At 55.4% G+C, this 45,458-nt stretch carries 42 protein-coding genes, 1 tRNA gene and 1 pseudogene; 3 read left to right on the forward strand and 41 right to left on the reverse strand.

What is annotated here, in order from left to right:
* The 5 genes from JW937_02505 to JW937_02525 all read right to left on the reverse strand — a co-directional run.
* The coding region (locus tag JW937_02505) for a hypothetical protein (protein MBN1586282.1) at positions 1-1,458 on the reverse strand (1,458 nt) is incomplete at its 3' end.
* Positions 1,459-1,505: 47 nt separating this feature from the next.
* Positions 1,506-1,817, reverse strand: coding sequence for a hypothetical protein (locus JW937_02510; protein MBN1586283.1), 312 nt, complete (start codon positions 1,815-1,817; stop codon positions 1,506-1,508).
* A gap of 22 nt (positions 1,818-1,839) precedes the next feature.
* Positions 1,840-2,220: a response regulator gene (locus JW937_02515; GenBank protein ID MBN1586284.1), complete on the reverse strand. Its 381-nt coding sequence runs from the start codon at positions 2,218-2,220 to the stop codon at positions 1,840-1,842.
* Positions 2,221-2,231: 11 nt separating this feature from the next.
* A complete protein-coding gene (locus JW937_02520) occupies positions 2,232-4,304 on the reverse strand; it encodes a CHASE domain-containing protein (protein MBN1586285.1) in 2,073 nt (690 codons plus the stop codon).
* Positions 4,301-5,407: a M48 family metallopeptidase gene (locus tag JW937_02525; protein ID MBN1586286.1), complete on the reverse strand. Its 1,107-nt coding sequence runs from the start codon at positions 5,405-5,407 to the stop codon at positions 4,301-4,303. Before JW937_02525 ends, JW937_02520 begins: the two co-directional genes overlap by 4 nt.
* A 51-nt stretch (positions 5,408-5,458) precedes the next feature.
* Here JW937_02525 and JW937_02530 point away from each other — a divergent pair, with 51 nt between their 5' ends.
* Positions 5,459-6,970, forward strand: a complete 1,512-nt coding sequence (locus tag JW937_02530; GenBank protein ID MBN1586287.1) for a TolC family protein — start codon at positions 5,459-5,461, stop codon at positions 6,968-6,970.
* Positions 6,967-10,083: an efflux RND transporter permease subunit gene (locus tag JW937_02535; protein ID MBN1586288.1), complete on the forward strand. Its 3,117-nt coding sequence runs from the start codon at positions 6,967-6,969 to the stop codon at positions 10,081-10,083. The genes JW937_02530 and JW937_02535 overlap by 4 nt, the downstream gene beginning before the upstream one ends.
* Before the next feature lie 492 nt (positions 10,084-10,575).
* Here the strand turns inward: JW937_02535 and queG are convergent, their stop codons facing one another.
* From queG to JW937_02650, 23 genes are all read right to left on the reverse strand, one after another.
* On the reverse strand, positions 10,576-11,634 hold the full coding sequence (gene queG, locus JW937_02540) for a tRNA epoxyqueuosine(34) reductase QueG (protein ID MBN1586289.1): 1,059 nt from the start codon (positions 11,632-11,634) through the stop codon (positions 10,576-10,578).
* A 131-nt stretch (positions 11,635-11,765) separates the two neighbouring features.
* Entirely contained in the window at positions 11,766-12,521 is a 756-nt protein-coding gene (gene lgt, locus JW937_02545; GenBank protein ID MBN1586290.1) for a prolipoprotein diacylglyceryl transferase, read from the reverse strand.
* 13 nt (positions 12,522-12,534) lie between these two features.
* The gene (gene lpxI / locus JW937_02550) at positions 12,535-13,359 is read right to left on the reverse strand and encodes a UDP-2,3-diacylglucosamine diphosphatase LpxI (protein MBN1586291.1); all 825 of its coding nucleotides are present in this window, start codon (positions 13,357-13,359) and stop codon (positions 12,535-12,537) included.
* A 9-nt stretch (positions 13,360-13,368) separates the two neighbouring features.
* Complete coding sequence (gene lpxA, locus JW937_02555) at positions 13,369-14,169, reverse strand: acyl-ACP--UDP-N-acetylglucosamine O-acyltransferase (protein MBN1586292.1); 801 nt, start codon at positions 14,167-14,169, stop codon at positions 13,369-13,371.
* Positions 14,170-14,198: 29 nt separating this feature from the next.
* On the reverse strand, positions 14,199-15,533 hold the full coding sequence (locus JW937_02560; GenBank protein ID MBN1586293.1) for a bifunctional UDP-3-O-[3-hydroxymyristoyl] N-acetylglucosamine deacetylase/3-hydroxyacyl-ACP dehydratase: 1,335 nt from the start codon (positions 15,531-15,533) through the stop codon (positions 14,199-14,201).
* On the reverse strand, positions 15,496-16,548 hold the full coding sequence (gene lpxD, locus JW937_02565) for a UDP-3-O-(3-hydroxymyristoyl)glucosamine N-acyltransferase (GenBank protein MBN1586294.1): 1,053 nt from the start codon (positions 16,546-16,548) through the stop codon (positions 15,496-15,498). The genes JW937_02560 and lpxD overlap by 38 nt, the downstream gene beginning before the upstream one ends.
* Positions 16,538-17,050 (reverse strand): OmpH family outer membrane protein, encoded by a 513-nt coding sequence (locus JW937_02570; protein ID MBN1586295.1) that lies wholly within the window; start codon positions 17,048-17,050, stop codon positions 16,538-16,540. The genes lpxD and JW937_02570 overlap by 11 nt, the downstream gene beginning before the upstream one ends.
* 30 nt (positions 17,051-17,080) lie before the next feature.
* Positions 17,081-19,411, reverse strand: coding sequence for an outer membrane protein assembly factor BamA (gene bamA / locus JW937_02575; protein MBN1586296.1), 2,331 nt, complete (start codon positions 19,409-19,411; stop codon positions 17,081-17,083).
* Positions 19,412-19,432: 21 nt separating this feature from the next.
* Positions 19,433-20,782 carry a replicative DNA helicase gene (gene dnaB / locus JW937_02580; GenBank protein ID MBN1586297.1) on the reverse strand — a complete coding sequence of 450 codons (1,350 nt, stop codon included), beginning with the start codon at positions 20,780-20,782 and terminating at the stop codon, positions 19,433-19,435.
* Position 20,783: 1 nt separating this feature from the next.
* Positions 20,784-21,227 carry a 50S ribosomal protein L9 gene (locus JW937_02585; protein ID MBN1586298.1) on the reverse strand — a complete coding sequence of 148 codons (444 nt, stop codon included), beginning with the start codon at positions 21,225-21,227 and terminating at the stop codon, positions 20,784-20,786.
* Between the two features lie 100 nt (positions 21,228-21,327).
* Entirely contained in the window at positions 21,328-21,540 is a 213-nt protein-coding gene (locus JW937_02590; protein MBN1586299.1) for a 30S ribosomal protein S18, read from the reverse strand.
* Positions 21,541-21,601: 61 nt separating this feature from the next.
* Positions 21,602-22,063 carry a single-stranded DNA-binding protein gene (locus JW937_02595; GenBank protein MBN1586300.1) on the reverse strand — a complete coding sequence of 154 codons (462 nt, stop codon included), beginning with the start codon at positions 22,061-22,063 and terminating at the stop codon, positions 21,602-21,604.
* Positions 22,064-22,081: 18 nt separating this feature from the next.
* Positions 22,082-22,408: a 30S ribosomal protein S6 gene (rpsF, locus tag JW937_02600; protein MBN1586301.1), complete on the reverse strand. Its 327-nt coding sequence runs from the start codon at positions 22,406-22,408 to the stop codon at positions 22,082-22,084.
* Between the two features lie 4 nt (positions 22,409-22,412).
* The gene (locus JW937_02605; GenBank protein ID MBN1586302.1) at positions 22,413-22,994 is read right to left on the reverse strand and encodes an aminoacyl-tRNA hydrolase; all 582 of its coding nucleotides are present in this window, start codon (positions 22,992-22,994) and stop codon (positions 22,413-22,415) included.
* On the reverse strand, positions 22,994-23,665 hold the full coding sequence (locus JW937_02610; protein ID MBN1586303.1) for a 50S ribosomal protein L25: 672 nt from the start codon (positions 23,663-23,665) through the stop codon (positions 22,994-22,996). The genes JW937_02605 and JW937_02610 overlap by 1 nt, the downstream gene beginning before the upstream one ends.
* A gap of 15 nt (positions 23,666-23,680) precedes the next feature.
* Entirely contained in the window at positions 23,681-24,622 is a 942-nt protein-coding gene (locus tag JW937_02615; protein ID MBN1586304.1) for a ribose-phosphate pyrophosphokinase, read from the reverse strand.
* Positions 24,612-25,367, reverse strand: a complete 756-nt coding sequence (locus JW937_02620; GenBank protein MBN1586305.1) for an NTP transferase domain-containing protein — start codon at positions 25,365-25,367, stop codon at positions 24,612-24,614. Before JW937_02620 ends, JW937_02615 begins: the two co-directional genes overlap by 11 nt.
* Positions 25,368-25,406: 39 nt before the next feature.
* Positions 25,407-25,481: transfer RNA gene (locus JW937_02625), tRNA-Gln, on the reverse strand.
* Positions 25,482-25,637: 156 nt separating this feature from the next.
* Positions 25,638-26,510, reverse strand: a complete 873-nt coding sequence (gene ispE / locus JW937_02630; protein MBN1586306.1) for a 4-(cytidine 5'-diphospho)-2-C-methyl-D-erythritol kinase — start codon at positions 26,508-26,510, stop codon at positions 25,638-25,640.
* 5 nt (positions 26,511-26,515) lie between these two features.
* The gene (locus tag JW937_02635) at positions 26,516-27,490 is read right to left on the reverse strand and encodes a transketolase family protein (protein MBN1586307.1); all 975 of its coding nucleotides are present in this window, start codon (positions 27,488-27,490) and stop codon (positions 26,516-26,518) included.
* A 4-nt stretch (positions 27,491-27,494) separates the two neighbouring features.
* A complete protein-coding gene (locus tag JW937_02640) occupies positions 27,495-28,325 on the reverse strand; it encodes a transketolase (protein MBN1586308.1) in 831 nt (276 codons plus the stop codon).
* A 14-nt stretch (positions 28,326-28,339) separates the two neighbouring features.
* Positions 28,340-29,836: a tetratricopeptide repeat protein gene (locus JW937_02645; GenBank protein MBN1586309.1), complete on the reverse strand. Its 1,497-nt coding sequence runs from the start codon at positions 29,834-29,836 to the stop codon at positions 28,340-28,342.
* 132 nt (positions 29,837-29,968) lie between these two features.
* Complete coding sequence (locus tag JW937_02650; GenBank protein ID MBN1586310.1) at positions 29,969-30,859, reverse strand: ATP phosphoribosyltransferase; 891 nt, start codon at positions 30,857-30,859, stop codon at positions 29,969-29,971.
* A gap of 634 nt (positions 30,860-31,493) precedes the next feature.
* On the opposite strand from JW937_02650, the gene JW937_02655 reads away from it, so the two are divergent.
* On the forward strand, positions 31,494-33,290 hold the full coding sequence (locus tag JW937_02655) for a peptidyl-prolyl cis-trans isomerase (GenBank protein MBN1586311.1): 1,797 nt from the start codon (positions 31,494-31,496) through the stop codon (positions 33,288-33,290).
* A gap of 6 nt (positions 33,291-33,296) precedes the next feature.
* Here JW937_02655 and nrdR read toward each other — a convergent pair whose 3' ends face one another.
* The 13 genes and pseudogenes from nrdR to JW937_02720 form a co-directional block, all read right to left on the reverse strand.
* Positions 33,297-33,764 (reverse strand): transcriptional repressor NrdR, encoded by a 468-nt coding sequence (nrdR, locus tag JW937_02660; protein ID MBN1586312.1) that lies wholly within the window; start codon positions 33,762-33,764, stop codon positions 33,297-33,299.
* Positions 33,765-33,767: 3 nt separating this feature from the next.
* Entirely contained in the window at positions 33,768-35,009 is a 1,242-nt protein-coding gene (locus tag JW937_02665; GenBank protein MBN1586313.1) for a serine hydroxymethyltransferase, read from the reverse strand.
* Positions 35,010-35,140: 131 nt separating this feature from the next.
* Positions 35,141-35,602 carry a ribose 5-phosphate isomerase B gene (gene rpiB / locus JW937_02670; GenBank protein MBN1586314.1) on the reverse strand — a complete coding sequence of 154 codons (462 nt, stop codon included), beginning with the start codon at positions 35,600-35,602 and terminating at the stop codon, positions 35,141-35,143.
* On the reverse strand, positions 35,587-36,069 hold the full coding sequence (locus tag JW937_02675) for a low molecular weight protein arginine phosphatase (GenBank protein MBN1586315.1): 483 nt from the start codon (positions 36,067-36,069) through the stop codon (positions 35,587-35,589). The genes rpiB and JW937_02675 overlap by 16 nt, the downstream gene beginning before the upstream one ends.
* On the reverse strand, positions 36,066-36,680 hold the full coding sequence (locus JW937_02680) for a threonylcarbamoyl-AMP synthase (GenBank protein MBN1586316.1): 615 nt from the start codon (positions 36,678-36,680) through the stop codon (positions 36,066-36,068). The genes JW937_02675 and JW937_02680 overlap by 4 nt, the downstream gene beginning before the upstream one ends.
* Positions 36,653-38,518, reverse strand: a pseudogene (purD, locus tag JW937_02685) (phosphoribosylamine--glycine ligase). The gene JW937_02680 and the pseudogene purD overlap by 28 nt, the downstream one beginning before the upstream one ends.
* On the reverse strand, positions 38,515-39,531 hold the full coding sequence (locus JW937_02690) for a phosphoribosylformylglycinamidine cyclo-ligase (GenBank protein MBN1586317.1): 1,017 nt from the start codon (positions 39,529-39,531) through the stop codon (positions 38,515-38,517). The pseudogene purD and the gene JW937_02690 overlap by 4 nt, the downstream one beginning before the upstream one ends.
* A 5-nt stretch (positions 39,532-39,536) precedes the next feature.
* Positions 39,537-40,970 (reverse strand): amidophosphoribosyltransferase, encoded by a 1,434-nt coding sequence (locus JW937_02695; GenBank protein MBN1586318.1) that lies wholly within the window; start codon positions 40,968-40,970, stop codon positions 39,537-39,539.
* A gap of 26 nt (positions 40,971-40,996) precedes the next feature.
* Positions 40,997-43,222, reverse strand: a complete 2,226-nt coding sequence (gene purL, locus JW937_02700; GenBank protein MBN1586319.1) for a phosphoribosylformylglycinamidine synthase subunit PurL — start codon at positions 43,220-43,222, stop codon at positions 40,997-40,999.
* Between the two features lie 77 nt (positions 43,223-43,299).
* Positions 43,300-43,974, reverse strand: coding sequence for a phosphoribosylformylglycinamidine synthase subunit PurQ (gene purQ / locus JW937_02705; protein ID MBN1586320.1), 675 nt, complete (start codon positions 43,972-43,974; stop codon positions 43,300-43,302).
* Complete coding sequence (gene purS / locus JW937_02710) at positions 43,971-44,228, reverse strand: phosphoribosylformylglycinamidine synthase subunit PurS (protein ID MBN1586321.1); 258 nt, start codon at positions 44,226-44,228, stop codon at positions 43,971-43,973. The genes purQ and purS overlap by 4 nt, the downstream gene beginning before the upstream one ends.
* A gap of 7 nt (positions 44,229-44,235) precedes the next feature.
* On the reverse strand, positions 44,236-44,946 hold the full coding sequence (locus tag JW937_02715; protein MBN1586322.1) for a phosphoribosylaminoimidazolesuccinocarboxamide synthase: 711 nt from the start codon (positions 44,944-44,946) through the stop codon (positions 44,236-44,238).
* Positions 44,947-45,458: adenylosuccinate lyase (locus JW937_02720; protein MBN1586323.1), on the reverse strand; the 512-nt coding region annotated here is incomplete at its 5' end. It abuts the gene before it with no gap.

Below are 45,458 nucleotides of genomic sequence, written 5' to 3' on the forward strand. Positions count from 1 at the left end.
CCACTCAGGCCAGGTTCTCTCCTGCTGCCAACGGCCCTGCCAGATCTGCAGGCCCCGGACCAGCTGCCCGAGATCCTCGCATTGGGCCAAACACTGTTTGGCCGACTCCACCCGGCGAAGCACCCACTCCTCCACCGCGTCTCCTTCACTCAAAGCCAGGCGCTCGGTCTGGTCCAGATTCATCCGGGCCCACTCGGGCAAATCGTGTTGCCAGGACCCGGCTCCTCCCAGAATCCCGGCCTCCCGGCTAAAGCGATCCCATTGATCTGCCGCGTGACGCGCCCCGCGGAGTAATGACTCTGTGCGGAAATGCGTGTTGCGCAAAAGTTCCAGAAATGCCTCGCGGGGGAAGTCCTCATCCAAGACCTCAATCAAACGCACAAAGGCCTGGGGCAAGGGCAACCGCATCAAAGGTTGGGAAGCAGTGCTGTGAAAGGGGATGCCCAGCCCGCCCAAAACCGGCTCTAAGTAGGGGGCATAAGGTTCCAGCGAACGCGCCACAATCCCGATCTCATGCACGGGCACACCCGATTCATTCAAACAGAGAACCCTGCGGGCCGCAGCCTCCAGTTCTCCCCGCGCTCCGACTGCGCTGAGAATCTGCACCTTGTCGGAGGAAATGGAAGACTCAAAACGCCGGGCCTCCGAATACAATCCGGCAAGACGCTCTCCCAACAATGCGGGCCTCAAAGCTGCCGGCAAGCAATGAAGCCTTCCCTGCTGAACCCAGGCCTGGGACACAAACTGCCGCCCCGGTGTGAAGACCGGAGAGTCGCCCACACCGGGAACCATCAGACGCAGCTCCGTATGCCCGGACAGCTCCCAGAAGAAGTCGATATGGGTCTGGATGAGGTCATAGGCCCCGTAGTGAAAAACCGCGCGCAGGTTTCGCACATATTCGGATTCCCCCACAAAGCGCCGCGCGTAACGGGAGAGTCCGGCTCTATCCGTACGGCCCGTGGTTTCAAACAGTTTTTCGAGCGCCTTCTCAAAGGCGCCGAAAATCCGGAGAAGTTCCTCTTCTTCGGATGACCGGAGGATAGGGGCGAGCTCGGCATTAGTAAGGCCGGCATCGCGCAACTCGCGGCAGATCCCGAGAAAGGCAGAAAAAGCGCCGGGGAAACGGCGCAGATAATTGTGCAGTGATCCGTCAGGCATCCCGTCCAACACCCCTGCCAGCAAAGGCCCCAGTACTTCTTTGCCGATAACGGCCGGGGATTCCAAACAGGCACCTTCCAAAACAGCCCGCGCCAAGCCCGGGTAGGAAAGGAATTCAAACTGCAAGTAGCTCCGGCCGTTCTCCAAAAAGCGGCGCCGCAAATAGCGCAAAAGGGTTTGGGTGGGAACCACCACAGCGATAGGAGCGAGGGGCTCTTCCTTCTTCAGCGCCTCAATTTGGGAGAACAGGTTCTGCTCCAGGGCAGAAAAGTCCTGGCTGTGATAGGTGAGCAGAGACATGGGAACATGGTACACCGGGGCGCCAAAACAGGCGAGATGCCTGCGGACTAGCGGCCGGCGAGCTTAGCTAAGTACGCAATCCCAAAGCGGATATGGGGCACCATTAGAGCATAGGCGCCGGCCAAGGCCAAAGCCATGGCGAAAATCGCCAAGACCTTGCCTTCCTCGTTGCGGATCAGGGTCCACAGCCCTAATGCACACGTCGCCAAACCAACCAGGCCCACGGCCGAACCATAGGAAGAAAAGAATTCAACCAAGGGCTGCGCCCCGGGCATATCCCCTGCCATCATCAAGAACTTCCACATGGCGCAGAGCGTGCCGCCGATAAACGCCAAGATAGAACTCAGACTGAATCCCAAGATTCGTTCCCTCCTAAAGGTATCAGCTGGTGAATCGCTCGATACAACGCACCAAATCCTCGGTCCCAACCGGCTTTGCCAAAAAGGGATGTCCCCCAATCCTGCCATCCGGCCCGATTTCTTCCTTGATCACTGTTGCAGTCATAAACACAATGGGAATCCGGCCGATCTCCGAATCCTCCCGGATCTGAAAAGCCACTTCCGAGCCCTCCAAATCAGGCATCACGATATCCAAAAAGATGATATCCGGCTTAAACTCCTTGGCCGCTGCAAAGGCCTTGGATCCAAAGGTCTCCACTTGCACCTCGTACCGTCCGGAGTCTTCAAGATTGAGCCGGATCATCTTGGCCAAGGATTCCTCATCGTCAACGATCAAGACCTTCTTCTTAACCATTTCCCCCATATCCCCCCCTGCTATGCGGCTTCAGGAATCTTCCCCACCGGAAAAAAAACAGTGGCAACAGCTCCCCCCTCAGGCGCATTCTCGATTTGGATTTTGCCGTGATGAATTTCTACAATGTTCTTGACGATTGACAGACCCAGCCCGGTCCCGCCCGAATCGAGCCGTGTTGTAAAGAAGGGTTCGAAAATCCGGTTGAGAACATGTTCCGGGATCCCGACTCCCGAGTCTTGGATCCTGACCAGGATCCTCGCTTCCGCATCCTTGGGACGCTCCCACCGGACCTGAATCAGGAGCTTGCCCCCTTCGGGCATGGCCCGGACCGCATTGCCGAAGAGATTGATAAAGACCTGCTCGATACGATTGCGGTCCATCACCACCTCAGGCAGGTTTTCCTGAATCTCCGTAGTCACCTTAATGCCGTAACGGCTGAAATCGTGTTTAAGCAGTGTGAGGCAATTTTCGAGCACAGGAACCAGGTCCCCCGGAAGCATCGTGATGGTCGAGGCGCGCGCGAAATCCAACAGACCCAGAATGATCGAGTCCGCGCGCTTTACCGCCACAATCATGTCCTCGAGCATCGTCTCGATGCCTTCATTGTCGGGATCCGTGGATGTGCGTTCCCGCCGTATGTATTCGGCTCCCATCAGAAGAACAGACAAAGGGTGTTTGACCTCGTGGGCCAAACCCGCGGCCAACCGGCCGACAAGCTCCAATTTTTCCGCGTCCATTAACTGCAGCTGGGTGTTTTGGAGCTCTTCATTGGTCTGTCCCAAATCAGCCATAGTCTGCAGAAGTTTTTTCTCGTTCTCCACGAGCTCCTCGTTCACGGATCTCAGGCGCTCCTCCGCTCTTTCCCGCTCATGCAACGCATCGAGCAATTCCTTCTGGTTGTCGCGAAGCTCCTCGTTTGCGCGCTTAAGACTCTTCTCCGCCCGCTTGCGCACAGTCATTTCATTCACTAAACCTTGATTGGCCATGGCCAGCTCAGCCATGCGTTCGGATACAAGCTTCTCGATCTGGCTTGCGCGGCGCATCCCCATAAAAAGATAGGCGCCCAACAGACCCGAAAGCATCAGCCCGCCCCAAAGAGCAATCCAGGGCTGCACGGACCGGCGCTGGTTTAAGAACTCAGCAGTCGGGGAGCAAGTCAAATACCACTTCCGCCCGCCCACTTTTAGAACATTGCGAACCTCGAATTCCTGTGTCCCGGCGGGAATCAATCCCTTTCCCGGAGGAATGGCCAACTTCCCCCGGCCCAACTCAAAAAGCAGGGACTCTCCGGTCGTGTCTTCCATGCCGGAGAGCAAAACCTGAACACCCCTCAAATTAGTCTGCCCCAAAAGCTCCGTCACCAGATCATCCATCTCCACAAGCCCGATCACATAGCCCCTTAGATTGTCCTCCTCCGATAACTCGGCAGCACTCCCGACGCCCCGGCGGACCGGCAAGAAAACCAATAGGCTGAAGGCTCCGGCATTTTTGATCCCCAGAGCCCGTTGTTCTACGGCAGCCGGAAGTCCCTTGCTTTGGGCCGCTTGCATAGCCAGAGCACAATCGGCATTGGATCCAATATCAAAACCGATCAACTCAGACGCCTCACGCAAGTCAGGCTCCAAAAAATAAACGGGGTAATAGACCTCCCGGGTCTGAGCGGCCCGGTAGCTGCCGTTCGAATCCTTCTCCTTGATCATGAATCCGCCCAGATTCTGACGGGCCGAGGTTTCAAAGGCGCTGCGCACAGATTCCTTCACCTGGGGAGCCCAGCCCATGGCGCGTATCTCGGGTTGGTCGAGCTTGATGCCGAAAACAAATTTTCCAAACTCACGGCTATCCACCGAACTCGTAGCAGCGGAAAAATTACTGGCCGAAAGCAGGGCCGTCAAGGATTCGTCGACACCCTGCTGGAGGCTCTGGACACAGGCGGCAGACAGGCGTTCAAACTCCAAATGCAATTTTTCGGTCTGCGAGTTTTGCACCCAAAAAAAAGCCCCCACCACAAGACCGATAGAGAGCAAGACAACGAGTGTCAACTGGAAATAGCGCAGATAGGCCAGAGTCTTATCCTGGGGCACCGGATAATTCATGATAAGGACTCCGCATAGGCGCGCCCCATGGCCAGGCGTTTGGAAATGGCGGGGTGATCATAGAAGAACCATTCCACAAAAGGATGGGGGGTAGGATCCGCCAAGTTCTGCAAGGCCAATTTCTCCATGCAGGAAATGAAATCCTCTGAGCGTCCTGTGAGACTGAGGGCAAATTGATCGGCCTGCCGCTCCAAAACCCGCGAAAAACCGTTTTGCAAAGGCATCAAGACCAAACTGAGCCCGGTCAAAATCAAACAGATCAGGGGAAAGGCCGCCACACTGCTGACACTCTCAACACCGGCCACGGACAGCCAAAAGGGTTCGCTCAGATGGATCAAATAAAACCCCCCGAGCGCCGCAGCCGTAGAAAGCACCAGGTGTTGCGCAATATGCCGCAGTTTGTGATGCCCGAGTTCGTGCGCTAAAACGACTTCAATCTCCTCTGAGCTGAAGTTCTCCAGCAAGGTATCTCCCAAGACAACCCGTCTGGACCGACCCACTCCCATGAGCGCCGCGTTTGCCTTGCGGGTCTTGGCCCCCATATCCATCTTAAAGGCATTGATCGCAGTCATACCCGTCTTCTCCACTAAATCCATGAGGCGTTTCTTCAGGGACACGTCTTCCAGAGGCGTCAACTTATAGAAGAGTGGGAGGATCAGGACCGGAAAGACACGGGCCAGGAGAACGGTGATCAGCAACCATCCCACGGCAGCCAGGAACCACCAGCTCCGGGAAAAATAGTGCAGGAGAAAGTAAAGCCCTTGCACCATCGCCCCCACGAGCAGCAGGGATAACAGGCTGGACTTGAGCTCATCCTTGAACCAATCGCCCGGACTCTGATTCGAAAGATGATACTCATGCTCCAGCTTAAAGGAGCGATACCATCCCAAGGGCAAGGATACCACCCAGAAAGCCGATGCAAAGACAAGAAAGTAAAGGAAGACCTGGGACCAGAGAAAAAGAGTGTGGGCGTCTGCCCATTGAGCAAGGTCACGGGAGAATCCCGCGAACTGAAATACGGCCAGGAATACAAAACCGATTACAATTTCAATAAGAGAGAGGCGCAAGCGGATTCTGGCATAGTCCTTGGCTTTGTCATCCATATTTCTTATTATATGGGTCTGAAGCAAAATAGGCTACAAACCGATAGAGTGATGAATCGATCCAACACCCGTCCTTCGAATATCTTCTTGATTGCTCTCCTGAGTCTTGCTTTGGGCAGCGTATCCACTGTCTGCGCCCAGGAACCGGAAGTCCATTCTTTCGCAAAGGCTGGGCTTAGTCTTGATGAGGCCTTCCGCCTGGCCTTGGCCCACAATTTTCAGGTCCGTGTCGCCCTTCTCGATCAGCAGGACGCCCGGCAAAACCTCATGCAGGCCCGCTCGCGCTATGACACCACCCTCAATCTCGGCGTGGACTACAGCATGGATAAGAGGGAGCAATCCAGCGTCATCATGGGCACCAAAAGCACCGCAGGACACCTGAGGATGGGCTTGTCCAAGGATCTGCCCACCGGCACTACCTTGGGGCTGGATTGGGTCAACACCCGCAGCACCAGCAGCTCCGGTTTTGTGGCTAACCCCGAACTCTATGACGAACAGCTCAGGCTCTCCGCGCATCAGGACCTGCTGCAGAATTTTGCCGGTATTGTTGACCGGGGGACGGTCCGGCTCACTGAGCTCTCTGTGGATCAGATTGATCTAGACACCCTCAACCGGATCGAAAGCACACTCGCCGAGGTCTCCGACCAATACTATGCGTGGGCTGAGGCAGGGCTGGCTGTTGAAATCCAGGAAATGGCGCTTCAAAAAGCCGAGGAACTCCTGGAGATCTTCCTTCTCAAGAAGGACCGCGGCGTTGTTGAGGACCGGGATCTGCTCGCCTCCCGGGCCAATGTGGAGGCCCGGCGCGCAGACCTGCTGCTGACGCGCGCAAAGCTTGAGACTCTGGCAGAGGGCCTGGCCTTTTTGCTGCAAGTCCCCTCTCTGAAGGATTCTGTCCCTACCGAGGGACTGAACCCGGGAGAAATCGAAATCTCTGCCGGGGAAGCTCTGAAGCGCGCGCTAAAACAAAGACGGGACCTCCGGCAGGCTGAACTGGACTTGGAAAAGGAAACTCTCGGCGCGCGCATTGCCCGCAGCGAGCTCCTCCCTCAACTGGATCTTTATGGCGCGGTGTCCGGGAATCGTCTGGATGAACACTTTGAGAGCGGCCGCAGCCCTCTTTTTACAGACGAACACCCGACTTATGAGGTAGGCATCACAGGCACTTTGCCTTTGGAAAACCGCAGGGAACGGGCCGCGTTCAAACAAGCCCGGCTGCGCAGGGAAAAAGCTGAACTCGCCTTGGAAGAGCTGCAAAAGAATATTGTTGTGGAGATCGCGGATGCTGTGCGTCAAGTCGAGACCGCAAAGACAAATTCGAGTCTGCGCGAAAAAATCGCCGACCTTCAAGCCCAAAAACTTAAGGCCGAAGAAAACCAGTTCGAATTAGGACGCAGCCGCAGCAAGGACGTAATCGATTTTCAGCAGGATCTCTATACTTCGCAACTCCTGCACAACGCCTCTCTGCTGGCCTACCGCCGGGCGCTAACCAAGTTACAGCTTACCCAAAACCAACTCCTCGTATATTTTGAGGATGAGATCAAGAAAGAATTCACCCATTGAATCCAGCAGAATTTTCCGTAAAGAACAGTCTCTTCGTTAACCTTTTTGCTGTGTTCCTCATGGTCGCCGGGCTGGCCGCCACCTTTGCCATGAACCGGGAGGCTTTCCCCAACTTCTCCTTTGATATCGTGGTTGTGCAAACTCTCTATCCTGGCGCGCCTCCGGAGCAGGTAGAAAAGCTGGTCACCATACCCATTGAAAAAGAAATCCGGTCCCTCGACTACATTGATGAAATCAACTCAGTCTCCACGGAAAACATCTCTGTCATTACCGTCACGATTGATCCGGATGCCCCGAATGTGGACGACGTTGTAACCAAGATCCAGCAAGAGGTCAACTCCATCCGGGATCTGCCCGCAGACGTGGAAGACCCTCTGGTCCAGGAAATCACGGCCGGAAATACCCCTGTAATCGAGGTCAATTTGGGCGGGTGGGTTGAGGAATCCCTGCTCCAGCGCTATGCCTTGATTCTGGAAGACCGCTTGTTGGAACTCCCGGGTATTTCGGCAGTGAGCCGCCGCGGATGGCGCAACCGCGAGATCCAGATCGAGGTAGACCCCGAACGGATGCTGGGGTCCCATATTGCCCTGGATGAAATCGTCAATGCCCTGGCGCAGCACAATGTCAACGTGCCAGCCGGAGAGGCTCTTTTAAACGGACGGGAAGTTCTGATCCGCACGGACGGAGAGTTCTTTACGGCAGAAGAGGTGGAACAGGTGATTGTCCGCTCCAGTGATGTCGGCAACTGGGTCAAGGTCGGCGATGTCGCGACTGTGTACGACACCTTTGAAGACACCGACGTGCTCCTGCGCGCCAAGGGCAAACCCACCATCAGTCTTGTGGTCATCAAAAAAGAGGCCGGCGATACCATTGAGATTGTGGATCTTATCAACAAGAAACTGGATCAATTCCGCACGGAACTGCCCGAAGAGATCGAAATCAGCATTGCCAACGACATCAGCTTCTACGTTAAGCGCCGTCTCAAAGTGTTGCTCAACAACGGTTGGATCGGGCTAAGCCTGGTTTTGATCGTGCTCTTTCTCTTCCTGGGGCGCACGGTGGCCCTGATGACTGCGCTGGGCTTGCCGCTGGCTATGATGACGGCCTTGCTGCTCATGTATTTATTCGGAGCCACGATCAATCTGATTACGATGTTTGCCATGATCATGGTCCTGGGCCTGGTGGTGGATGACGCCATCATTGTGTCTGAAAACGTCCACCGTCATCTTGAGATGGGGAAGTCTCCCAAGCAGGCTGCAATTGACGGCACGGCCGAAGTTGCCAAGCCGGTCGTGGCCACTGTGCTTACTTCGGTTTCCGCCTTTATACCGCTGCTGTTCATGAGCGGAATCTTCGGCAAATTCATCTGGTGGATGCCGGTGGTGGTCACCATCGTGTTGACGGCTTCCTTATTGGAATGCCTCTTTGTGCTTCCTACCCATCTGGCAGACTTTGTGCACCCGCAGACCAACCACAAGCACCGCTCTGAGTCCCGGTGGTTCCAGACGATCCAAGACACCTATGTCTACATCCTGCAATCGGCCCTGCGCCTGCGCTACTTGCTTTGGGGCCTGTTCTTCACCCTTCTCGTCGGTGCCTTTCTCCTGGCAAAATCCGTGGTCCCATTTGTGCTCTTTCCTCACGAGGGAATCGAGGCCTTTATTATCCGCGGCGAAACCCCTGTGGGAACGCCTCTTCAAGCGACCTCGGAATATATGAAACCCATTGAGGCGATTTTGGACCGATTACCCAAAGAGGATCTGGACACCTATCTGACTCAAATCGGCATACAACAGCAGGAAGCCGACGATCCCGGCACTCAGCGCGGAACGCATCTCGGCCAGGTGATGGTTTACCTGACACCGGCCCAGGGAAGAAAGCGCACAGCCGATGACGTCATCGAAGAGCTTCGGGAAAAGGTCAAAGACCTGCCCGGATGGGAACGGCTGTATTTCGAAAGGATCAATCCGGGTCCTCCCACAGGGAAACCGGTGGCTGTGCGCATTCAGGGTGATCATTTCGAGACATTGGAAAGAATTGCCCGGGAGTACGAAGCGCGTCTCAAACAGATGCCCGGAGTCGCGGATGTGCGCATTGACTTTGAACGCGGAAAGCTCCAGCGACGTGTTGCGGTCGACCGGGAATCCGCCTCCATTTCAGGGCTGACCACAGCAGATATTGCCCGAACCGTGCGCACCGCCTACGAAGGCGCCACTGCCACGGAGATCAAGCCGCTGCGTGCGGAAGAAGCGGTGGACGTCATCGTGCGCCTGCCTGAAAAGGACCGCAATGATCCCGCTACCTTTGACAAACTCCTCATACGCAACCGCAATGACTTACTGGTGCCGCTGAATAAGGTCGCGAGTTGGACCGAAGAACCCGGGCTTTCCTTTATCAAGCGCCGGGACGGCAAACGCGTGATCACTGTAAGCGCGGACGTGGACGGAAAGACAGCCACTTCAGTGAGAATCAACACGGCCCTGGCCAAGGAATTCAGCGATGTGGAGCAGCGCTACCTGGGCTATACCGTGACCTATGGCGGGGAACAGGAGGACACAAATGAGTCCTTGGATAGCCTGTTCCGGGCCTTCGGCCTCGCCGCGCTGCTGATCTTCTTTTTGCTGGCCACAAATTTCCAATCCTTGCACCAACCGCTCATTGTCATGCTCACCATCCCCTTTGCCATTGTGGGAGTGATCCTCACCTTCTTTATCCACGGCAAACCCTTGAGCTTTTTGGCGATCCTAGGGCTTATCGGGCTTTGCGGGGTTGTGGTCAACGACTCCATCATTCTGGTCAATTTCATAAACCAGCTCCGTCTCGAAGGCCATCAGCGCCGGGAATCCATTATCAGTGCGGGAAAACTCCGTTTGAGGCAGGTGCTCCTGACCACGATCACCACCTGTTTCGGGCTCTTTCCCGTGGCCTATGGCTGGGGAGGCTCGGATCCCTTTCTCAAGCCTATGGCCCTGGCCATTTCCTGGGGACTGGCCTTTTCCACGGTCCTTACGCTGATCCTGGTGCCCGCCACCTATGCCATGGTGGATGACGCTGCCGCCTGGGTGCGACGGGTAACCCACCGGCCTCCCGGGCCACTAAACGGACACCATTAGGGACGGTTCTCGCCTAATCCTTATATTTCAACAGGTTACACGAGATCCGTCCCTGTTGCACCTCGAAGCGCAAATATAGATAAAAATACTTATAATCGATTGCTTTTCCCAAATCCATATGCTACGCTTTGCATGACAGTTTTTGGGAACTCCCCCAAGCGCTGGAACGACGCAGGACCGTATTCACGCTGTCTGGAGGACGGACGGGTTTGGTTCTGATAATAAGCGTTCCAGCGCTCTTTTTTTAGTGAGCACAGGGTTATGGAGCGAAGCGACATAACCCGTGGTGCGAACTAACCCTGAGCAACGCAAAGGGTCTTTGCGGAGTAAGTCTTCCCGATGAGGCCGAAGGCCGATACGGGGATCTTTGTTCCGCAAAGATTGCCGTGCTCCGCTCGCCATGACCTACTCCATCATTCGCTTATAGCCAGATTGCTTCATTTCATTCGCAATGACTACCGCATGACGCGAAGGGTTTTTGCGGAGCAAAGATCACCGCGTTGCTCCGCTCCTCATGATCACAGACTTTGCCCACTCCGCGTGCTCCCGGATCACGGGGTCCTCTTCAAGCTCCAGCAGCTCCTCCAGCACGGGGATAAGAGCGGGATCCCCGAGATTCCCTGCAACCACAGCTGCACTGCGCAGAAGCCCCCGGCGCTTGGCGCGCATGAGGGCGGTGCCTGCGAAGGTTTCCAGAAACTCTTCGTCCGTACGAATCCTCAGCACCTGGGCCAGATCGAGGGTGGGACCCGCCCGCTGGATCGCCGGACTCATCGCGGGACGCACAAGCCTTTTTCTCTGGTTGTAGGGACAAACCTCCTGGCAGAGATCGCACCCAAAGACCCAGTCCTGCAAACCCGGCCGCAGGGCATGGGGAATCGGATCGCGGGATTCAATGGTGAGATAGGAGATACACTTGCGCGCATCCAGTTGATAGGGCTGGGTGAAGGCCTGCGTGGGACAGATATCCAGACACCGGGTGCACGAGCCGCAGGTGCCTGTTAAGGGAGTATCCGGCTCCAGGTCGAGATCGGTCAGCACTTCGCACACAAAGACCCAGGAACCAAAATCCCGGGTAATGAGCAGAGTGTTCTTGCCAAAAAATCCCAGTCCTGCCCGGTGCGCCAGGGACCGTTCCAGAATGGGCCCTGTATCCACGTAGTGTCTGGAAGCCACAGGCCTGCCGGCAAGCTCCGGCAAACAGGCTTCCAGGGCCTTCAGCCGGGTTCTAAGGACCTTGTGGTAGTCCCTTTCCCAGGCATAGCGCGCCACGCGGGCCGAAGGACCTGGCGCCGAAGTTTGGACTTCAGAGGGATAGGCTGAGACCAAGCTGAGCACACTCTGAGCCCCGGGCAGAAGCTCCTGTAAAGGCCTTCCCTCCGTACGCCGGGCCAAGTACTGCATGTCCCCTGCGTAATCTTGGGACACCCACTCCGCGAAACGGGACTGGTCCAGGGCATCTTCACCGACACCGGCAATGCCCACGGCATCAAAACCGAGCTCCAAAGCCTTCAATTTGATTTGCTGTGCAATAGGGACGGTTCTTGGCATCTATTTGCGGCCGCAAGAGTTGTGTAAGGGTCGTCCCTCTAGAAGCATCCGCACGCCAGTTTGGGAAGGGGACGACCCTTATGTAAGTGTTTGTTTCACTAAAGTTCCACGAGAACCGTCCCTGGTTTGGGTTAGGGCTTCTTTCGGCGAGTGAGGATCAACCACACCGAGGCAGCCGCCACCATCGAGAGACTCACGATCATGGCCAGACTCAAGCGGGAACCCAGGGTCAACCGGTCCCATCTCAAAGACTCGACCCCAAGCCTCACCAAACCATAGAGGATCAAATACAGCGCAAAGGTCTCCCCCGGACGCACGCGCTTGCGCACTCCCCAGAGCACACCAAAGATGCCCAGGTCCAGCAGCGCCTCGTAAAGTTGGGTGGGGTGTAAGGGCAGATTCGGAGGGGCAAAACTTTGAGGGTGGGTGAAGACAACAGCCCAGGGCACATGCGTAATCTTGCCATAGCAACAGCCGGCAAAAAAACAACCGACACGGCCCACGGCCTGTCCCAAAGCCAGCGCAGGAGCCGCAGCATCGGCCCAGGTGGCAAACGGAACGCGCGTCTTGCGCACAGTCCATAGCACCCCCAGAATGCCTCCCAGGACACCTCCGTGGATAGCCAGCCCCCCCTTCCAAAGGGCGGGAAGATCCCAAGGCCGACGCAGGACCCACAAAAGGTCCACAGCCAGCATATAGTAGAGACGGGCCCCCAAAAGCCCCAGGAGAACCCACAAAATCAGCGCGGAACTCGCTTGCTCTGAATCAATACCCACACGCTTTGTCTCTTTGAGGAAGATCCAATAGCCCAGGAGCAGGGCCATGCTGACCAAAACACCATAGGTGCGAAGGGAAAAGGGGCCGAATTGGAGGAGAACAGGATACATGGGCCCTCGCGGGTTAAGAGACTTTAACGCCCATCAGCACAATCCCGGCAGAATCTGCAAGTCGAATAAACCCGGCCCCGCCGATGAAAAGGGTGCGACCGGTTTCAACGGCCAGGACTGAAGCCTGCGCTTCTTGAAGGGTGCGAAGAGTCGATTCGCCCACCACCGGCACATCGAAGCGCATGTCTTGCTTGGGTTTGGCAACCTTGACCACCACAGCTCCCGGTCCTCCCAGCTGTCCGCCTCGCCGGATTGCGGCATCCGTACCCTCAATAGCCTCTACCGCCAAAACCGCCTTGGACCGAACCACGATAGTCTGGCCGATATCTGCGCCGGCAATGACCTTGGCCTGCTGCAGCCCAAACTGAACATCTTCCCGCTGGGAGTCTGATGGCTGGGCTTGGGTGAGGACCCCTTCGCCTGCGAGGGAATCCTCCAGAAAGAGAGTGGAATTGAGGACCCGGACTCCCTGACTCTCCAGCATCCGGGCAAAGGTCCCCAACAAAGAATCGGCACGCAGATCCTTAACCTGGTTCAAGGCCTGCGTCAATAAGGAATCCGGGTTCAATCCCTTGGCCAAAAGCCTTTGAGGCCGCACCTGTCCGGCCATCACCACCTCAACAAGCGCTTCCCGTTTGAGGATCTCGAAAAGCTTGCCCAACTCCCCTACCTGAACCCAGTGGATGCGGTCCACAATCTGCTCAAGAGCGGGCTCCGTTTCTTCCCGCAGGCCAATGGCAATCACTTCTCTTTCGTGTTTCTTGGCCTCGGCAGCCCATATCAACGGAAAGTGCCCGTTGCCCGCAATGAGTCCGACCTTCTGATGCGTCTCTGCCATACTGTCTTCCTATTCCGGAGTGCCCCGGGCAGGACGCCCGATACCGCGTTTGGAGGCGCGGGCAAAGGCAACCAGATTCCTGATTTCTTCAGTGCCGGGGTAAGCCTTTTCAATCGCATCAAGCCGCTCTACGCGAGAACCGCCGGCAATATCGAAAAGCATGTGAAAGGCCTTGCGCAGCTCGGATCGAACCTCCGCACTCACCCCGCGCCGTTTCAGGCCCTCAATATTCATTCCGCGGAAACGGGCCGGATGCCCGTCATAAATCGCATAGGGAAGCCCGTCGGAAGCGAGCTTGGACCCGCCTCCCAAAATAGTCCGGGTCCCCACTGTGACAAACTGGTGCACTGCAGAAAGCCCGCCCAACATGACCTGGTCCGCCACCTCCACATGCCCCCCCAGGGTCGCGGCATTGGCAAAAACACACTCGTTTCCGACAACACAGTCGTGCGCAACATGCACATAAGCCATCAATAAATTATCAGAACCAATCTTCGTCTGCCCGGTCGCGGCCGTTCCACGGTGGATGGTGACATATTCACGAATCCGGTTGTTGTTACCGATGATGACCTTCGCAGGTTCGTTCTTATACTTGAGGTCCTGGGAAGCCAATCCAATACTGGCCCCTTGGTAAATCTCGCAATTGGCGCCGATACTTGTATCCCCGTCGATTACGCAGCTTTGGGCCACGGTCGTGCCGCCCCCGATTTTGACTTTGGCGCCAATGCAAGAAAAAGGGCCGATGACAACATCATCGGCCAAAACGGCTTCCGGATGGACAATCGCTGTAGGATGGATGGAAACAGTCATATTAGTGTCAGAAAGACCGGAAGAAGGGACTAGCCATCCACCAGACTAAACATCAGCTCCGCTTCGGCAACGACCTTTCCGTCCACCAGGGCCTTGCCATAAACCAGTCCCGTCCTCGGGCGGATCTTGAGCACGTCCACCTCCAAGAAAAGCTGATCTCCCGGAACCACGGTCCTTCTGAACTTGCCCTTGGAAACACTCGCAAAGTAAGCAAACTTTTTAGAGTTTTCCGCGCTATTGAGCAAAAGCACCCCGGCAACCTGAGCCAGTGCTTCGATGATCATGACGCCCGGCATAACCGGACGCCCGGGGAAATGGCCTGCAAAGAAATTGTCGTTGATGGTAACGTTCTTGATTCCAACCGCCCGCTTGAGCGGATCGATTTCCGTGATTCTATCTACCAACAAAAAAGGATAGCGGTGCGGCAGAATTCGCTTGATCACGTTGATGTCCATGGCCGTGGCGCCCGGCTGCGCCTTACCCGGATACAAAGCAGCATCGCGCGAACGCTTGTGTGCCGAGGCTACTTTCTGAATAAACTGGATATTGAGCGGATGACCGCTACGGATGGCCACAATATGGCCCACTAGATTGAAGCCCAGCAGGGAAAGGTCGCCCAAAAGATCCAAGACCTTGTGACGGGCAAATTCATTTTCAAATCGAAGATTGTTGTCGATAACCCCGTCGTTCCCGAGCACAAGAGTGTTCTCATAAGTTGCGCCCTTGCCCAAACCAAGCTTACGCAGCTCATCGGCTTCTCGCTGCAAGCAAAACGTGCGGCTCGGGGCAATATCACTTTCAAAAACACCGTTACTCAGGCCAAAAGAAGCGTACTGTGCATGCAACAGCGGGTGGTCATAACTCAGCATATACGAAACCCGCAGCTCCGAGCTCGGGAGTACGGCCAAGAAGCACCTGCGTGCCGAGTCCTCCACCCAAATCGGTTCCCGCGCATAAAAAGTGGTGGCCGGCGCAGTCTGGGGATTGATTCCCGCATCGCGAAGGGCCTGGACAAAGGGCACGGCACTCCCGTCCATCCCCGGCAATTCCTCTGCGTTGATTTCTACAAAAACATTGTGAATATTGAGCCCCCACAAGCTGGCCATGAGATGCTCAATCGTGTGGATCTCCACGCCATTGATCCCCACCGAGGTCCGGCGAGGTGACTGGGAGAGATCAACCAAATTTTCAACCAAGGCAGGGATGACGGGCCGGTTAGGCAAATCCGTACGCACAAATTGCACACCGGTTCGGGGAGGCGCCGGCTTCAGGGTCAAAGTGACCTCTTGCCCCGTATGCAGTCCTACACCTTTAATGCTAACCGGCTTATTGATCGTCTGCTGGTGAGTGACTCTTGTGTTCAAGATCGTCGACCTTCTTCTGAAGTTCTTCCAGGTCCCGGGCCAAACGGGGCAAACGTTGGACCATGGCATTAATTCGCTTGGCCTGCGCATGTGGTTTGGCCGGATACCCGGAAACAAATTGGTTGGCTTCAATGGATTTTGTTACGCCTGCTTGCGCGGCGATTACAACATTATCCCCTATGGTAATGTGTCCCACGATTCCTGATTGCCCGGCAATCGTAACATTCTTACCAATTGTCGTGCTTCCCGAAATACCGGACTGGGAAACGATAATAGAATTCTCTCCGATGGTCACATTGTGAGCGATCTGCACAAGATTATCAATCTTGGTCCCCTTGCCGATGAAGGTGACTCCGAAACGCGCACGGTCAATCGTCACATTGGCCCCGACTTCCACATCATCTTCAATAACCACAGTTCCAATCTGCGGAATTTTGTGGTGTACACCCTTAACTGTTGCGAAACCAAAACCATCGCTCCCGACAACGGACCCGCTATGGATAATGACGCGATTCCCTATCGAAACACGCTCACGGATTATCACATGCGGATAGACCAATACATCTTCACCCAACTGCGTGTGGTGCCCTAGGTACACCCCTGTGTAGAGCACACTCCGGTCCCCGATCTCGACATTGTCTTCCACAACCACATAAGCCTGGATAGCCACATCCTTGCCCAGCTTGACGTTCTTTCCGATCACAGCTGTAGGGTGGATCCCCTGGGGGTGATGCACTTCATTGGGAGCAATCAAACTCACCATCTTGGCGAATGCCAGAGAAGGATTGTCCGTGCGGATGATCGGCATCGTCGCGGACTCCACCTCCCGCGAAACGATTATCGCAGATGCTTTCGTGTGTTTCATAAGGGGCCAGTAGCGGGAGTTTGCCACAAAAGTGAGATCTCCCTCTTGGGCCTCCTTAATGCCGCAGATACCGGTAATGACAACCGAGGAATCACCGATTACTTCGCCCTCGACGATCTCTGCGACTTCTCTCAAAGTCTTACTTATCATTCTTGTATCCTTCATTGAGAATCTGAAGAACGGGGTCGGTAATATCGTTTGCCTCTTCGCCAAACAGCAGAACCCGCTCATTGAAAATGAATGCGAATTCCTCTTTCTTAGCGTAGTCGATTACAGCTGCATTGATTTCTTCGAGAATTTCGCGAACCATCGTGTCGTGCTGTTCACGAAGATCCTGGCGACTCTGATTATCAAATTCCTTCAAAGCCAATAGTCCATTTTCAATTTCCTGCTCTTTGCCTCGCCGAGCATCCGGAGAAAGAAGCTCGAGCTCGCTTCGCATATCCCGGATCATCTCCACCTGGCCCACTCGCTCATCCGCCTTCTTCTTTGAAAGGGCCTCCAGAGTCGCCTCCTGGTCCTTAGTCTTTTGGTAATTCTCAAAGGCTCTGCCCACATTCATATAGCCGATCTTGGCCATCGCATAGCCCGGAGAAGCCAACCCCAATCCAACCACAAATACCACCAAAGCTGCCAGCCATCTCTGCCGCATGTTGTTTCCTCCCTAAAGACTTCCCTAGTATTAGAAAAACCCTCTGGACATTGAGAAGTGGAACCTTCCGCTGTCATCCTGATTATCGTCCGGATTCAACGGATAACCGTAGTCGAGCTTAACCGGCCCGATAGGGGTCTTGATACGCACACCCAGGCCAGCCGAATACTGATAACCCCCGCTTCCGATCTGATCTGCTTTTTGCCAAACATTACCGGCATCGGTAAAAACCGCCCCCTTCAGATTCTCCACCAGCGGGAATGTCATTTCTATACTTCCAAATACAACGGACTCCCCCCCGAGTACATCGCCGGAAACATCCCGGGGGCCGATATCCCGCTCTTGAAAGCCGCGAACCGTATTGGCCCCACCCAGGAAGAACCGCTCGTAAATCGGGACTGTTTCCGTATTCGAGAAGGCCTGTGTCACTCCGGCACGACCCCGGAATTGAAAAGTAAACAGATCAAAGAATGTCTTGTAGACCATTCCCGTAGCCTGATACCGGGTAAAATCCTTATCAAACCCAAGAGGGCCGCCTGCCAATCCGGCAGACCCAAAAAGCATCAGGCCATCTGTTGGATTGAACCGGCTGTCCCGGGTATCCCAAGTCAAACCGACTTCCGCAGCACTGACCCGGTTTTGCCCCTCTTCGTCCTTAAAGTCTTGTGAAGCGCCGGCAGGAATATCCGAAATCTGAATCTGCTCCAAACGGTAAAGTGTCGAAGCATTCAGGTATTCCCCGATTTCCCGGCTCAAACGAATATCGCCGCCGCGCCGTTCCTCATCGTAAGCAAAACCTGAAGTGCCGCTTCGAAGCTGAGTCCGGTTATAGAGATCGAATCCGGCTGCAAGCGGTCGATCCATCAACCAAGGCTCGGTGAAGTTGATCTCAAAATCACTTCGGGTACTGCCCAGTTCCAAACGAAACCGTAAATCCTGCCCCGCTCCGGTAAAGTTCCCCCAATTCGATATGTCGAAATTCTTCTGGGCAATTTCAGCAAAGCCCACAAAGGCATCGACTGAGCTGAAGCCGGCGCCAAAACTCACCTCGCCGGTCTTTGTCTCGCGGACTTCTACCTCTAAATCCCGATACTTCGGGTCGTCAGTGGCTGTGGTATCGAAACGGACTTCTTCAAAGAACCCAAGGTTATCGAGACGCTGTTTGCTGCGCTCAAGCTTCTTTCCATCAAACCGCTCGCCAGGATTGACACGCAACTCACGCCTAATGACCTTGTCCTTGGTCTTGGTATTGCCGTGAATGTTGATTTTGTGAACATAGCTCAATTCCCCTTCCATAACCTGAAAAACAATGTCCACCTGGCCGGTGTCTTCGTTCAGCAGGGTATCCGGCAGGACCCGCGCAGCGATATATCCCTTTTCGAAAAAGAATCCCTTGATACGGTTGACCTGAACCCGCAAAGAGTCTTCGCTGTAATAGTCTCCCTGCTTTGCCGCCAGCGTCTCTCTCAATTCTGTTTCAGGAAAGACCTCGTTGCCTGTAATACTCAATTTCCCGTACTGATACCGCCGGCCCTCGATGATATTGATCTTCGTTACGATCCACTTTCCGGTCGGATCCGGTTCAGAAACAGACTCGGCCTCGGCATCGGCAAATCCCTCAGACCGGTAGAAAGCCTCGATCCTCAGCAGGTCTTCCTCAAGGGTTTCCTGCTTCAGCACCCCTGAACGGAACCAAGCAGCCTTCCTCGTCTTGATGATTTTCAAAATCTTCTTGTCGGGAAACGTATGGTTACCGGCGATTTCAATCGCCTTGACCCGCAACCTGACACCTTCGTCGACTAAAACATAAACTGTTGCCTCGTTCGTCGGAGCATTGACCTGATAGTCGTAAGAAATACTGACATCCGCGTAGCCCTTCTCTATATAATGCTGCTTAATCTGTGCAACATCTTCCTTAAGCTGCTTCAAATTCAAAAATTCGCCGGCCACAGAGAGCATCAATTTCTGCAGGCGGGCTGATCGAATCCGCCGGTTACCCTCAAATTGGACTTCCTTCAATACGGGCTTTTCGACAACAAGGAAGGTCACATAGACGCCGTCGGTTTCTTCCTTGACGTCAATGCTCACGTCGGTGAAAAAACCCATCGCGTAGATTCGCTTAAGGTCTTCATTCAGAACAGTCTCTGAGAAGGGAATTCCGCGGCGTGTTTTAACGCGCGCCAGGATCGTATCTGAACTCGTCGCTCTTTGCCCGGAGACAATCACTTCCCGCACGACCGGACCCCCGGAAGAGTCTCCCGCAGTTTGAGAAAGAGCTTCCGGAATCAGACTGCCAATTGCCAGAAGATAAGCCCCCAGAATAAGTAAACGATAATTCTTCACAAGGATGGACCTTAGCATGCCTGATCTGTACTGTCAAACTCAGGTAGTTTGAAACGATATGTCTTCAAAACGAGCACATTCCTTTAAGAAAGCCAGTTGAACAGTTCCCACCGGACCATTTCGCTGTTTGGCGACAATAGCCTCTGCTTTGCCTCTATTCTCTTCGGTCGGATTGTAATATTCTTCCCTCAGAAGCAGGATGACAACATCGGCATCTTGCTCAATGGCGCCGGATTCCCTCAAGTCGGATAGCTGAGGCCTCCTGTCCTGCCTGGACTCCACGGCACGGGAAAGTTGGCTGATGCCAATCACAGGCACCCCCAGTTCGCGCGCCAATGCTTTCAAAGACCGGGAGATTTCTGAAATCTCCTGCTGCCTGCTCTCGGCCCTTGCACCGCCCCTCATAAGCTGGATATAGTCCACCACAATGAGCTCAATCTGATGGCGCGACTGCAAACGCCGGGCCTTGGCCCGGATTTCCAGCCCGCTAACATTGGGTGTATCGTCAATGAAGATGGGGGCTTCGGAAAGCCGGGTTGCAGCCTGCGTCAGCTTGTACCAGTCCTGTTCGGAAAGAAACCCAGTGCGCACCTTGTGGGCATCTACCTTCGCCTGGCTGCACAAGAGGCGCTGAACCAGCTGCTCCTTGGACATTTCCAGACTAAAAAGAGCCACAGGACGCTGCAGTTCCACACCCGCATGCTCCGCAATACTCAGGGCAAAGGCCGTCTTGCCCATCGAAGGACGGCCCGCCACGACAACCAAATCCGACTTTTGAAATCCGGAGGTGATTCCGTCCAGATCCTTGAAGCCGGTCGCCAGACCTGTGACATAGCTCTTGTTCTGATAGAGATTGTCGATGGTCTCAATACTGTTGCGGATAATGTCCTTGACCGCCACAAAAGTACCCTTGACCGAGCTCTTGCTCACGTCAAAGATCATCTGTTCCGCACGGTCCAACAGCTCGCCCACATCCCCGCTTGTCGAAAAACTCTCGTTCACCACCTGAGTGGCAGTCGAGATCAAAAAGCGCAGGACCTGCTTGTCGCGGACAATTTGCACATATTGATGGCAATTAGCAGCCGTAGGCACAGCTGCGGAGAGTTCCGCCAAATAGCTCGCCCCGCCGACAGCCTCAACATGGCCCTTCTTCTTGAGTTCATCAACAAGCGTGACCAAATCAATCGGCTTAGAGCGCCTATAGAGCTCCACCATAGACGCATAAATCCGTTGGTGAGCCGGCAGATAGAAGCTCTTTTCATCCAGAACTTCCACTGCAATAGCAACCGCCTCGTCCGAAAGAAGCATCGATCCCAATACAGCAACCTCTGCTTCGACATTCTGAGGCGGTATTCTTTCAACCGCTGATTGTAGGGTCTGTAGGGTCAAATTAAACTCTCACAACCCAGACTTTGAGGGTTGCAGTCACTTCGGGATGTAATTTCACGGGAACCTGATACACACCCAAGGCCTTGATTGGATCTTCCAGTTCAATCTTGCGCCGATCCAAAGAAATTCCTTGCTCCGCATACGCCTCAGCAATATCGGCCGCAGTCACGGATCCATAAAGCTTGTCGTCCTCACCGCAGTTGGTTTTGATCGTGCAAGAAGCATTGGCCAATTCATCAGCCAGCTTCTGCGCCGCCTCAAGTTCCTTCTGCCGTGCGTTCAAAACTTTCTTGCGGCGGCGCTCCGCAACCCGGATATTCCCTTCGGTGGCCTTAAGGGCCCATCCACGGGGAATCAGAAAGTTACGCGCATACCCGTCCTTGACAACTGCAACCTCACCTGCCTCACCGAGGTTTTCTACAGTCTCAGTCAGTACAACTTTCATGGTTCACCTTTGTGTCCTTCGTCCGCCACGGTTCATGGCGGAGGAATCTACTTACCCAACCAGATCCCCGCTTCCGCGGGGATGACAGCTTTGGGCAAAGCTACACTCTTACGTAGGGCAACAACGCCACTTGCCTGGCACGCTTGATCGCTCGCGTAATCAGCCTCTGCTGCTTTGCCGGGAGACCGGAAATACGACTGGGGATAATCTTGCCCCGCTCTGTCGTAAATTTTTGCAGCTTGGCCACATCCTTGTAATCAATCTCCTCAACAGGAAGATTAACCACCTTGCGGCGTCTAGGCCTACGACTAATACGGGCCGTTCGCTTTATTCTTCTCACTGCTGTCTATCCTCCACTTCTCTTAGCCGCTCAACTAAAACGGCACATCATCGCCGCCGGATTTCCAACCATCATCCGGGGCCTCGGAATAGCTCGCCTCAGTTTCAACAGGGGCGTGTGAGTAATCAGCGCCGGCGCTATCAGAGCCGGAGCCGTCCTCCCGCCCTCCGGTGCGCCCAAGGAATTGGACCCGGTCGGCGCGCACTTCCAGAGCCGAGCGTTTTTGTCCCTCGCTCTCCCAAGTGCGGTAAACAAGCCTTCCTTCTACAAAAACCAAGCTACCCTTGTTCAAATACTGGCTGCACGTCTCGGCCTGCCTCCCCCACACAACGATACGCACAAAGCACGTATCCTCGCGTTTCTCGCCGGATTGAGTGGTATAAGGCCGGTTAATCGCCATGCCGAAAGTCGCCACGGCCGTACCGCTGCTGACATATCTCAACTCAGGATCACGCGTGAGATTGCCGATCAGGAAGACACGATTCAGATTGGCCACCTTGATTCCTCCTCAAGCTTAAATCGCAGTTTTGCTCAGCTCATTTTCCGTAGTGACTGTGATCAGTTCACGAATCACGTCTTCGTTCAACTTCACGGCGCGCTTTACTCCAGAAATAATCGAAGTCGGCGCATTGAAGTAGAACAGCACGTAGACTCCTTCCTTGTGTCGTGCGATGGGGTAGGCCAATTTGCGCTTACCCCACATCCGTGTTTCAACTATTTGTCCACCCGCTTTGGTCAGATGCTTTTCGACGCCCTTAACGGCCGTCTCGAGCTCTTCCTCAGACAAAGTGGGGCGAAAAATCAGCATGCCCTCATAGAATCGAGTATTCACTTCGCTCATAGCCTCACTCCGTGTGCCTTTTATTGAACACATTCATTGCCTTATCAATCCCCTCGCTCAACCACATTGAACAAGCCTTTACCGCATCTTCGACCTGATCCTGCCAGGACCGGATCCCTTCTGGGCTGACCTGCTGAAGTACAAAATCCTCCAGGGCCAACTCCTCAGGCGCAGGTCCGACACCCAGTCTCAGACGGGCGAAATTTTCTGTACCCAAATGCTGAATCACCGATGCCAAACCGTTATGGCCGCCGCCCGAACCCTCGGGCCTCAATCGCAAACTTCCGAGTGGCAGATTCACATCGTCACAGATCACCATGCACTCTTCACTACCGAGTTTGTAGTAGCGAAGGAGAGCTGCCACAGATATCCCCGAAAGATTCATAAAGGTCTGTGGCTTGACCAGTTTTACTTTCCCGGACTGCCAATGCACGTCCGAGGTTTCCGCTTCGTGTTCGAATCTCCAAGTCCCCCGCTGCTGCGCGGGTACCGACTGAAAGATCCGGTCCATCACCATAAAACCAATATTGTGGCGTGTATTCTGGTAACGCCTTCCGGGGTTGCCCAGACCCACGATCATTTTCACTACTCTTTCTCCGAAGCGGCCTCTTCGTCTTCCTTCTTCTCGCCGATGACTTCCGGCTGCTGAAGCTCTTCACCCTCTTCGAGCGGGGCAGCGGCCTCTTCAGCTCTCGGCGGAACCACCGTCACGACAACCGCATCTGCATCCTCCAGAGACTCAACCCCTTCGGGCATTTTCAAGTCCTTTACATGCAGGGCCTCGTTCATCCCGAGCTCGGACACATTCACCTGGATTTCTGAAGGAATCGCCGTGGGAAGACACTCGACCTCAATTTCCCACATCACGTGTTCCATCACCCCTCCGTCGCGCTTCACACCCACAGCCGCACCCTTTATGGCAACCGGAACACTGACCTGAATCTTTTCCTTGAGATCGATCCCCACAAAATCCACATGGAGAATGCCCCCGCTCACGGGATGCTCCTGGATTTCTTTGACGAGGACATTGTGCTTTTTGGATTTACCGGATTCGGGATAGGCCAACTCAATAATGACATTTTCACCGGCCTCGGTGCGCAAGGCCCTTTGAAACTCTCGAGTATCCACACTCAAGCCTACTGCCTCATGGTCCTTGCTATAAACAACACAGGGAATCCGCCCCTCCCGTCGCATTTTCTTGGCGGGGCCTTTCCCGGCCAAATCTCTCAGACTTGCAGCTAGATCGTATACAGCCATGATTCTTCTCCTACATCAGTCAAACAGACTACTCACTGACTCTTCATTGTGAATTCTATGGATCGCCTCCCCCAAAAGCTGCGCCACTGAAAGCTGCTTGATTTTGGGGTGTTTTCTCTTTTCCTCACTGAGAGGAATACTATTGGTTACTGCCAGAGACTTAAGAGGAGCTTCATCCAGCCTTTCAAGCGCGTTGCCCGAAAGCACAGGATGAGTAATGGTCGCGTAAATGTCCCCGGCGCCGTTCTCTTTGAGGGCCTTACAGGCCTCCAACAAAGAACCGGCCGTAGCCACAATATCGTCCACAATCACTACAGGACGCCCCTTGACCTCGCCTATGAGGTTCATGACCTCCGCCTTTTCCGGACTAAGCCGCCTTTTATCGATTACAGCGAGAGGGGCACTCAGGCGCTTAGCATACGCGCGTGCCATCTTAATTCCTCCCACATCAGGACTCACCACCACCGGGTTCTTGAGTCCGAGCGTGTGGAGATGTTCCGCAAACACGTTTACCGCATACAGATGGTCCACAGGAATATCAAAAAAACCTTGAATCTGCTGAGCGTGTAAGTCCAAGGTCAAAACCCTGGATGCCCCGGCAATGGTAATGAGATTGGCCACCAGCTTTGCAGTAATGGGCACGCGGGGCTGGTCTTTGCGGTCTTGACGCGCATAACCGTAATAAGGAATGACTGCGGTAATGCGGCGCGCAGAGGAACGCTTCAGAGCGTCCATCATGATCAGCAATTCCATCAGGTTGTCATTGACCGGGCTGCAAGTCGGCTGGACCACAAAGACATCCTTGCCGCGGACGTTTTCGTTGATCTTGAGCCGAATCTCCCCTTCGCTAAATCGCCCAACCAATGCATCGGCTGTACTCCCAGCCATGGTCTCGGCAATCTCCATTGCCAGTCCCGGATTGGCACTCCCTGTAAAGATTGCTAGATCACTGTCCATTTTGCCCCTTCTTGGCCATTTCGTTCCGGGCCTTTTCTAAATCCTCCAGGGAGTTCACCCCAAAGGCCTCCAGCGCGTCCTTGGATTTCACTGCCTCCACGCATACGCCTTTGCTCCCCAAAATCTCAATCACATCCGTCAAATAGTATTCGCCTTTGCGCGGATTGGCTTTGACCTCCTGCAAGGCTTCAAAGAGGTCACGGCGCCGGAAACAATAAAGGCCCACATTGATTTCGTGGATATCACGCTGTTCCTCAGTGGCATCGAGTTCCTCCACAATCGAGAGAACTCTTCCGTCTTCGGCCCGTACGATTCGCCCGTAGCCCTTGGGATCCGGGTGTTCAACCGTCAACAGAGTGCACGCGGCTCCGGACTCATTATGGCGCTCCACAATCCTGGAGATGGTTCCCTCCATAAGGAAAGGCGTATCGCCGTACATGATGATCACATCGCCCTCAAAACCCTCGAAGGCGCTGCGCGCCGCGTTCACGGCATGGGCGGTGCCCAAGAGCTCCTGTTGCCGGACCACTTCCACATATTCCGGTAAAAAGGGACGCACCACGTCAATCTGATGCCCCAAAACCACCACCGTGCGCTCTGCCTGGAGTCCCCCGGCCTTTTCAAGAATCTCCTGAATCATGGGCCGGCCCCCGACCTTGGTCAGTACCTTGGGCACGTCGGTGTTCATACGGGACCCTTTGCCCGCAGCCAAAATCAATACTGCCAGTTTTGATGGATTCGCCACTATTTACCTTCCCGCGTCTGACTTTCAGTCCCGATGCATTGGTTGCCCGGCAAGGACTCGAACCTTGGACGTCTGAACCAAAATCAGATGTGTTACCAATTACACCACCGGGCAAATCAATGACAATGTAAGTTACGAAATGAAATTGCGTAACTTACAATTGGAATTGATCCTGAGCCCTTCTAAGCTTTGCCACGGAAGGGCGAAAGGATCTTTGTTCCGCAAAGATGGCTTCTCCGCCATAAATAGTGGCGGATCGCCATGACGACCTCAGCTTCCTAACTGAGTCTGCACTACAAACGCTTGCCCGAGGCCTCTGGACTCAAGGTCCTCCACCATAGCCCCGACTTTTTCATTCTTTTCAAGCACTGCAAACACGGCTGAACCACTGCCGGACATTCTCGCCTGACTCAAACCCCGGCTTCGCACCCACTTCAGGATTTCCGGCACCACACCCTTTTCAGAGATCACCGCGCTTTTCTCCAGATCATTTGCCGCAGTCCTCAAAGTCTGCTCAAGATCCTTCCGGCAAAGTGCTTCGACAAATTCGGGAGGCACTCTGTCGCGATGAACTCCGGCATCCAGAGCCCCGTATACTTCCGGCGTCGAATGTCCAATCGCCGGCACCACCAAAAGATGTTTCAGTTCCCACGGCAACTCCAGAGCCTCGATCTCATCACCCCGCCCCCGGCCCAGCGCCCACGGGCTCTCTCGGAGGAAGAAGGGCACGTCCGCTCCCAGGCCGGCCCCCAAGTTCCAAAGGGCCTCTGCCTTAAGAGGAAATCCCGCCAATTCATTGAGTGCCTTGAGCACAGCGGCCGCATCGGAGGACCCCCCGCCCAAACCCCTGGCCACAGGAATCCTCTTTTCGAGCTCAATCTCAACCTGCGCTTCGATCCCTGCTGCACTGAGAAAAGCCCCGGCAGCCCGATAAGCCAAATTCCCAGGGCCTTCCAATTCGGGCGCGCTGCATTGAAGAGCAACCCCCGCTGGACCCAGAGGGTCCAAACCCACCTTCAGGGAATCACACAGATCCAGCCGTTCAAAGAGCGTCAAAAGTTCGTGGTACCCGTCCCCGCGCTTTCCGAGGACAAACAAGGCTAAGTTCAACTTTGCCGGGGCATCGAGGCACTTTGTCCTCAAAACCTTTACCCCTTCCGGGCGCAGATCTTGCGGGCCTCTTTCGCAATACTGTCCGGCCCCAAACCGTAGACCTCGACCAATTCTTCAAATTCACCGGATTGGCCGAATTTGTCCGGCACGCCCATGATCTTGAAAGGCACGTTCGCGTTCTGGGCCAACCACTCTGCGATCGCACCCCCCAAACCGCCATGAATGGTGTGTTCTTCCACGCTCAAGAGAGCCCCGGTTTCTTCCGCAGCAGCGGCCAGAGCCTTTGTATCCAAAGGCTTGATCGTGTGCATATCCAAAACCCGGGCTTCGATCCCTTCCCTGCTCAAGACTTCGGCTGCGAGAAGCGCGAAATACACTGTCACACCACAAGCCACAAGGGTGAGGTCCTCACCCTCGCGCGCCAGGCGCGCCTTACCGATTTCAAACTCTGTCTCCGGATTGGTCAAAACCGGCACCGGGGCCCGGCCACAGCGCAAGTAGGCCGGTCCCACATGATCGCCCAAAGCCAGGGTGGCCGCTCGCGCCTGTTCCGCATCACAGGGCACGATAACTGTCATGCGGGGGAGAATGCGCATGGCGGCAATATCTTCCAGAGCCTCTGCAGTCGCGCCGTCCGGGCCCACTGAAAGCCCTCCGTGGGAACCCACAATCTTCACATTCGCATCCATATAGCACACCGATATCCGGATTTGTTCCCATGCCCGGCCCGTGATAAAAGCGCTAAAGGAATTGGCAAAAGGGATTTTACCCGTCAGGGCCAAGCCCGCGGCCGTACTCACTAAATTCTGCTCGGCAATTCCTACCTCAAAAAAACGCTCCGGGTGTTCATCTCCAAACCACTTGGCGCGCGTCGAGTCCCCAAGATCCCCGCTCACGGCCACAACCTCCGGCCGGAGATTCCCCAGCTCGCGCAGGCCTTCCCCAAATCCGTCCCGCGTCGGCTTCTTGCTCTTTGCTACCGAAGTCTTTGCGGTTGCCGCGTCACCCATTGCCTCAGATCCCCTTTCCCACTTCAGCAAGCGCCTTTTCCAATTCGTCGTCATTCGGGGCCACCCCGTGCCATTTGTGGTTTCCCGCCATAAAGGAAACACCTTTGCCCTTGACCGTGCGGGCGATCAGCACCGTGGGTTGCCCCTTGACCTGCATCATTTTTTCGTAGGTGCCGAGGATGAGCTCGATATCGTGCCCGTCGATTTCAAAGGCCTTCCACCCAAAGGCCTCCCACTTCTGCGCCAAGGGCTCAATATTCATCACATTCTTAACAGGCCCGTTCTGTTGCACACCGTTGGCATCGACGATCACATGGAAATGATCGAGCTTGTAGTGCGCCGCAGACATCGCTGTTTCCCAAACCTGGCCTTCCTGCATTTCGCCATCCCCGCAAATACACCAAATGCGCGTGTCCTTACCGTTGAGACGCTCCCCCAAGGCCATCCCATGAGCCACGGAAACACCCTGGCCCAGAGAACCGGAAACAATCTCCACCCCGGGCAAACCGCGCTGGGGATGTCCCTGCAAACGCGACCCCAATTTTCTCAGCGTGGCTAATTCCTTGAGCGGAAAGTAACCGCGCAAAGCCAAAATCGCGTAGAGCGCGGGACAGCCGTGCCCCTTGGAAAGAATCAGACGATCACGTCCCTCCCATTCGGGATTCTTGGGATCGTACTTCAAAGCGTAATCAAATAAACCCAGAAGGATTTCGACCATGGAAAGGGAACCGCCCGGGTGCCCTGATCCGGCTTTATTGAGCATACGCAGGATTTCCGTGCGCAGTGCAATGGCTTCCTTCTTTATTTGCTCCGTCTTCGGCTTGCTCTGTGTCATTTGCGGCTCACCTGTCATTCCAAAGGGACTCCAGTATGCATCATGCCCGTGGGCAAAAGCTGCAATTTGTCCCCAATGTACGTTAAATTCGGATCCAACTCCAGAGCCCGCATCCAAGCATCTCTGGCCTTGTGCAAACTTCCATAGCCGTAGTAAGCATCGCCCAGATGATCATAAATCACCGGGTCCGGCTTCATCCCGGCCGCCCTCTCCAAAAGACTGACGGCCTCCTCGACCTTCCCCTTCTTGAAATACACCCAGCCTAAACTGTCGACATAAGCCCCGTTATTCGGATCCAGCTGCAGGGCCTTTTGCACCAAGACCAGGGCCTCATCCAGCATGACCCCTTGCTCGGCATACATATACCCGAGGTAATTCAGGGCATCCGGATCACCGGGATCCAATTCCAGAGAACGGCGCAGAACCTCTTGGGCCTTGTCCATCCGGTTCTGTTTCTCGTAGAGCGCCCCCAAATAAAACCACGGTCTGGCCTGAGTCGGATAGCGCTTGGTCAAAAAAAGGTAGGCCTTTTCAGCCTCATCCATATTGCCGAGATCTTCGGCTGCCATGGCCCGCAGGAGCCAGAGCTCCATGCGGTCTCCCAAAAGCGCCAATCCCTGGCGCGCCAGCTCCTCCACCTTTTGCGGCTCGCCAAGTCTTAAGTAGAGGTAGCTCAGCTCCAGACGCGTATCCAGGTTGGCCGGGTTCAGGGCCAAGCCCATCTCATAGCTCTGGGCAGCCTTTTCAACCCATCCTTCGTCGTAGTAAATCTGGGCCACCTGGCGGTAGATCTTGGGATTCAGCGGATCCACCTGAATCGCCTTTTCATAGAGCTCAACTGCTTCGGCTCCTTGCCCTGCCAATTCCAAAGCTGCAGCCCAACCCAAGTAACCTTCGACCGAGTCGGGCCGGAGCTCCACCACCTTCTGAAAATACCGGATGGCCTCCTCCGGCCGGCCCACCCTGGAGGACAAAACCCCCATGTTCAAGTGCAGCGCCTCGGACTTCGGGTGAAATTCGAGGATCTTCTGGTAGTGAGGAAGCGCCTCTTCAAATCGTCCTTGCAGAACCAGAAGATCCGCCAACGAGGCCAAAGCATTCTCCTCATCGGGGAAGTGATCGATAATTTCCTGGTACATCTGCATGGCCGGTTCCAGCTCCGCTTTGGAAACAAACAGCAGAGCCAGGAGATAACGGGAGCGCTTGTCCTTCGGATCCAGACGCGCAGCTTGACGCAGTTCCTTTTCCGCAGCCTCGATCTGACTGGAGCGCAACAAGGCGGACCCCAGCCGTGTGCGCAGAGCCGCAGAATCGGGATCCAGACGCAGAGCCTGGCGATAGTAGTCAAGGGCCTGCTCCAGGGATTGGTTCTTCTCATACAGCAAAGCCTTGGCATACAGGGCATAGGCCGTGGCCTGCTTGTTCCGCCCTGATGTACCCGAGGCACATCCCGGAAGAAGGACTCCTACAAGAAGGATAGCAACTGCTTTCCCAAAACCCCTCAGAGGCACTCAGACAACTCCGTGACTAGTTCTTCTTGTGACGGTCCCGACGCAATCTCTTCTTGCGTTTATGTGTGGCCATCTTGTGACGCTTGCGCTTCTTACCACAAGGCATAAAAAGTTGACTCCTTCACTCTCACGTTAATCAATCAGTTTATTGAGCGGATATTCGATAATCCCCTCAGCGCCCGCTTCTTTGAGTTGCGGGATAATCTGGCGGGCAATGATCTCTTCCAGTACGGTCTCCACAGCCGCCCACCCGGGTTGTGCCAAGGAAGAAACCGTGGGGTTTCGCAGGGAGGGCAATAACCCCAGGACCTTTTCCAGGCCCTTCCCCGTGCGCACATTGAGCTTAAGCCCAACCTTGCCCCGCGCATTGATCGCACCCTGGAGCATCAGAGCCATGCGCTCCACCTTCTTGCGCTTCCAGGAGTCTTTCCAGGCTTGCTTGTTGGCAATGAGCTTGGTATTGGACTCCAGGACTGTGTCCACAATGCGCAGCCCATTGGCCCGCAGACTGGCCCCGGTTTCAGTGAGCTCCACGATGGCATCGACCAGGCCGGCCGAAACCTTGGCTTCTGTGGCTCCCCAGCTAAACTCCACATCGGCGTTCACACTGTGCTTGCGGAGATACTTCTTTGTCACGCCGGCGAGCTCTGTTGCTATCCTCTTGCCTTGCAATCCTTTAACACTCTTTATGGAGGATGCCCCAGGCACAGCCACCACCCAGCGGACCTTGGTGAAACCCTGCTTGGCATAAATCAGATCTGCCACGCGAACCACATCCACTCCGCATTCCTGTACCCAGTCCTCGCCCGTCAACCCGCAGTCCAGCACCCCCTCCTGCACATAGCGGGGAACCTCCTGCGCACGCAAAAGGACCGGCTCCAGCTCAGCATCGTCTACAGCCGGGAAATAGGAGCGCGAGCGGATGCTGATTTGGTAGCCCGCATTGCGCAACAGCTCCAGAGTCGAGTCCTGCAAGCTGCCCTTGGGCAGACCGAGCTTGAGCACCTGTGAGGAAACAGGCAGTTTTTTTGTTTTTTTTGCCATAACTCGTTTAATTACTATTAGTTAGGCCATCAGCGAGGGACGGCTCGGATACGTTGGTCAGACAACGCACCTCCGAATAAAACGGAGGACCGCTAACAGAGGGACATACCCCTAGGTTAGACGGGAGATTTTAGCACAGAGGCCTTGGGGTGTCTACTGCCCTTCCCTCCTCGGAAGAGTCACTCGTTCCGGATTGGTTATATAGTCATTAAATCAGGGACAGGTCTCGCCGAATTTCAGGGGACATATCTCCTTTGGAGATGTGTCCCCCAATGTGCTTGGAGAACCGTCCCTGATGCAGAGACTATGTCCCGCTGGCGCAGCCGGGGCACCCCAACACCCAAAGGAATCGGTTTGTCCGCACTTGAGGGAGGGCCGACATCTCGCAGAGGAGCTCAAAATCGCTGAAGCCACCGATGTCTCGCTAGCGTGTGCCCTGCGATTTTGGGCAGCCCCCCGTACTTCAGTATCTGATGCAATGATCACATAAGGCGATCCGGCGCGAGGTGACCGGCCCGACCTCGGTACGGAAAGATCGTTCCGCCCCTCTCCCCATGGACAGACAGAGGCATCGGAATATAGAATGGTCATTTATCGCAACAGGGGGAATCTCATGCTTAAGTTATTACGACAGAAACACATTGCCAGAAGAATCCTTTGGACCATTGCCTCGCTCATCATTCCGGTCTTTGTACTCTGGGGAGTGAGTTCGGCCATCCAAACCGGACGGGAGCTGGACACCGCAGGCTATATCTTTGGCAAAAAAGTCTCTATGGACGACTTCCTGGCCAGCCACAAGGCCACGACCACCACACTCCAACTCATTTACGGAAATCGCTTCAGCAATTTCGTCACCGGGGATCTCCTGGAACAGCGCGCCTGGGACCGGCTCATCCAGCTTGAGGAAGCCCGCCGCCAACACATCCGTGTAGACAGTGAAGAGGTCGTCAGTTATATCCAGTCCCTCCCCGTGTTCCAGGCCAACGGAGGTTTTGATCTTAGAAACTACGAATACATCTTGCACTATAGCCTGGGGGTTTCTCCTCAAGACTTTGAAAAGAATATGCGTGAAGATCTGCAGATTGCAAAGCTGCGCCAAGGCATTTTGGCCGATATCACTCCTTCTGACGCTGAAGTCCGGGACGCCTACCGCCGTGACAATGAAAAAGCCCAAGTCTCTTACATTCTGATCCCGGACAGTGATCTTGCAGACCGGGTAAGCCTGGACGAATCCGAACTGGAGACCTATTACAGGGAAAATTCCGCGGACTTTCTCACTCCGGCCCAGGTCAATGTTCGTTATGCCGCAATCAAAGCAGAATCCCTGATGGATGGCACGGATTATGAGGAAAAGGATATCGAATCTTATTATGACCGCAATGAGGCGGAGTTCCTGGTCAAGGAGCACGTCCGCCGGCTGGACGACGAACTCAAATCTCAGATACGCCAGTCCCTGGCAGCCGAGCAAAGCATCTCTGCTGAAGAAGTCACCGAGGACGCTGTCAGCGAATACTGGCGCGGCCATCAAGACGAGTTCCGCGTTGAAGAATACACCCGGCCTCTGGATGAATCCGTGCGTTCTGAAATTGTCCAGGCCCTTCGCCTGGAGCAAGCAAAGAGGAAGGCCCTAAAGCTCTCCGAACAACTCGAAGACACGATTGCCGAGATGAGCACCCCGGACATGCAGGTTGTGGCGGAAGCCTTTGGGCTTGCCCAGGGTGAAACGGGGCTTTTTTGGGAGAATAGCCCTATCCCCGTGATCGGATGGTCGCATGAGTTCTCTCAAACAGCTTTTGGATTGGAGGTCGGAGACATCAGCCAAGCCATTGAAATCGGCGACGACTATTACTTCCTCCAACCGATCGAACGCAAGGAACCGGCCATTCCGCCGCTGGCAGAAGTGCGCGAGCGCGTGGAACGCCAATTCCGCCGCGAGAAGGCTCATGAGCTTGCCAAGGAAGACGCCGGCGCAAAGTTGAAAACCTTGCTCGACTATATCTCCGAGGGAAAAACCAGCACTTTCCGTGACGCTGCCCTGGATTTAGGGTATCCCATTGAAGAGACCGAACCCTTTAACCGCAGCGGTTATGTGCCCGGCATCGGCTTAGCCCAAGCTCTTGCGGATGCCGCCTTTACACTCAGTCCCGGGGATATTCACAACGAAGTTTTGGAAGTCTCCAACGGATGGTGTTTGATCCAGCTGGACCAGCGTCTGCCCATCAGCGAAGCCGATTACAAGGGCCAGTACGAAAAGTACTTCAACCAGGTTGCCCAGGAACGGAGTCAAGAAAAGATCGGCGTGTGGTATGAGGATCTGCTGAAGCGCGCTCAGCTGCGTAATATTATTGCAGAACACCGGGAAGAACAGGCGCGTTTGGCGGAGGAAGATTTCGCAGATTCGGAAAGCTGATGCGGCTTAAGACTGCGGCCGCCCTTGGGCCAGCATATCCTTGAGCTCGATCATGAATTGATTGATGTCTTTGAATTGGCGGTAGACTGAGGCGAAGCGCACGTAAGCCACTTCGTCCACGCTTTGCAGGCGTTGCATGACCAGCTCGCCAATCTGGGAGCTGGTCACTTCTTTATCCAGGGTATTCTGCAGGATCCGTTCCACATCGTCGACGATTTGCTCCACGGTCATGGCACTCACCGGCCGCTTTTGGCAGGCCTTGCGGATCCCGGAAAGGACTTTGGAACGGTCAAAGGCTTCACGCGCGCCGTCCTTCTTAATCACCATCAAGGACACTTCCTCGACATGCTCATAAGTCGTGAAACGGCGCCCGCAACCCAGACACTCGCGACGGCGCCGGATCGCATCCCCCGCCTTGCTGGAGCGGGAGTCGATGACCTTGTCTTCCTGGTGTCCGCAATAGGGGCAACGCATAGACTAGACAAGCTCCGGATACAACGGAAACTGCTCGACGATCTCATTGACCTGCCCAGCGACCTCAGTCACAACCGACTCTTCACCCCGGGCATCCAGGACTTTCCCGATCAGCCCGGCAATCGCCTTCATCTCCGCCTCTTTCATGCCTCGCGTGGTCAGGGCAGGCGTGCCCAAGCGGATCCCGCTCGTCACCATGGGGCTCTGCGTATCGTAAGGAATGAGATTCTTGTTCACCGTAATCTGCGCCTGGCCCAGCCAAACAGTCGCATCCTTACCGGTCAGTCCCTTGACTCCGATATCCACCAGCATCAAGTGATTGTCCGTACCGCCCGCCACAATTCGGTAGCCCAGAGACTCCAGGCCGGCGGCCAAGGTCTTCGCATTCTTGACCACCTGCTTTTGGTACTGTTTGAACTCCGGACTCTGCGCCTCCTTGAGGGCCACGGCCTTGGCGGCAATCACATGCATGAGCGGACCGCCCTGAATCCCGGGAAAGACCTCCCGGTTGATTTCTTTTTTGAAAGATTCACCGCAGAGAATCAGCCCACCCCTGGGGCCGCGCAAAGTCTTGTGGGTGGTTGTGGTCACAAACTCCGAGTAAGGAAGAGGTGACGGGTGTTCTCCCGCAGCGACCAAGCCGGCAATATGCGCCATGTCGGTAAAGAGATACGCCCCCACCTCATCGGCGATTTCACGAAAACGCGCAAAATCAATCGTGCGAGGATAGGCCGAAGCCCCGGCCACAATCATTTTAGGTTTATGTTCCCGGGCCAAAGAAGCAATCTCGTCGTAGTCGAGCTGCTCGGTCTTGCGGTTCACTCCATAAGAGACAAACTTGAAAAATTTTCCAGAGACATTCAGAGGATGGCCGTGCGAAAGATGCCCGCCGCAAGCCAAGTCCAGGGCCAAAAGCGTATCCCCCGGCTGAAGCATCGCGGTATAGACCGCGGTATTGGCTTGGGTCCCGCTATGAGGCTGCACGTTGGCATGCTCGGCGCCAAAAAGTTCCTTAGCCCGCGCAATAGCCAAACGCTCCACTACATCCACATACTCGCAACCGCCATACCAACGCGCTGATGGATAGCCTTCGGCGTACTTATTGGTCAGGACCGAGCCCTGGGCTTCCATCACCGCAAGGGAAGCAAAGTTCTCGCTGGCGATCAGTTCCAGGTGCTGATTCTGTCGCTGAAGTTCGTTGAAAATAGCTACGGATATTTCGGGGTCGATTTGTTGGATATTCATAGTACCTCGTTATTCCGTCATCCCGAGGAGCGTTAGCGACGTGGGGATCTGTGTTCCCTAAAGGCCCCCGCGGGTTTTGCCCCCGTGGTGACGTTTACACATCAGATTGCCACGCCTCCCTAACAACCGGTTCACGATGACAAGTGGATCCGCTTCTCAATTTCTTCGATCATGGCCAGCCGGCGCGCATGCCGGCCCCCTTCAAACTCCGTTCGGAGCCAGGCGTCCAAGATCTCTACCGCCTGCTCTGCAGGGGTGTGATCCGCTCCCAACACAAGGACATTCGTGTCATTATGCTGGCGGCTGTGCGCTGCCGATGCCGCGTCATGACACACACCGGCCCGAACCCCGGGCACACGGTTGGCCACAATGGCAATCCCCACACCGCTCCTGCAAACCAATACCCCGCGGTCTGCCCGGCCCTCAGCCACGGCCGAAGCCACCTTGTAACCATACTCCGGATAATCACAGGATTCCTCGGAGTACGTCCCCAAGTCCTCCACCTTATTCTCTTGCTTCCTCAAATAATCCACCAACACGGCCTTGAGCTTAAAGCCGCCGTGGTCCGCACCCAAAGCTATCCGGCAAGACACAATGCGACCCTCCTCACACAAATTTTGATTTGTTCAAAGACTTCCCGGTAAAAATCCAGAGACTTGCCGATCGGATCCAGAATATCCCGGTCAATAGGCGGAAGTTCCTCTTCGATTCCAAACTCCTTCAACAAAAAGATCTTGTCCTGCATCGCAGGGGCCTTCTCCAACAACGCCCCCTTGTGGTAATTCTCCATACACAAAATGAGGTCAGCCTCGTCGAGCATTAAGGGCGTAATAGGCTGGGACCGGTGGCCGCTCAAGTCAATTCCCTCTTCCTCGAGCACCTCCAAGGTCATGGCCGACGCAGGCATGCCGGCGATGGCCGCCAGACCCGCGGACAAGACAGTGTAATCACCGTCGCAGTGCTGCAAACACTTGCGCATGTAGCCTTCAGCCATCACACTGCGGCAGCTATTGCCCGTACAAACAAACAAGATATTCTTAGCTTGCGAATAGTCGCTCATAGGCCTATGGCTCCGAGGATCTCCGCGACGGAGATCGCTCCCTCGCGCAAAATGCGCGGTTCCGTACTGCTGGCATCCACCACCGTGGAGGGCCTTCCCAGTCTCGCCGGACCGCCGTCCACCACTAACGGAATCTCAGTGCTAAAGGTCCGGATCAGATCCCGCGCTGACAAGGCATCCGCGCCCCCGGCCCGGTTCGCGCTTGAGGCCAAAATGGGCTGGCCCAAGAGTTCAATCAGAGCAAGCACCGCAGGGTGCCTTGGAGCCCTAAAGCCTTGAGTTTCCCCCTTTTCATTGGAGAGCACAAGGGTCAAAGGACCGGGCCACCATCGGGTCGTCAGGGCTCGAGCCCATGTGGGGAAAGAGTAACCCAGGGCTCTGACTTGATCTTCGGAAGAGATCAAAGCCTGGAAGGGTTTATTCGGATCACGGCCCTTGAGTCGCGCCAAGGCTGGGGCTGTGCCCGGGCATCCCGCACTTCCACCGATTCCGTACACGGTTTCCGTGGGGAAGGCGATTAACTCACCCCGGCGCAAAAAGGCAAGCGCTCGATCTAAAATCAAACGCAGGGCCCCGCTGGGACCTACTCGGATAACCTCCGTTGTACCCATTGGTCCTTCTGCTTCACGGAGCGAGCAAGATCGCGCTTGTGCTCCTCGAGTTTGGCGGCAAGATTAGAGTCGGTCAGGGCCAGAATTTGCGCAGCCAAGATGGCTGCATTCTTAGCCCCGGCACGGCCGATACCCAAAGTCCCCACAGGGATTCCACCGGGCATTTGCACTGTGGACAAAAGCGCGTCCAAACCTTGCAAGGCGCTGGAGTCCACGGGTATACCCAAAACAGGCAATGTGGTGTGAGCTGCAACAACACCGGCCAAATGAGCGGCCCCGCCCGCTGCGGCAATAATTATTTTGACTCCACTGGCGCGCGCACCAGCGGCAAAACGGGCCGTGGCCTGCGGAGACCGGTGCGCAGAACAGACCTTGAGCTCCCAAGAGATCTCAAATTCCGTGAGTTGCTCCACACAAGGTTTGACCACAGGCAAATCTGAATCACTGCCCATCAAGATGACGACTTCCGCTTGTTTTTTTGTTTTCTTTGCTGAGCTTACCATAGGTCCTCCACTTTATCTGGGGTCAGCTCATTGTGTCCCCGGAATAAGCTGTTTGAGGGCACGATGCGCGATGTCCTTGCGGTAATGGGCGTCTTTGAACTGGACTTTGGAAACGGCAGCATAGGCCCGGTCCACAGCCTCTTTCACTGTCTCTCCCAAGGCAGTCACAGCCAACACTCTGCCACCCGAGGTCAGGAATGCCGGTGAACCGTCTGCACCCTCCTGACGCCGGGTCCCTGCATGAAAGACCACCACATCGGGATCTTCTTCAGCTTCTTCAAGCCCACTAATCGGGTATCCCGTCTCATAACTGCCCGGATACCCCCCCGAGGCCATCACCACACCCACACAGGACCGCGGATCCCACTTTAGTTCCAGCTTGGAAAGCTTACCCTCGACCGTGGCTAGGATCAGATCCACAAGATCTGTTTGAAGACGCGGCACCAGGACTTGAGCCTCCGGATCCCCCATGCGCACATTGAACTCGAGTACCTGCGGCCCCTTCTCGGTGAGCATCAGACCCAAATAGAGCACGCCCTGATAGACCAGCCCTTGATCTTTGAAACCCTGCCGGATGGGATCCATGATCCGCGCCTTCACTTCATCCAGAATTTGGCGGGTCACCACAGGGGCCGGAGAGTATGCGCCCATGCCGCCGGTATTCCGCCCCTTGTCTCCGTCCTCGGCGCGCTTATGATCCTGACTGGAATCCAGAAGAGTCAGAGTTTTGCCGTCACTAAAGCAAAAGAGAGAGGCCTCATTCCCTTCCAGGCATTCCTCAATGATAATGCGCCGGCCCGAAGGACCAAAAATCATGTCCTCCATCATCAGGCTCACTGCGCCCAAGGCCTCACTCTTGTTCGAGGCGACAATCACGCCCTTGCCTGCGCAGAGCCCATCGGCCTTAATCACCACAGGTGCACCGTTCAAAGATTCCACGTAGGCCTTGGCCTCTTCGGCCCGGTCAAAAGCCTTGAACTCCGCTGTCGGAATTCCGCACTTGCGCATGAATTCCTTGGCAAAGACCTTGCTGGATTCCAGCTGGGCGGCCTCGGCTGTCGGGCCAAAAATCGGAATCCCGGCCCGCTGAAAGGTATCCACCACTCCAGCGGCCAAAGGCCCTTCCGGCCCCACCACGACCAAATCTATCCCTTTGTCTTGAGAAAACTTCAGCAAGCCGGCAATGTCTTCGGCCTGAATATTCACGCACTCCGCAACTTGAGAAATACCCCCGTTGCCCGGCGCCGCATACAAACGCCGCACCTTGGGGCTCTGAGCCATTTTCCATGCCAGAGTGTGCTCGCGTCCTCCTGAACCAATAATCAAAATTTTCAACGTTTCTTGTCCCGAGACCATCGGACCTCCCTGTTCCCCTTCGCTGTCTCCCCGATTATCCACGCGCGGCACCCCAGGCGCTCGGATGCATTTTTCAGGCCCGCGGCCTTATCCTTGGACACCACCAAAATCATCCCGATGCCCATATTGAATGTGCGGTACATTTCATCCACAGGCACACTGCCTGCCCGCTGCAAATCCCGGAAAAGCTTCGGCACAGGCCAACTTCGCCGATCAATCACCGCATCCAAACCCGGGGGCAAAATCCGCGGCAATTTTTCTTCAAAACTGCCACCGGTAATATGGGCAATCCCCTGAACAGTATAGTGCCTTCGCAATTGTTCTATGAGCTTGGCGTAGAGACGGGTGGGTTTCAGGAGTCTAGGCCCCCAGTCCTTGGAGCCCAGGCGCCGCTCCCCCAGAATCTTGCGCACCAGGGAAAAACCATTGGAGTGAAGGCCCGAAGAAGCCAGCCCCACCAACGCAGCATTGCCCCGCACCCGGTGCGCGCCCAGGAGCTCGCTGCGGCGGGCCATCCCCACACAAAAACCAGCCAAGTCATAATCATCGGCCTTGTAGAAGCCCGGCATCTGGGCCGTTTCACCGCCCACCAAAACGCAACCCGATTCCTTGCACCCCTTCGCGATCCCCTTCACAATATCGACCAGGAGATCCTCATTCCATTGGCTTGTGGAGATATAGTCGCAGAAGAACAAGGGTTTGGCGCCGGCAGCCACTACATCGTTAACATTCATTCCGACCAAATCAATCCCTACACTGCGGTGATTTTTGCAAAGCTGGGCAATGCGCAGCTTGGTACCCACGCCGTCGGCGCTGGAAACCAAAATACAATCCTTGCCCACAAGCCGGCCAAGGTCAAAGGCCCCGCCAAAATCCCGCACAGAATTGCGCGACGCGCCTGTGTCCTTCAGGATCGAACCCAAACGCTCGGTCCACGCATGAGCCGCAGCCACATCCACTCCGGATCTCTTGTAACTGAGTTTCTGCGCCATCGGGATTAGCTCCCCGCTCTTTTGACTTCGCCGGTCCGTTTGATGCGCTTCTCGGCGCGGAACTTGTCGAGCTGCTTCACCGGAATGGGGTATTCCCCACTATAACAAGCTGTGCAATACCCATTTCCGTCCGAACCCACGGCGCGGATCAGTCCCTTCAAACTCAAATAGCCCAGGCTCTGCACGCCCAAATACTCGGCAATCTCGTCCACGCTCTTCCGGTGGGCGATCAACTCCTCCTGATTGGGAAAGTCGATCCCGTAATAACAGGAGTAACGTACCGGAGGACAACTGATCCGCAAGTGAATTTCTTCGGCCCCCGCGGCGCGCAAACTGGCCATGCGGCTGGCACAAGTGGTGCCCCGCACAATGGAGTCGTCAATCACCACAACCCTCTTGCCTTCGAGTACCCGGCGCACAGGGTTGAACTTGACCTTGGCCTTAAAGGAGCGCCCGTCGGTGGTAGGCTGGATAAAAGTGCGCCCGATATAGTGATTCCGGATAATCCCCATATCAAAGGGAATCCCGCTTTCCAGAGAATAGCCCAAGGCGGCCGCGTTGCCGGAGTCCGGAATGGCCACCACAACATCCGCCTCGGCAGGATATTCCCGGGCCAGATGCCGGCCCATGCGAACGCGCGCCTCGTGTACGGATTGGCCAAAGACAACGGAATCCGGCCGCGCAAAATAAACATGCTCAAAAATACAAGAACTGCGCGCCACCTTCTCAAAGGGAAAATGGCTTTGGAAACCGTCCTTTGTAATGATGAGAACCTCGCCCGGCTCGAGCTCACGCTCGCAGCGCGCACCCAAGAGTTCCAGCGCACAGGTTTCAGAGGCGAGTATGTAGGCGTCCTCGAGTTTTCCCAATACTAGAGGCCGCCATCCGTGCGGATCGCGAATCCCCACCAACATGTCCGGCATCAGGAGCAACAAACTGAAGGCCCCTTCCAACTGCACGACTGCCTCAAGCAAACTGTCTTCAAAACTCGGGTGCATGGAACGTGCAATCAGATGCACAATAATTTCACTGTCCGTGGTGGTTTGGAAGATGGCCCCCTGGTCCTCCAGGCCGTCGCGCAGCTCGGGCGCATTGACTAGATTCCCGTTATGGGCAATGGCCACCTGCCCCTTGGAACAGTTGACCACAATGGGTTGAACATTCTTAGGAAGGCTGGAGCCGGTCGTCGAATACCGTGTGTGCCCCATGGCCAAATCGCCTTTAAGACGTTGAAGGCGCTCAACGCTAAAAACCTCGCCGACCAGACCCATACCCTTTTCAGTATGGCGCCCGCTTTCGTCATAGCTGACAATCCCCGCAGATTCCTCCCCGCGGTGCTGCAGGGCATAGAGTCCCTGGTAGACCATATGGCCGGCATTTTCATGATTGAAAACACCAAACAGGCCGCACGCCTCTTTGGGAGAATCGTCTTCTGCAATCTGTAGACTCAAGTCTCTCTCGGAACTCACGCGCCCAAGGCCTCCTTTAAGGCATTTCCCCAGGTATCCCGCAGCAACTTTAAATCAAGTTGCAGCAAACCGCGGATCTCCAGTTTTGTGCCGCCCACTTCACCCAACTCCCTGCAGTCAACACCCGCTTCCGCAGCCAACGTCTCGATACGCCCAGCCTGGCCCGGAGAACAACTCATGATAACGCGTGTCGCAGATTCCCCAAAGAGGAGCTCATCGGCGCGGCTTCCTCCAAGGCCCAGAATTTCCAGGTCCACCACCGCACCCAAATACTGTTTGGATTCCGAAATACAGGACTCGGTCAGAGCCACGGCCAAACCGCCTTCCGATACATCGTGCATGGAGGAAACCAAACCCTCCTTAGCCAAGTTCACCAGGAGCCTGTGCAACGCCCTTTCAGCCTTGAGGTCCAAGCGCGCGGGCACGCCTTCCTTGAGACCGCACACCCAACGCAGATACTCGGAGGCACCCAGAACGGGTTTGCCGCTGCCAAGCAAATAAATGCGGTCCCCTTTATTCCGAAAATGAGAACGCACCGGATCGTAACCCGAGATCACCCCCACGGCAGCAATCATGGGTGTGGGATCGATCGCGCCGACCGGCGACTCGTTGTAGAAACTGACATTCCCGCCTGTCACGGGAATCTCCCAGGCCTTGCACACGTCCGCAATACCCTGGACACAACCGGAGAACTGCCAAAAAACTTCCGGGTCTTCGGGATTGCCGAAGTTCAGACAATCCGTGAGCCCCACAGGAACCGCCCCCGCACAAGCCAGGTTGCGCAGGCTTTCAACCGTGGTCAGACGAGCGCCCTCATAGGGATCTTGAACACAGTAAGTCCCGTTGCCGTCCATGCTCATCGCAAGTTTAATATCCGTGCCCTTGAGCCGAAGCACCGCGGCATCCGCACCGGGGAGGACCTCTGTATTCGTCTGCACCATATGATCGTACTGCTCCCAGACCCAACGCTTGGAGGCCACGGTCGGACTCTGCAAAAGTTTCAATAGAGCCTTTCCCGCGTCTTCGGGAAGGGCTAAGGCATCCGGCTTCCAGCGGCGCTTTGCCTCCTGGCCCTTGGGCATTTTGCTCGGACGGTGATAGACCGGAGCTTCATCCGTAAGGGAGTTGACCGGCACATCCGCCACCAACTCACCGTTCTCAAAAACGCGCATCCGGTTGCCTTCCGTAATCTCGCCGATTTCCACGGCCTCGAGCCCCCACTTCCGGAAGAGCTCCAGGACCGGGGCTTCCTTGCCGCGCTCCACAATCAAAAGCATCCGTTCCTGGGATTCGGACAACAGGACTTCATAGGGGGTCATGCCGGTCTCGCGGCGAGGCACCTTGGCCACATCAATTTCCACTCCGCAACCGCCGCGGCTCGCAGTCTCGGAAACCGAACAAGTCAATCCTGCGGCCCCCATGTCCTGAATGCCCACGACCACGCCGGTGCGCAGAGCCTCGAGTGAGGCCTCAATCAAAAGTTTTTCAGTAAACGGATCTCCCACTTGCACAGCCGGGCGATCCTCGTGGGATTCCTCGGTGAGTTCGCGCGAAGCAAAGCTCGCCCCGCCCAGGCCGTCGCGTCCCGTGGCAGGCCCCACATAGATGAGCGGATTGCCCACCCCGGTGGCTGCGCCGCGCGCCAAGTCCTCGTGCCGCACCAAACCCAGGCAAAAGGCGTTAACCAAGGGATTGCCCTCATAGGTCGGATCGCATGCCAGGTCTCCCCCGATGGTGGGGACGCCCACGCAGTTGCCGTAACCGGCAATGCCCGAAACCACGCCCTCCAACAGATGCTGTGATTGGGAGCTCTTCAAATCCCCGAAGCGTAAGGAATCCATGGCAGCGATCGGACGGGCGCCCATGGTAAAGATGTCGCGGATAATCCCGCCCACGCCTGTGGCCGCACCTTGGTAAGGCTCGACCGCACTCGGGTGATTGTGGCTTTCCACCTTAAAGACCACAGCCAGGCCATGGCCGATATCCACGGCTCCGGCATTTTCCTCCCCGGCTTTGATCAAAACTCCGGCGCCTGTGGTTGGGAACTGTCTGAGGAGCACCCGGGAACTTTTGTAAGAGCAGTGCTCGCTCCACATCACACTGTACAGTCCAAGCTCGGTGATATTGGGCTCGCGGCCGAGAATCTCGACAATCCGCTCGTATTCGTCGGGAGTCAGACCATGGTCCTTGATGATCTGTGGAGTAATGGTTTGGGTTTTCATTGATTCTTTCAGGGACGGTTCTCGCCAACCCTTTTCATCGCAAGTGATTGTGTGAGAACCGTCCCCGGCTCCCTGAGCTAAAGTCCCCTAAACAGCGTTTTTCCGTCTGTACCGCCCAATATGGTTTCGGCCATGCGCTCGGGGTGCGGCATCAGTCCCAGCACATTTCCCTCCTTATTGCAGATACCCGCAATGGACTCCATCGAACCGTTAGGATTGGCATCCTCGGTCAATTTCCCCTGGGCATCGCAATACCGAAAACAAATCTGATCATTCTTGTGCAAGCTCTCCAGGGTACCCTTGTCCGCAAAGTAATTGCCCTCGTGGTGGGCAATCGGCATGTTCAGAACCTGCCCTTTCTTGCAAGCCGCGGTAAAGGGCGAACGCACCGTCTCCACCCGCACACTGACCTCGCGGCAAATAAACTTGAGATCTTTGTTGGGAAGCAGGGCCCCGGGCAAAAGGCCGGCCTCAATCAAAATCTGGAATCCGTTGCAGATTCCGATCACCAGGCCGCCGCGCGCCGCATGTTCTTTGACAGCGCCGAGAATCGGGGAAAGCGAAGCCATCGCGCCGGTGCGCAGATAGTCGCCATAACTGAAGCCGCCGGGCAGCACAACCAGATCCGCACCGTTCAGGCTGCGGTCACCATGCCAAACCATGGTCGTGGGCCAACGCAAAACATTCTGCACCAAGTGTTGACAGTCCGTGTCACAATTGGAACCGGGAAAGACAACAACCGCGCTTTTCATTGAAAAGTTTTTCCGCCGGGCAAAACATCAATGGTGTAGTCTTCAATCACAGGATTGGCCAGGAGCTTGTCGCACATCTCCTGCACCGTCTTTGAGGCATTTGAGGAGGCCTGGCTGAGTTCAACCTCAATGAGTTTGCCCACCCGCACCCCTTCGACTCCTTCAAAACCCAGGGTCTTGAGGGCGCGCTGCACTGCCTGGCCCTGAGGGTCTGACACGGAGGGCTTGAGCCGGACAAGGACCTTGGCCTTCACTGTTTCATTAGCGCTCGCGCACACGTTTGAGTACCTCCTGATACGCTTCTTCCACCTTGCCGAGATCTCTGCGAAAGCGATCCTTATCGAGCTTCTCGCCGGTCTTCATGTCCCAAAGCCGGCAGGTATCAGGGGAAATCTCATCGCCTAGATAAATCTTCCCGCTTTTATCCTTGCCGAACTCTAATTTGTAATCCACGAGCTCCAAGCCTGCCGCCGCAAAAAATTCAATTAATGTCTTGTTCACAATCCACGTAAGGCGCTTGACTTCCTCAACCTCTTCAGGGGTTGCCAATTTCATGGCCTGAATGTGATCGTCATTCATCAGGGGGTCGCCGCAGGCATCGCTCTTGTAATGCCACTCCAAAACAGGGGTCTGCAAGACGGTGCCTTCCGGAATATCAAAGGCTTTGGCCATACCCCCGGCCACCCGGTTGCGAACCGTCACTTCAATCAAAAAAATCTCGAGCTTGCGCGTCAAAAGTTCCCGCGGCCCCTCCAAGCTAAGGAAATGCGTGGGCACGCCCACCTCTTCCAAGAGTTGGAACAGCGCGGCGGAAATTTCAGCATTGACCTCGCCCTTGCCCTTAATACTGCCCTTCTTCTGCGCATTAAAGGCCGTGGCATCGTCCTTAAAATACTGAAGCACCGAGTTCGGGTCCTCGGTTGCATAAACGATTTTGGCTTTGCCTTCGTAGAGTTTTTCAGCAGTCTTCATTCAAGAATCCTCCAAACCGACCTTCTTGAAGATGCGGTTGACGTGACGCAAATGCGGTTTGAGATCAAAACACTTCTGGACTTCCCGCCGAGTCAAATGCTGGGTAATCTTAGGATCTTCCAACAGTCGCTCGCTCAAGTGGCCACCCTGCTTCCAAACCCACATCGCACTCTTCTGAACGGTCTTGTAAGCCTCCTGGCGTGACACACCCTTGCCGACCAAGGCCAACATCACTTGCTGGGAAAAGAGTAGCCCGCGCGTGCGCTCGAGATTGGCAAGCATGTTCCGGGGATAAACCTGCAAACCGCTAATCACGCGAGTGGCCTCGCGCAGCATGCAGTCCAAAGCAATGGTGCTGTCCGGAAGGATAACGCGCTCCGCGCTGGAATGACTGATATCGCGCTGGTGCCAAAGAGCCTGGTTTTCCAGGGCCACCTGGGCATTGCCGCGCAGGAGCCGGGCCATCCCGCAGATGCGTTCGCAAGCCACGGGATTGCGCTTGTGGGGCATGG

Source organism: Candidatus Omnitrophota bacterium, from assembly GCA_016929445.1.
Lineage (GTDB): Bacteria > Omnitrophota > Gorgyraeia > JAFGIU01 > JAFGIU01 > JAFGIU01.

Coding starts and splice junctions, on each gene's coding strand:
- JW937_02515 (MBN1586284.1), bottom strand. CDS start 2,220: ATGGGGGAAATGGTTAAGAAGAAGGTCTTGATCGTTGACGATGAGGAA.
- JW937_02520 (MBN1586285.1), bottom strand. CDS start 4,304: ATGAATTATCCGGTGCCCCAGGATAAGACTCTGGCCTATCTGCGCTAT.
- JW937_02525 (MBN1586286.1), bottom strand. CDS start 5,407: ATGGATGACAAAGCCAAGGACTATGCCAGAATCCGCTTGCGCCTCTCT.
- JW937_02530 (MBN1586287.1), top strand. CDS start 5,459: ATGAATCGATCCAACACCCGTCCTTCGAATATCTTCTTGATTGCTCTC.
- queG (MBN1586289.1), bottom strand. CDS start 11,634: ATGCCAAGAACCGTCCCTATTGCACAGCAAATCAAATTGAAGGCTTTG.
- lgt (MBN1586290.1), bottom strand. CDS start 12,521: ATGTATCCTGTTCTCCTCCAATTCGGCCCCTTTTCCCTTCGCACCTAT.
- lpxI (MBN1586291.1), bottom strand. CDS start 13,359: ATGGCAGAGACGCATCAGAAGGTCGGACTCATTGCGGGCAACGGGCAC.
- lpxA (MBN1586292.1), bottom strand. CDS start 14,169: ATGACTGTTTCCATCCATCCTACAGCGATTGTCCATCCGGAAGCCGTT.
- lpxD (MBN1586294.1), bottom strand. CDS start 16,548: ATGATAAGTAAGACTTTGAGAGAAGTCGCAGAGATCGTCGAGGGCGAA.
- JW937_02570 (MBN1586295.1), bottom strand. CDS start 17,050: ATGCGGCAGAGATGGCTGGCAGCTTTGGTGGTATTTGTGGTTGGATTG.
- bamA (MBN1586296.1), bottom strand. CDS start 19,411: ATGCTAAGGTCCATCCTTGTGAAGAATTATCGTTTACTTATTCTGGGG.
- JW937_02585 (MBN1586298.1), bottom strand. CDS start 21,227: ATGAAAGTTGTACTGACTGAGACTGTAGAAAACCTCGGTGAGGCAGGT.
- rpsF (MBN1586301.1), bottom strand. CDS start 22,408: ATGAGCGAAGTGAATACTCGATTCTATGAGGGCATGCTGATTTTTCGC.
- JW937_02610 (MBN1586303.1), bottom strand. CDS start 23,665: ATGGCTGTATACGATCTAGCTGCAAGTCTGAGAGATTTGGCCGGGAAA.
- JW937_02615 (MBN1586304.1), bottom strand. CDS start 24,622: ATGGACAGTGATCTAGCAATCTTTACAGGGAGTGCCAATCCGGGACTG.
- JW937_02635 (MBN1586307.1), bottom strand. CDS start 27,490: ATGGGTGACGCGGCAACCGCAAAGACTTCGGTAGCAAAGAGCAAGAAG.
- JW937_02640 (MBN1586308.1), bottom strand. CDS start 28,325: ATGACACAGAGCAAGCCGAAGACGGAGCAAATAAAGAAGGAAGCCATT.
- JW937_02655 (MBN1586311.1), top strand. CDS start 31,494: ATGCTTAAGTTATTACGACAGAAACACATTGCCAGAAGAATCCTTTGG.
- nrdR (MBN1586312.1), bottom strand. CDS start 33,764: ATGCGTTGCCCCTATTGCGGACACCAGGAAGACAAGGTCATCGACTCC.
- JW937_02665 (MBN1586313.1), bottom strand. CDS start 35,009: ATGAATATCCAACAAATCGACCCCGAAATATCCGTAGCTATTTTCAAC.
- JW937_02675 (MBN1586315.1), bottom strand. CDS start 36,069: ATGAGCGACTATTCGCAAGCTAAGAATATCTTGTTTGTTTGTACGGGC.
- JW937_02680 (MBN1586316.1), bottom strand. CDS start 36,680: ATGGGTACAACGGAGGTTATCCGAGTAGGTCCCAGCGGGGCCCTGCGT.
- JW937_02690 (MBN1586317.1), bottom strand. CDS start 39,531: ATGGCGCAGAAACTCAGTTACAAGAGATCCGGAGTGGATGTGGCTGCG.
- purL (MBN1586319.1), bottom strand. CDS start 43,222: ATGAAAACCCAAACCATTACTCCACAGATCATCAAGGACCATGGTCTG.
- purQ (MBN1586320.1), bottom strand. CDS start 43,974: ATGAAAAGCGCGGTTGTTGTCTTTCCCGGTTCCAATTGTGACACGGAC.
- JW937_02715 (MBN1586322.1), bottom strand. CDS start 44,946: ATGAAGACTGCTGAAAAACTCTACGAAGGCAAAGCCAAAATCGTTTAT.